This window comes from Neisseria sp. P0009.S010 (assembly GCF_051958545.1).
Taxonomy (GTDB): domain Bacteria; phylum Pseudomonadota; class Gammaproteobacteria; order Burkholderiales; family Neisseriaceae; genus Neisseria; species Neisseria subflava_A.
On the sequence record NZ_JBQCVH010000004.1, the window covers coordinates 169670 to 227340 of the forward strand.

At 49.7% G+C, this 57671-nt stretch carries 51 protein-coding genes and 1 pseudogene (2 of these 52 running past the window's edge); 28 read left to right on the plus strand and 24 right to left on the minus strand.

Going from position 1 to position 57671, the window contains the following annotated elements; all coding sequences use genetic code 11:
- Positions 1–687: the 5' portion of a tRNA glutamyl-Q(34) synthetase GluQRS gene (gene gluQRS, locus ACTHSN_RS05680; RefSeq protein ID WP_070459492.1), read on the minus strand. Its footprint begins 201 nt before the window's first position; 687 of the gene's 888 nt are visible here — the first part of the coding sequence; it begins with the start codon at positions 685–687; its stop codon lies off the left edge, out of view.
- Positions 688–839: 152 nt separating this feature from the next.
- Positions 840–1895: a transaldolase gene (gene tal / locus ACTHSN_RS05685; RefSeq protein ID WP_070459489.1), complete on the minus strand. Its 1056-nt coding sequence runs from the start codon at positions 1893–1895 to the stop codon at positions 840–842.
- A 134-nt stretch (positions 1896–2029) separates the two neighbouring features.
- Between tal and ACTHSN_RS05690 the strand changes: the two genes are divergently transcribed.
- The 7 genes from ACTHSN_RS05690 (at position 2030) to hpf (ending at position 7405) form a co-directional block, all read left to right on the plus strand.
- Complete coding sequence (locus tag ACTHSN_RS05690) at positions 2030–3004, plus strand: KpsF/GutQ family sugar-phosphate isomerase (protein ID WP_070459486.1); 975 nt, start codon at positions 2030–2032, stop codon at positions 3002–3004.
- Positions 3005–3070: 66 nt separating this feature from the next.
- Positions 3071–3607 carry a KdsC family phosphatase gene (locus ACTHSN_RS05695; protein WP_063069321.1) on the plus strand — a complete coding sequence of 179 codons (537 nt, stop codon included), beginning with the start codon at positions 3071–3073 and terminating at the stop codon, positions 3605–3607.
- Complete coding sequence (lptC, locus tag ACTHSN_RS05700) at positions 3604–4185, plus strand: LPS export ABC transporter periplasmic protein LptC (protein ID WP_003686789.1); 582 nt, start codon at positions 3604–3606, stop codon at positions 4183–4185. Before ACTHSN_RS05695 ends, lptC begins: the two co-directional genes overlap by 4 nt.
- Positions 4166–4696 carry a lipopolysaccharide transport periplasmic protein LptA gene (gene lptA / locus ACTHSN_RS05705; RefSeq protein WP_003748337.1) on the plus strand — a complete coding sequence of 177 codons (531 nt, stop codon included), beginning with the start codon at positions 4166–4168 and terminating at the stop codon, positions 4694–4696. The genes lptC and lptA overlap by 20 nt, the downstream gene beginning before the upstream one ends.
- Before the next feature lie 70 nt (positions 4697–4766).
- Positions 4767–5501, plus strand: coding sequence for an LPS export ABC transporter ATP-binding protein (gene lptB / locus ACTHSN_RS05710; protein ID WP_070459483.1), 735 nt, complete (start codon positions 4767–4769; stop codon positions 5499–5501).
- A gap of 184 nt (positions 5502–5685) precedes the next feature.
- Entirely contained in the window at positions 5686–7041 is a 1356-nt protein-coding gene (rpoN, locus tag ACTHSN_RS05715; protein WP_440365162.1) for an RNA polymerase factor sigma-54, read from the plus strand.
- 49 nt (positions 7042–7090) lie between these two features.
- Entirely contained in the window at positions 7091–7405 is a 315-nt protein-coding gene (gene hpf / locus ACTHSN_RS05720; protein WP_440365163.1) for a ribosome hibernation-promoting factor, HPF/YfiA family, read from the plus strand.
- A gap of 61 nt (positions 7406–7466) precedes the next feature.
- Here the strand turns inward: hpf and ACTHSN_RS05725 are convergent, their stop codons facing one another.
- Entirely contained in the window at positions 7467–8756 is a 1290-nt protein-coding gene (locus tag ACTHSN_RS05725) for an AmpG family muropeptide MFS transporter (RefSeq protein ID WP_440365164.1), read from the minus strand.
- Between the two features lie 257 nt (positions 8757–9013).
- A complete protein-coding gene (locus ACTHSN_RS05730) occupies positions 9014–9187 on the minus strand; it encodes a hypothetical protein (RefSeq protein ID WP_224783520.1) in 174 nt (57 codons plus the stop codon).
- Positions 9188–10098: 911 nt separating this feature from the next.
- Between ACTHSN_RS05730 and ftnA (ACTHSN_RS05735) the strand changes: the two genes are divergently transcribed.
- Together ftnA (ACTHSN_RS05735) and ftnA (ACTHSN_RS05740) are read left to right on the plus strand one after the other, a co-directional pair.
- Positions 10099–10584 (plus strand): non-heme ferritin, encoded by a 486-nt coding sequence (ftnA, locus tag ACTHSN_RS05735; RefSeq protein WP_003686837.1) that lies wholly within the window; start codon positions 10099–10101, stop codon positions 10582–10584.
- Between the two features lie 16 nt (positions 10585–10600).
- A complete protein-coding gene (gene ftnA, locus ACTHSN_RS05740; RefSeq protein WP_003686798.1) occupies positions 10601–11098 on the plus strand; it encodes a non-heme ferritin in 498 nt (165 codons plus the stop codon).
- 171 nt (positions 11099–11269) lie between these two features.
- Here the strand turns inward: ftnA (ACTHSN_RS05740) and pgi are convergent, their stop codons facing one another.
- Entirely contained in the window at positions 11270–12910 is a 1641-nt protein-coding gene (pgi, locus tag ACTHSN_RS05745; protein ID WP_070814663.1) for a glucose-6-phosphate isomerase, read from the minus strand.
- 251 nt (positions 12911–13161) lie between these two features.
- Here pgi and ACTHSN_RS05750 point away from each other — a divergent pair, with 251 nt between their 5' ends.
- The 7 genes from ACTHSN_RS05750 (at position 13162) to ACTHSN_RS05780 (ending at position 23099) form a co-directional block, all read left to right on the plus strand.
- Entirely contained in the window at positions 13162–14205 is a 1044-nt protein-coding gene (locus tag ACTHSN_RS05750; protein WP_070765649.1) for a LacI family DNA-binding transcriptional regulator, read from the plus strand.
- 195 nt (positions 14206–14400) lie between these two features.
- Complete coding sequence (locus ACTHSN_RS05755; protein ID WP_070765650.1) at positions 14401–15723, plus strand: MFS transporter; 1323 nt, start codon at positions 14401–14403, stop codon at positions 15721–15723.
- Positions 15724–15931: 208 nt separating this feature from the next.
- Positions 15932–18235, plus strand: coding sequence for a DNA topoisomerase IV subunit A (gene parC / locus ACTHSN_RS05760; protein WP_107768731.1), 2304 nt, complete (start codon positions 15932–15934; stop codon positions 18233–18235).
- 69 nt (positions 18236–18304) lie between these two features.
- Positions 18305–19891 (plus strand): two-component system sensor histidine kinase NtrB, encoded by a 1587-nt coding sequence (locus ACTHSN_RS05765; RefSeq protein WP_070459470.1) that lies wholly within the window; start codon positions 18305–18307, stop codon positions 19889–19891.
- Complete coding sequence (locus ACTHSN_RS05770) at positions 19884–21512, plus strand: sigma-54-dependent transcriptional regulator (RefSeq protein ID WP_107810960.1); 1629 nt, start codon at positions 19884–19886, stop codon at positions 21510–21512. The genes ACTHSN_RS05765 and ACTHSN_RS05770 overlap by 8 nt, the downstream gene beginning before the upstream one ends.
- Positions 21513–21560: 48 nt before the next feature.
- A complete protein-coding gene (locus ACTHSN_RS05775; protein ID WP_440365165.1) occupies positions 21561–22313 on the plus strand; it encodes a class I SAM-dependent methyltransferase in 753 nt (250 codons plus the stop codon).
- A gap of 102 nt (positions 22314–22415) precedes the next feature.
- Complete coding sequence (locus tag ACTHSN_RS05780; protein ID WP_003679823.1) at positions 22416–23099, plus strand: 2,3-diphosphoglycerate-dependent phosphoglycerate mutase; 684 nt, start codon at positions 22416–22418, stop codon at positions 23097–23099.
- 137 nt (positions 23100–23236) lie between these two features.
- Here the strand turns inward: ACTHSN_RS05780 and ACTHSN_RS05785 are convergent, their stop codons facing one another.
- Positions 23237–24028 (minus strand): DsbC family protein, encoded by a 792-nt coding sequence (locus ACTHSN_RS05785; RefSeq protein WP_440365166.1) that lies wholly within the window; start codon positions 24026–24028, stop codon positions 23237–23239.
- 135 nt (positions 24029–24163) lie between these two features.
- Here ACTHSN_RS05785 and ACTHSN_RS05790 point away from each other — a divergent pair, with 135 nt between their 5' ends.
- The gene (locus ACTHSN_RS05790) at positions 24164–26353 is read left to right on the plus strand and encodes a primosomal protein N' (RefSeq protein ID WP_070459456.1); all 2190 of its coding nucleotides are present in this window, start codon (positions 24164–24166) and stop codon (positions 26351–26353) included.
- A 79-nt stretch (positions 26354–26432) separates the two neighbouring features.
- On the opposite strand, the gene ACTHSN_RS05795 is transcribed toward ACTHSN_RS05790, so the two are convergent.
- The 3 genes from ACTHSN_RS05795 to ACTHSN_RS05805 form a co-directional block, all read right to left on the minus strand.
- Positions 26433–27107 carry a hypothetical protein gene (locus ACTHSN_RS05795; RefSeq protein ID WP_070459453.1) on the minus strand — a complete coding sequence of 225 codons (675 nt, stop codon included), beginning with the start codon at positions 27105–27107 and terminating at the stop codon, positions 26433–26435.
- A 336-nt stretch (positions 27108–27443) separates the two neighbouring features.
- Positions 27444–27782 (minus strand): iron-sulfur cluster insertion protein ErpA, encoded by a 339-nt coding sequence (gene erpA, locus ACTHSN_RS05800; RefSeq protein WP_003680162.1) that lies wholly within the window; start codon positions 27780–27782, stop codon positions 27444–27446.
- A 132-nt stretch (positions 27783–27914) separates the two neighbouring features.
- Positions 27915–28601 (minus strand): S24 family peptidase, encoded by a 687-nt coding sequence (locus tag ACTHSN_RS05805; RefSeq protein ID WP_003680158.1) that lies wholly within the window; start codon positions 28599–28601, stop codon positions 27915–27917.
- Between the two features lie 261 nt (positions 28602–28862).
- Between ACTHSN_RS05805 and ACTHSN_RS05810 the strand changes: the two genes are divergently transcribed.
- Positions 28863–29138, plus strand: coding sequence for a hypothetical protein (locus tag ACTHSN_RS05810; protein WP_003680156.1), 276 nt, complete (start codon positions 28863–28865; stop codon positions 29136–29138).
- A 76-nt stretch (positions 29139–29214) separates the two neighbouring features.
- Here ACTHSN_RS05810 and argC read toward each other — a convergent pair whose 3' ends face one another.
- The gene (gene argC, locus ACTHSN_RS05815) at positions 29215–30261 is read right to left on the minus strand and encodes an N-acetyl-gamma-glutamyl-phosphate reductase (protein ID WP_070459450.1); all 1047 of its coding nucleotides are present in this window, start codon (positions 30259–30261) and stop codon (positions 29215–29217) included.
- A gap of 382 nt (positions 30262–30643) precedes the next feature.
- A complete protein-coding gene (locus ACTHSN_RS05820) occupies positions 30644–32347 on the minus strand; it encodes an ABC transporter ATP-binding protein/permease (RefSeq protein ID WP_107810962.1) in 1704 nt (567 codons plus the stop codon).
- A gap of 46 nt (positions 32348–32393) precedes the next feature.
- Here ACTHSN_RS05820 and ACTHSN_RS05825 point away from each other — a divergent pair.
- Positions 32394–32525: pseudogene (locus tag ACTHSN_RS05825) on the plus strand (IS5/IS1182 family transposase); the annotation flags it as partial.
- A gap of 4 nt (positions 32526–32529) precedes the next feature.
- Here ACTHSN_RS05825 and ACTHSN_RS05830 read toward each other — a convergent pair.
- Both ACTHSN_RS05830 and ACTHSN_RS05835 read right to left on the minus strand, forming a co-directional pair.
- Positions 32530–34737 carry a TonB-dependent siderophore receptor gene (locus ACTHSN_RS05830; RefSeq protein ID WP_440365167.1) on the minus strand — a complete coding sequence of 736 codons (2208 nt, stop codon included), beginning with the start codon at positions 34735–34737 and terminating at the stop codon, positions 32530–32532.
- 426 nt (positions 34738–35163) lie between these two features.
- On the minus strand, positions 35164–37377 hold the full coding sequence (locus tag ACTHSN_RS05835; RefSeq protein WP_070825620.1) for a TonB-dependent siderophore receptor: 2214 nt from the start codon (positions 37375–37377) through the stop codon (positions 35164–35166).
- Positions 37378–37686: 309 nt separating this feature from the next.
- Between ACTHSN_RS05835 and serB the strand changes: the two genes are divergently transcribed.
- The gene (gene serB, locus ACTHSN_RS05840) at positions 37687–38517 is read left to right on the plus strand and encodes a phosphoserine phosphatase SerB (RefSeq protein ID WP_371460574.1); all 831 of its coding nucleotides are present in this window, start codon (positions 37687–37689) and stop codon (positions 38515–38517) included.
- Between the two features lie 71 nt (positions 38518–38588).
- Here the strand turns inward: serB and lpxH are convergent, their stop codons facing one another.
- The 6 genes from lpxH to rpsT all read right to left on the minus strand — a co-directional run bounded on the left by lpxH (position 38589) and on the right by rpsT (position 45374).
- Positions 38589–39299, minus strand: a complete 711-nt coding sequence (gene lpxH / locus ACTHSN_RS05845; RefSeq protein WP_440365176.1) for a UDP-2,3-diacylglucosamine diphosphatase — start codon at positions 39297–39299, stop codon at positions 38589–38591.
- 152 nt (positions 39300–39451) lie between these two features.
- Positions 39452–40837, minus strand: a complete 1386-nt coding sequence (locus tag ACTHSN_RS05850) for a PIG-L deacetylase family protein (RefSeq protein WP_440365168.1) — start codon at positions 40835–40837, stop codon at positions 39452–39454.
- A 239-nt stretch (positions 40838–41076) separates the two neighbouring features.
- A complete protein-coding gene (aspS, locus tag ACTHSN_RS05855) occupies positions 41077–42885 on the minus strand; it encodes an aspartate--tRNA ligase (protein WP_371460577.1) in 1809 nt (602 codons plus the stop codon).
- A gap of 64 nt (positions 42886–42949) precedes the next feature.
- Positions 42950–43651, minus strand: a complete 702-nt coding sequence (locus ACTHSN_RS05860) for a DUF502 domain-containing protein (RefSeq protein ID WP_039861915.1) — start codon at positions 43649–43651, stop codon at positions 42950–42952.
- Between the two features lie 152 nt (positions 43652–43803).
- Positions 43804–44943, minus strand: coding sequence for a phospholipase A (locus tag ACTHSN_RS05865; RefSeq protein WP_070459433.1), 1140 nt, complete (start codon positions 44941–44943; stop codon positions 43804–43806).
- Positions 44944–45110: 167 nt separating this feature from the next.
- Complete coding sequence (gene rpsT, locus ACTHSN_RS05870) at positions 45111–45374, minus strand: 30S ribosomal protein S20 (protein ID WP_002212556.1); 264 nt, start codon at positions 45372–45374, stop codon at positions 45111–45113.
- A 308-nt stretch (positions 45375–45682) separates the two neighbouring features.
- Here rpsT and ACTHSN_RS05875 point away from each other — a divergent pair, with 308 nt between their 5' ends.
- Positions 45683–46825, plus strand: a complete 1143-nt coding sequence (locus tag ACTHSN_RS05875) for an extracellular solute-binding protein (RefSeq protein WP_293203620.1) — start codon at positions 45683–45685, stop codon at positions 46823–46825.
- 74 nt (positions 46826–46899) lie between these two features.
- On the opposite strand, the gene ACTHSN_RS05880 is transcribed toward ACTHSN_RS05875, so the two are convergent.
- From ACTHSN_RS05880 to ACTHSN_RS05890, 3 genes are all read right to left on the minus strand, one after another.
- Positions 46900–47493, minus strand: coding sequence for a hypothetical protein (locus tag ACTHSN_RS05880; protein ID WP_293203621.1), 594 nt, complete (start codon positions 47491–47493; stop codon positions 46900–46902).
- A 254-nt stretch (positions 47494–47747) separates the two neighbouring features.
- Positions 47748–48332, minus strand: a complete 585-nt coding sequence (locus ACTHSN_RS05885) for a hypothetical protein (protein ID WP_293203622.1) — start codon at positions 48330–48332, stop codon at positions 47748–47750.
- A 129-nt stretch (positions 48333–48461) separates the two neighbouring features.
- A complete protein-coding gene (locus tag ACTHSN_RS05890) occupies positions 48462–48893 on the minus strand; it encodes an EamA family transporter (protein WP_293203623.1) in 432 nt (143 codons plus the stop codon).
- Positions 48894–49070: 177 nt separating this feature from the next.
- Between ACTHSN_RS05890 and ACTHSN_RS05895 the strand changes: the two genes are divergently transcribed.
- Positions 49071–50747, plus strand: a complete 1677-nt coding sequence (locus tag ACTHSN_RS05895; protein WP_070829886.1) for a formate--tetrahydrofolate ligase — start codon at positions 49071–49073, stop codon at positions 50745–50747.
- 64 nt (positions 50748–50811) lie between these two features.
- Here ACTHSN_RS05895 and ACTHSN_RS05900 read toward each other — a convergent pair whose 3' ends face one another.
- Both ACTHSN_RS05900 and fba read right to left on the minus strand, forming a co-directional pair.
- Positions 50812–51741 carry a glycosyltransferase family 2 protein gene (locus ACTHSN_RS05900; protein WP_107792105.1) on the minus strand — a complete coding sequence of 310 codons (930 nt, stop codon included), beginning with the start codon at positions 51739–51741 and terminating at the stop codon, positions 50812–50814.
- Between the two features lie 128 nt (positions 51742–51869).
- Entirely contained in the window at positions 51870–52934 is a 1065-nt protein-coding gene (gene fba, locus ACTHSN_RS05905; RefSeq protein ID WP_070829890.1) for a class II fructose-bisphosphate aldolase, read from the minus strand.
- A 150-nt stretch (positions 52935–53084) separates the two neighbouring features.
- On the opposite strand from fba, the gene ACTHSN_RS05910 reads away from it, so the two are divergent.
- From ACTHSN_RS05910 to ACTHSN_RS05935, 6 genes are all read left to right on the plus strand, one after another.
- The gene (locus tag ACTHSN_RS05910; protein ID WP_070459421.1) at positions 53085–53513 is read left to right on the plus strand and encodes an acyl-CoA thioesterase; all 429 of its coding nucleotides are present in this window, start codon (positions 53085–53087) and stop codon (positions 53511–53513) included.
- Between the two features lies 1 nt (position 53514).
- Complete coding sequence (locus ACTHSN_RS05915) at positions 53515–54408, plus strand: tyrosine recombinase XerC (protein ID WP_070459419.1); 894 nt, start codon at positions 53515–53517, stop codon at positions 54406–54408.
- A gap of 352 nt (positions 54409–54760) precedes the next feature.
- The gene (locus tag ACTHSN_RS05920; protein ID WP_070645848.1) at positions 54761–55690 is read left to right on the plus strand and encodes an energy transducer TonB; all 930 of its coding nucleotides are present in this window, start codon (positions 54761–54763) and stop codon (positions 55688–55690) included.
- A 102-nt stretch (positions 55691–55792) separates the two neighbouring features.
- Complete coding sequence (locus tag ACTHSN_RS05925) at positions 55793–56452, plus strand: MotA/TolQ/ExbB proton channel family protein (protein WP_049328854.1); 660 nt, start codon at positions 55793–55795, stop codon at positions 56450–56452.
- 3 nt (positions 56453–56455) lie between these two features.
- A complete protein-coding gene (locus ACTHSN_RS05930; protein ID WP_049328855.1) occupies positions 56456–56890 on the plus strand; it encodes an ExbD/TolR family protein in 435 nt (144 codons plus the stop codon).
- Positions 56891–57022: 132 nt separating this feature from the next.
- A protein-coding gene (locus ACTHSN_RS05935; protein WP_440365169.1) for an electron transfer flavoprotein-ubiquinone oxidoreductase crosses the window boundary here: on the plus strand, positions 57023–57671 show its 5' portion. 1013 nt of this gene lie beyond the right edge of the window; 649 of the gene's 1662 nt are visible here — the first part of the coding sequence; its start codon is at positions 57023–57025; its stop codon lies beyond the right edge, outside the window.

The window sequence follows — 57671 nt, forward strand, 5'->3', positions numbered from 1 at the left end:
GTTGGTCAATAGGGGAAGGTGGGCGTAGGCCGGTGTGGGAACGCCGAGGCATTGTTGCAGATAGATTTGGCGTGGCGTGGAAACGAGCAAGTCCTGACCGCGGACAATATGCGTTATTCCTTGGTCGGCATCGTCAGCAACCACGGCAAGCTGATATGCCCAATAGCCGTCGGCACGAAGTAGGACAAAATCGCCGATGTCGTGCGCCAGATTTTGTGCGTAATGTCCGACAATGCCGTCTGGAAAACCGATTACGCGATCGGGCACTTGAATGCGCCATGCCGGCGTTTTGTTTTGCGTGTCGGGTCTTTGCTGAGGATTGCGGCAACGGCCGTTATACACAAATCCGTCTGCGCCATGTGTTGCCGCCGCCTGCCAGTCTTTGCGGCTGCAATAGCAGGGATACACCAGCCCGGCTGCTTTAAGGCGGTCGAGGGTGTCTTGATATAGGTCGTAACGGCGGCTTTGATAGGCGATTTCGCCGTCCCACTCAAAGCCGAAAGCTTCAAGCGTGCGCAAAATGTCGTCGGCGGCGCCGGGCATTTCACGCGGGGGGTCAAGGTCTTCAATGCGGACCAGCCATTTACCCTGATGAGCGCGCGCGTCAGCATAGGAGGCAACGGCGGTCAGTAGGGAGCCGATATGAAGTAGGCCGGTAGGGCTGGGGGCAAAACGTCCTATATACATGGCAGGGTGGTTTTGTAGGGCAGGGGCAGTATGCCTGCACGGTATTCAAATCGTGATAGAAAAGGGTGTGCCGTACACGCCCGAATTTGGGTTTCAGACGGCCTGAGACTTTTCAAAATGATTTAAGTTTCTTTGCCGCCCGTTCAATCCGCTTAAGCCAAGGGAGCCAGTAGGTTGGCGAAGGCTTCTTCAAATTGTTTCAAACCGTCTTCCTGTAAACGAGTTGCCAAAGTTTCAACATCAATGCCGAGTTTCGCGGTTTCGGCAAGCTGCGCTTGGGCTTCGTTCACACCTTCGGTTAACGTGGCTTTGGCGGTGCCGTGGTCGATAAAGGCTTTGAGTGTGGCATCGGGAACGGTGTTGACGGTATGGGCGCCAATCAGGCTGTCAACGTACAAAGTGTCAGGATAGGCAGGGTTTTTCACGCCGGTAGATGCCCACAGAAGTTGTACGCGGTTGGCACCTTTTTCGGCAAGTACGGCAAATTCGCTGCTGCCGAAGTATTGCGCCCAATCTTGATAGGCGGCTTTGGCCAGCGCAATGGCGATTTTGCCTTTGAGGTGGTCAGGCAGGGTGGCGTCCAATGCGGCATCGACACGGGAAATAAAGAAGCTGGCGACAACTTGGATATGGGAAACGTCGTGTCCTGCTTCCAAACGTTTGGCAATGCCGCGCGTGTAGGCTGCATAGGCTTTGAGGGTTTGGGCTCGGGAGAAAAGCAGGGTCAGGTTGACGCTGATGCCGTCTGAAACGAGGGTTTCGAGTGCTTCGATGCCTTCGTCGGTTGCCGGTACTTTAATCATGGCATTTTTGCGGCCGATGGCGGCGTGCAGGCGGCGCGCTTCTTCAACCGTGCCTTGTGCGTCTTTGGATAATTCAGGCGAAACTTCGAGGCTGACGAAGCCGGTTTTGCCGCCGGTGGATTCATGTTCGGCAAGGCACACGTCGCAGGCGGCTTGTACGTCGGCAACCGCCATGGTTTCGTAGCGTTGTTTCGGGGTCAGGTCCTGCTGTTTGAGCGCGGCTACTTCATCGGCGTACAGGGCGTCTCCGGCAAAGGCTTTTTGGAAAATGGCAGGATTGGAAGTTACGCCACACACACCTTGCTTCAGCATTTCTGCCAATTCGCCGCTTTGTACCAGCGAACGGGAGAGATTGTCCAACCAGATTTGTTGTCCTAATGCTTTAACGTCCGATAAAATAGTCATCTCTGATTCCTTTTACATAATAGGTTTGTTTGTGAAGTGGCGGTAATGCTACGCCGATTCGATGAATTTGAACAGTTTACAGCCGATTAATTTGGGCAAAACAAACCTAAATTCAAGCACGAAAGGCGGCTTTGATGGCGGAAAACACACTTTATCTCGACTGGGCGCGCGATGTATTGGATACGGAAGCCGAAGGTTTGCGTGAAATTGCGGCGGCTTTGAACCATGATTTTGTCCGTGCGGCGGAAGCGTTGTTGCACTGCAAGGGCAGGGTGGTCATTACCGGCATGGGTAAGTCCGGACACATCGGCCGCAAAATGGCGGCAACCATGGCTTCCACCGGCACGCCTGCGTTTTTCGTCCATCCTGCCGAAGCAGCGCACGGCGATTTGGGCATGATTGTGGACCACGATGTCGTGGTTGCCATTTCCAATTCCGGCGAAAGCGATGAAATTGCAGCGATTATTCCGGCGTTGAAACGCAAAAACATCACGCTTATTTGTATCACTGCTCATCCGACTTCGACCATGGCGCGTCATGCCGATATCCATATTACCGCGGCAGTTTCCAAAGAAGCCTGCCCGCTCGGCCTTGCGCCGACTTCCAGTACGACCGCCGTGATGGCGTTGGGGGATGCGCTGGCAGTGGTATTGCTGCAGGCGCGTGCGTTTACGCCGGACGATTTTGCTTTAAGCCATCCGGCCGGCAGCTTGGGTAAGCGCCTGTTGCTGCGCGTGGCGGATATCATGCACAAAGACGAAGCCCTGCCTGCCGTTTTGTTGGGTACGCCGTTGAAAGAAGCCATTGTCCGCATGAGTGAAAAAGGCTTGGGCATGTTGGCGGTAACCGATGCCGAAGGCCGTCTGAAAGGCGTATTTACCGATGGCGATTTGCGCCGTCTGTTTCAAGAACGCGACAGCTTTGCCGGTTTGAAAGTGGACGACATCATGCACGCCTCTCCGAAAACCATCTCTGCCGACCGCCTTGCCACCGAAGCTTTGAAAGCCATGCAAAGCGGCCATGTGAACGGTTTGCTGGTGGTCGAAGAAAACGGCGTGCTGATTGGTGCGCTGAACATGCACGATTTATTGATGGCACGAATTGTCTGAATCGACGGCAAAAACGTTTTCAGACGGCCTTATGCTAGAATAGGCCGTCTGAAATAAGGAAACCTTATGCAAAACCTCTCTTCCGACCTGCAACAACGCGCTTTAGGTATCAAACTGCTGATATTAGATGTAGACGGCGTTTTGACCGACGGCCGCATTTTTATCCGCGACAACGGCGAAGAAATCAAATCGTTCCACACTTTGGACGGACACGGTTTGAAAATGCTTCAGGCCGGCGGCGTGCAAACAGCGATTATTACCGGCCGCGATGCGCCTTCCGTCGGTATCCGCGTGAAGCAGCTCGGTATCAACTATTACTTCAAAGGCATTCACGACAAACGTGCCGCCTATGCCCAATTACGCGAACAGGCCGGTGTGGAGGAGCATGAGTGCGCCTTTGTCGGCGACGATGTTGTCGATTTGCCCGTGATGGTGCGTTGCGGATTGGCGGTCGCCGTCCCTGAAGCGCATTGGTTTACTTTGCAATACGCCCATTATGTAACCCGACGTTCCGGCGGCGCAGGCGCGGTGCGTGAAGTGTGCGATTTGATTATGCAGGCGCAAGGTACGCTTGAACCTGCTTTGAAAGAGTATGTACGATGAAAATCAGATGGCGTTACGGAATCGCTTTTCCGCTGGTGTTGGCCGTTTCACTCGGCGCATTGGCGGCGTGGCTCGGCCGCATCAGCGAAGTGCAGGTCGAAGAAGTCGTCCTCAATCCGAATGAGCCGCAATATTCGATGAAAGGTATCAACGGCAAACGTTTTGACCAAGAAGGCCGTCTGAAAGAAAACCTGAGTGCGGTCGATGCCGTCCAATATCCGAATAGCGCGGATGTGCATTTGGATAAACCACACCTTTCGTTTTACCGCGACGGCAGCCTGTTGTACGAAGTCGGCAGCGACAAGGCAGCATACAATATTCAAAACAAAAAAGTCGTTTTTGAACAGAATGTTGTCTTAAACAAAGCAGCAGATGCCAAGCGTTTGGCCGGCATCGTCAAAACCGAACGTTTGAATGTCGATACCGAGGCGCAATACGCCCATACCGACAGCCCCGTTACTTTCCAATACGGACAGTCCGGCGGTCAGGCAAACGGCATGACTTATGACCACAAAACCGGTTTGCTGAATTTCCCTTCCAAAGTGAAAGCCACAATTTATGATACAAAAAATTTGTAAAACCTTAGCCCTTGTTGCCGTTTTTGCCGCCAGCCCGGCCTTTGCCCTGCAAAGCGACAGCAAGCAGCCGATTCAAATCGAAGCCGACCAAGGCTCGCTTGACCAAAACAACCAAAGCACCACCTTTTCCGGCAACGTCATCATCAAACAAGGCACGCTCAATATCCGTGCCGGCAGCGTAACCGTTTCACGCAACGACAAAAGCGAGCAGTTGATGAAAGCCACCGGCTCTCCCGTCAAATTCAGCCAAGAGTTGGACGGCGGTAAAGGCGTGGTCAACGGCCAAGCCAATACTGTAACGTATTCTTCCGCAGCCAACCTGGTTACCCTGTCCGGAAATGCCAAAGTACAGCGCGGCGGCGATGTAGCCGAAGGTGCGGTCATTACGTACAACACTAAAACCGAGGTTTACACCATTAACGGCAGCGCCAAATCCGGTGTGAAATCCGCCGCCAAATCCGGCCGCGTCAGCGTGGTCATCCAGCCGTCCAGCACGCAGAAAAACAAATAAGAAAACACACAAAAAGGCCGTCTGAAAAAGGTTCAGACGGCCTGAGGTCAATATCGAAAGTCAACAGAATATGAGCGCAAACAACAGCCGTCTTGTGGTTCAAGACCTGCAAAAAAGTTTCAAAAAACGCCAAGTCGTCAAAAGCTTCTCCCTTGAAATCGAAAGTGGCGAAGTCATCGGCCTGCTTGGCCCCAACGGCGCAGGTAAGACCACCAGCTTTTACATGATTGTCGGCCTGATTGCCGCCGATGCAGGCAGCGTGATGCTGGACGGACAAGAGTTGCGCCACCTGCCCATTCACGAACGCGCCCGCCTCGGCGTCGGCTATCTGCCGCAGGAAGCCTCGATTTTCCGCAAAATGACCGTGGAACAAAATATCCGCGCCATTTTGGAAATCAGCATGAAGGACAAAAGCCGCATCGATGCCGAACTGGAAAAACTGTTGGCCGATTTGAACATCGAACGCCTGCGCAACAACCCCGCGCCGTCTTTATCCGGTGGCGAACGCCGCCGTGTCGAAATCGCGCGCGTGTTGGCCATGCAGCCGCGTTTCATTTTGTTGGACGAACCTTTTGCCGGCGTTGACCCGATTGCCGTCATCGATATTCAGAAAATCATCGAGTTCCTCAAATCACGCGGTATTGGCGTATTGATTACCGACCACAACGTGCGCGAAACCCTCAGCATCTGCGACCGTGCCTACATCATCAGCGACGGTACGGTATTGGCTTCAGGCAAGCCGGACGACTTGGTCAACAATGAACAAGTCCGTTCGGTTTACTTGGGTGAAAATTTCAAATATTGAATGCATATTTGACGGCAATCGTAAAACCGGTTTCACACGAGGCTCTCATTTCAATTGAGGGTAACTGTAAATATTGAAATAATTACTAAGAATACAAATATAATACCTATAACCTAGTTTTTCAGACGGCCCTCCGTACAAAGGCCGTCTGAAAAACTATCTATACACTTCGAAAAAAAACGCTATGTCTTCACTCGTCCTTAAACTCAAACAGACCCAGCAGCTCAACCAGCGGCTGCAGCAGTCTTTGCGCATCTTGCAGATGTCGGGTCTTGAGCTTGAGCGCGAAGTGGAAGACTGGTTGTTGGACAATCCTCTGCTTGAGCGTCCGGAAACTGATGAGTTTGCCGATAGCGGGCTCAACCGTGCGGTAACCATGCCGCGCGCAGGTCAGCAGTTGAGTGGCGACGATGCCGAAGATATTTGGAGCAACATCGCCGAAGAAGAGGATTTCAAACACTATCTGCATGCCCAAGTGTGCGAGCATCCGCTCTCGCAAGTGGAAGCGGCCTATGTTCACGTCTTGATTGATTTTTTGGATGAACAAGGCTACCTCACCGACAGTCTCGAAGAAATCATCGACCACACGCCGTTAGAATGGATGTTGGACGAAGAAGCCCTGCAAAACGCGCTGGATGTATTGCAAACATTTGATCCGCCCGGCGTGGCGGCGGCCGATTTGACCGAGTCGCTCATGCTGCAGCTGATGCGTTTGCCGGCTTCTCCGGCCAGACAAATGGCCGCGCATTTGGTGCAAAGTTCGCTTCAAGATTTAGGCAAAAACCGCAAACAAAACGTTTTGCGTTTCCGCAAACTCTATCCCGATACTGACAGCGAAACCATAGAAGCCGCGCTCGATATGATTGCCGAGCTCAATCCCTATCCGGCCTACGGTTTCGCCTCTGCCACGCCTACGCCTTATATCCAGCCTGACGTTTGGGTCAAAGAGGGCAAGGACGGCTGGGAAGTCATCAGCAATGAGGCAGCTTGGCCGAAGCTGCAGCTCAATCAGGAATATTGCGACCTGATGAAATCAGCGGAAGAGGGCGCACCGGAGTGGAAGGAAAAAATCAGTGAAGCCAAACAGCGCATTGATTCTTTGGAACTGCGCAAAAGCACAGTCCTCCGCCTTGCCGAGTATATTGTCAAAAATCAGGAAGATTTTTTCATCTTCGGCGAAATCGGCCTGTCGCCCATGCTGATGAAAGATGCCGCCGCCGAATTGGGTTTGGCGGAAAGTACCATCTCGCGCGCCGCCAATCAGAAATATTTGTCTTGCCCGCGTGGCCTGTTTGCGTTACGCTATTTCTTCACACAGGCAGTGAATGCCGACGATGACGGCGAAGGGTTCAGCCAAGGCGCAATCAAAGCCGTATTGAGCCAGCTGATTGAAAGTGAAGACAGCAGCAAACCTTATTCGGACGAGACCCTCGTCAAATTATTAAAACAACGCGGCATTGAAATCGCCAGACGTACAGTTGCTAAATATAGAGAATCATTAGACATACCACCGGCACACAAACGAAAATTTACCGAGTAGATATATTCCGATCCGTTTTGACGGACTAATCAACCGAAGGAGCTGTATCATGAATCTGAAAATCACCGGTCTGAATTTTGATGTTACCGAAGCCATCAAAAACTATGTTTCCGACAAGTTGGCACGAATCAATCGCCACGCCGACAACATCATCTCTGTGACCATTACGCTCTCGGTGGAAAAAGTCAATCAAAAAGCCGAAGCCGATGCGCATCTGGCAGGCAAAGATTTGCACGTTGAAGCGATTGAGCAGGATATGTACGCCGCGATTGATGTTTTGATGGACAAGCTCGACCGCGCTGTTTTGAAACATAAAGAAAAAAGCAGCGATGTCCGCAGCACTGTCAAACCTGAAGCAGAATAAAGTTTTTATATGATAAAGGCCGTCTGAACTATTCAGACGGCCTTTTGTTTGTTAAGGAGATTTAGCCTTGCAAACGGGTATTCGCTTTGTCGCCATTCCATGGTGCCACTTTAAACAGCAGCAACATGCCGGGTATGCCCAAAGCAAAACACAGCCAGTAGAAATTGAAGTAACCCATCGCTTCAATCAGATAGCCTGCCGAAGCATTGATAAATGTACGGGGAACAGCTGACAGGCTGGTAAAGAGGGCCAATTGTGTGGCCGTGAAAGCAGGATTGGTTTCACGGGCCATATAGGCGACAAATGCCGCTGTACCCAGACCTACGCCCGCTGCTTCTGCACCAATCACGGCCGCAAGCATCATTTGCTCTGTCAGTGTGATGGTTTCAAACTTGCCAAAATTTGCCAACCAGGCAAAGCCTAGAATCGTTACCCATTGGGCTACGCCGAAAACCCACAAAGCCCTGTTGATACCGAGCTTTATCATCCAAATACCGCCTACAATACCGGCAATGACAGCAGGCCATAAGCCGGCATTTTTGGCAATGAGGCCGATGTCGGTTTTGCTGAAGCCTATGTCCAGATAAAACGGTGTAGCCAAAGAAGTGGCCATGCTGTCGCCCAGTTTGTAGAGAAAGATAAACAGCAATACCAATATGGCCTGTTTGATTCCTTTGCGGGAGAAGAACTCACTAAAAGGGTCGGAAACCGTTTGGGCAAATGTACGCGACACAGATGGTGGAATGTCAGGCTCTTTAGCTAAAAACAGGGTCATCAGCAGACCGGGCAGCATAAATAGTGCAGTAATGATGAATACGTTGTGCCAAGGCATTAAATCAGCCAAAATCAAGCTGAGCGAGCCGGGTACCAAGGCGGCGATGCGGTAGGCGTTGACGTGGATGGAGTTGCCCAAGCCTAATTCTTCATCTGACAAAATTTCTCGGCGAAATGCATCCAATACAATATCTTGGCTGGCAGAGAAAAAGGCGACCACCAACGATAAGCCCATAATTACATATAAATGCTGAGCAGGATTTAGGAAGGCGTAAATGAGCAAGGTCAGCAGCAAACCAATTTGCGTAACCAGCATCCAACCGCGTCGCCGTCCTAAAAAAGGTAATCTGACCAAATCAATGACGGGAGACCAGATAAATTTCCAAGTGAAAGGCAGCCCGATAAGTGCCATCAGGCCGATGGTTTTCAAATCGACATGTTCGCTGCGCAACCATGCCGGAATCAGGTTGATCAGAAAATAAAGCGGTAGCCCCGAAGTGAAGCCTGTAAAGATACAAATCAGCATACTGCGCGAGAAAATCTTGCGCCAAGTGCTGGTTTGGGGTACGGTGGTCATAGTGGAATCAATAAAAAAGAAAAGGGATATTGTAGCAAAGATGGGGGATATGGCGAATGAGCTTCTGCTATCTTTATTGAATAAAGGCCGTCTGAAACTTTGACAAATTAAGTTTCAGACGGCCTTTTGTTGGAACAACTGGTTTGGCGGGCAACGGAGACTTCAGGACGGAAGAAGGGTTGCTTGGGTGTATTTATAAAATTGAAGTTAAGAAAGTTTCAGACGACCCCTAGAGATCGTTTGAACGATGAGAAATATCAGTGGTAATTTGTGCCGTCAGTGTAGCCGTTTCCTGATTTGTCCACAGCAAAAGCAGAAATCGGACCGACCGTTACTGTCCCTTTAGGCTGAGTTTCTTGGTAATACTCATATGCTGCAACACCCATACCAGTTGCAGCACCAACAGCAGCACCAATTGTGCCACCGACCATAATAGCTGGTCCGGCAGGAATACTGCCAAAAGCTATACCGACACCCAGACCAATACCTGCACCAATTGATCCTCCTATTTATGCACCATTTGCTCCTCCTTGAAGGATTCTCTCTCCTAAGCCTCCTCCATAAATTAGTTCCAGATCCTCAATGGATAGTTCAATCATGTTATTTTTCCTTTTCAAAAAAATTAGATGTAGAATATTGAGTCAATACACCCAATATGGAAAAAATAATAAAAGCATGAATATAAATCATAAAATCAACATTATCTCCTTGGTAGCTTTCATAAATAAAAACGATTGGTATTGATATACAAATTAAAATGTACAGGTACTTTGAAATTACCAGTAACTTATACACAAATTTTGATTTCATAGCCTAGTCTTTCATTTGAATAAAATCTACCCTAATCAACTTTCCAACCAACTTCCTAACTTCTTCATGCTTTCCCTGATTGAAGTTAACCAGTAGATTTTTCAACAATATGTATATTATGTTAAATAATAAATGGTAATTGTCACATTCAAATATTAAGGATAACCTACTTTGAAACTATATCGCTTTGATGCGTAATTCTATAAAAAACATTGAATTTTCATGTTTTCTATTTATCCAGTATTTTGGAGTTGATAAGTGAGAGCAAAAAACTTTGGAAATCTACGATTCTCCTTCCAACACCTCATCATTTCTCTAGAGAATTTAGGCAAAGGCGATATTGATAACTCATTTCATTAAATGGAACCAAATGAGAATGATTTATTTATAAAATCCTTTTAAATTAATGGGTTACAATAAAAAATGATAAAATAAAATTGACTATTCTCAATAAAATGAGTAAAATTCATCCGCAAATACAAATTTTGTATTGTGATACATCTATTAATCGCATTAAGAAAAGGAGTTAGTTATGCTAAGTAAGTCAATTACAGCAAAATTAAACGAACAAATTAATCTCGAGTTGTATTCATCAAATGTCTATTTGCAAATGAGTGCATGGTGCCATAAACATGGTTATGAAGGCGCTGCAGCATTTTTACTTCGTCATGCCGATGAAGAATTGGAACATATGCAAAAGTTGTTTACTTATGTGAGCGAAACCAGTGGAATGCCTTTGTTAGGTAAAATTGACGCCCCTAAACACGATTACGCTTCATTAAAAGAAGTTTTTGAAACAACACTTGAACACGAAAAACTAGTGACATCTAAAATTAATGAGTTAGTTGAGAGTACTTTTGCAGAAAAGGATTACTCTACTTTTAACTTCTTACAATGGTATGTAGCTGAACAGCATGAAGAAGAAAAATTATTTAACAGTATTGTTGATAAATTCAAACTTCTTGGTGAAAGTGGTACAGCGCTCTACTACATTGATCGTGAATTAAAAACTTTATAAGAATAGGAGAAATAAAATGTTATCAAATAGCGTGATTAAACTATTAAATGATCAAATGAATTTAGAGTTTTATTCTTCTAACTTATATTTACAAATGAGCGCCTGGTGCGAACAACAAGGTTTCGAAGGAGCTGCAAAATTTTTATCAGAGCATGCGGCTGAGGAAATGCAGCATATGCGTAAACTCTTCACTTATTTAAATGAGACCGGCGCATTGGCTATCATCACACAAATTGATGAACCACCTCATCAATTTTCATCATTGAAACAAGTACTTGAATTAACTTATGAACATGAAAAGTTAATTACCTCTAAAATCAATGAATTAGTTGGTAGAACTTTTGAAGAGAAAGACTACTCTGCCTTTAACTTCTTACAATGGTATGTGGCTGAACAACATGAAGAAGAAAAATTATTCAGTGGAATTTTGGATAAATTAAATCTTCTTGGTGAAGATGGTAAAGGTTTGTTCTTAGTTGATAAAGATTTAGGCGCATTAACAACAAACAACTAATCAAGTCTGATGAAAAAGGCTAAGTCATTATCGATTTAGCCTTTTTTTATATCAAAATCTAGCTACTTTTGTCTAAAAGTGCGGTGCTTTAACGGTTCATTCTTACCGCCGATTAGGTTTTGAAATGCCCGTAAGACAGGCAGATATGTTTGTTTTACGGATATTTTATTTTCAGATGGCCTTCGATGCTGCGTTGCAGTTGCGGTAGAAGGCGATCAGACCGTTGGTGGAGCTGTCGTGTGCAGGCGTGCCGCGTTCGAGTTCGGGTTCGATGGTTTTGGCCAGCTCTTTACCGTATTCCACGCCCCATTGGTCGAAGGGGTTGATACGCCAAATCACGCCTTGAACGAAAGTACGATGTTCGTAAGCAGCCATCAGCATGCCGAGGTTGAACGGTGTCAGGCTGTCGATGAGCAGGCTGTTGCTCGGACGGTTGCCGGGGAATTCTTTTTGCGGTGCAAGGCGGTCGCGTTCGTCTTGGGGTAGGATGGTCAATTCGATTTGCACTTCGTCTAAGGTTTTGCCTTTCATCAGCGCTTCGGCTTGGGCGAAGGCATTGGCAACGGTAAAGCGGTGTTGGCGGTGGTTGCCGTAGATTGTGGTCATGGGGACGATGAAATCGACGGGAATCAGACGCGTGCCTTGGTGCAGAAGCTGGAAGTAGGCGTGTTGGCAGTTGACGCCTTCGTCGCCGAAGACAATGCCGCCGGTGGTGCAGGAAACGGGTTGGCCGTCTGAAGTACGCTGTTTGCCGAGGCTTTCCATATCGAGCTGGTTGAGCCACGGGGTGAAGAGGCGCATGTTGTGGCTGTATGGGACAACGGTTTGGCCGTCTGAATGTTGGAAGTTGTTGTACCAAACGTTGATGAGCGCCATCAGGACGGGAATGTTGCGGCGGAATGGTGTCTCGAAGAAATGGGTGTCCATAGCGTGTGCGCCGGCCAGCATTTTGCGGAATGCTTTTTCGCCGACGGCAACCATCAGAGGCAGGCCGATGGGCGACCAGACGGAATAGCGGCCGCCGACCCAGTCGGACATGGCGAAGACTTTGTCGGGGGAGATACCGAAGTTTTGGGCGGCGGCCACATCGGCGGAAATGGCGCAGAAGTGGCGGTAGATGCCGGAATCGGGCAACCCTGCATCGCGGTACCAAGTACGCGCGGCGTAGGCATTGAGCAGGGTCTCCGGTGTGCGGAACGATTTGCTGGCAATGCTGAATACGGTGGTCTCGGGATTGAGGCCGAGAAGGGTTTGGGTCAGGTCGGCATCATCGGAGTTGCTGACAAAGTGGACGCGGATGTTTTGCCAATAGGGTTGCAGCGCCTGTGTGGCCATGCGCGGGCCTAAATCGGAGCCGCCGATGCCGATGTGAACCAAGTCGGTAATGGGTTTGCCGGTAATGCCTGCGTGGGTGCCGTCCAAAAGTTGGCGTGCGAACTCGAGGGTGCGGTTGAGTTCGTGATGAACTTTGGATACGATGTTTTCGCCGTCGACGTAAACAGGTTTGGCATTGGCAGGCAGGCGCAGGGCGGTGTGGAGGACAGCGCGGTGTTCGCTGGTGTTGATTTTTTCACCGCTGCTCATGGCCTGCATATATTGTGGCAAATCGGCCGCTTCGGCCAGTTGGCACAATAAATCAAGGGTGTTTTCATCTAGGCGGTTTTTGCTGTAATCAAATAACAAACCGTACAGAATTTCGTGCATATTGTTGAAACGTTCGGCATCTGCAGCGAAACGTTCGCGCAGGGTAACGTGTTGCGTATCGGCATGATGGGCTTCCAAGGCTTGCCATGCGTCTGAGTATGCGGTCATCTCGTTTCCTTAGTATGTAACGGTAAACAAGCAGGGTATCTATTTTCTGCTTTTTATAGTTGTTTGTAGTTTAACAAATTTGGACAATTTTTGGGAGGTGGTAGGGGCGGTCTTGTTTAAGAAAGGTATGCAAAATGCAAAAGAAACGGTTGATTATCATCAAGTTTCTGTAAAAAAGGGGGTATGACACCGATGTCTGCTGTGTTATCCTATGTAACATTATTGAAATCTTGTCGGGGCGGGTCCGTAAGATGGCTACAATTTATGATGTCGCTGCTTATGCCGGGGTATCTCCCAAGACGGTCAGCCGGGTGATTAACGGCGATGCGTCGGTCAGTGATAAAACCCGTTCTAAAGTAGAAACAGCGATTGCTGCTTTGGGCTATATTCCGTCTTCTGCGGCGAGGATTATGCGGTCACACCGTTCTGGCTTGATCGGTCTGATTACCGGCGCCATTTCGCGGACAGGCGAGAATACGGGCGGACACGGCATACCGGATATGTTCTTGATTAAGGGCATTCAGCAGCGGATTCGCGCACAAGGCAAGATTTTGATGATTGCCGACATCGACAACAAGCCGGGTCAGCCCGGTCAGATGGAGCCACTGATCCGTACCTTTATGGAGCATCGTGCCGAGGGGATTTTATATGTGGCAGGTTTCCATCAGGAAGTATTGCTGCCGGAAGTGCTCAACCGTTGCCCGATGGTGTTGGTCAACTGTTTTGATTTGGCAGGTACGCCGTCGGTTTTGCCGGACGACGAAGCAGGGCAGTATGGCTTGGTGCGCCGGATTATCCAAAGCGGACACAAACGGATTGCTTATGTGACTTTGCAGCCGGGCGTGGAAGCGACAAGATTGAGATTGGCCGGATACCGCCGTGCTTTGGCTGATGCGGATATTGTCTTCGATCCTGATTTGGTGCAAACTGGTTATCCTGACTTCAGCAATGACAGCGGATCTTTGATTTCGGCTATTTTGAAACTGTTGTCTTTGCCGCTTCCGCCGACGGTAATTTGCTGCGGTAACGATGAAATGGCAGTACGCGTGTACGGGATTTTGAGGACGCGCGGCATGCGGGTTCCCGAGCAAGTCTCTGTTGCTGGATATGATAACCACAGCGCGATTGCGGAAACGCTGTTTCCGCCGTTGACCAGTACTGAGTTGCCCTATTTGCGCATGGGTGCGATGGCGGCGGATTTGCTGTTCCAATACATCGAACATCCGGCCGGTACGGTTCGGCCCGTCAAGGTCGTTGGGGAAACCATCTGGCGTCAGTCTGTGATGAATAAATAGTTTCAGACGGCCTAAAAATAAGCTTCAAACAACACAAACACACATCAAAACAAGATTATATAAACGGTCAAAATGAAGGCCGTCTGAAAACAGGGTTGCCTCATTGAAAAAGGCGGCCCAATACAATAAGAGCGTCATACTGCTGAAATTGGAGTTTGTTGTTTCCATAGTTTATTATCCAGGAGTAGCCTTCCTATGAAAATCTCCCCACAAGTGGCGATGACACTTCGCCAGATTATGCTGATGAACTTCGGTTTCTTCGGCATTCAATACAGCTTCGGGTTGCAGCAAACTGCGATTAACCCGATTTTCAGCTTTCTTCATGCCGATCCGAGCCAGTTGCCGATTTTGAATATGGCAGGCCCGATTACCGGTTTGCTGGTGCAGCCGATGATTGGTGCGATGAGTGACCGCACTTGGGTGCCTGGATTGGGTCGCCGCCGCCCGTATTTCTTGATTGGCGCCATCGGTTGCAGCCTCTGTCTCTTTATCTATCCGCACGTTACCGCATTGTGGGTAGCTGTATTGTTGCTGTGGCTCTTGGACATCAGTAACAATACTGCAATGGAACCTTTCCGTGCCTTTATTGCCGATACGGTTCCTGAACATCAGCAATCTACCGGTTTCTTGATGCAGTCTGTGTTTACCGGTTTGGGTATTACACTGGCCAACGTTTCCCTCTATATCTTCCAGCAAATCGGTTGGTTGAAACAAACTTCCGAAGCGGGTATCCCGTATTGGGTATTCGGTTCGTTCTATATTGGTGCGGTTTGCTCTATCGGTTCGGTTTTGGTTACCGTTTTATCGACATCCGAACGCGAGCCTAGTCCTGCAGAAATGGCAGCCATTAAAGCGCAACCAAGTGGTCCGGCTCATGCTGTTAAAGATATTATCGTTGCTGTACGCGAAATGCCGACTGCCCTGAGGCAACTGGCTTTGGTGTATCTCTTCCAATGGTACGCACTCTTTATCTACTGGCAATATATTTCTCACAGTATCGTCCAATCCGTTTGGGATTCGACTGTTGAAAATACCGAAGCGTATAGTCAAGCGGTTGCATGGACCGGTTTGGTAAACGCTTCCTACAACGTTGTAACCTTTATCTCTGCTTTTGGCTTGATGTGGATGGCACGCAAATATGCCGCCAAATATGTTCATGCCTTTGCCGTAACCCTTGCCGCACTGGCCTTGCTTAGCATTCCGCACATCGGTAATAAATACTTAATGTTTGTCCCAATGATTGGTTTCGGTGTCGGTTGGGCAAGTATGATGGGCGTGCCGTTTATGATTGTGGTCGGTTCTATTCCGAAAGAACGTTATGGCGTGTACATGGGTATTGTGAACATGATGATTGTGATTCCAATGCTGATTGAAACCGTATCTTTCGGCTGGGTGTACAAAACCTTCTTGGGTTCAAATCCTGCCAACGCGATGACGTTTGCCGGTGTTTTCCTCGCTATTGCCGCCGCGTTGACCTTAACCATTAAAACTGCGGCCAAACCGGCTACTGCAGAATAACGAAGTTTTGATTTAAAACCAAAATGAAAAGGCCGTCTGAAACATGAAATGGTTTCAGACGGCCTTTTTTGTCGAAACGGATTCCATTTGCTGACCTGATTCGGTAAGCCTTATTGTCGCTGCACTACCGTTCATCACTCAAATTGGCTATGACTACCGATTTTGCTTTACAATATCCTTCTTTAATTTATTTCGTTTTACCATCCTGATGACAGAACACATTTCCGCTCCAAGCCCATCTCCTATCGGCGAAGACTACCTGCTGTTAGGTCAATACGCCGAACGCGCCTATCTCGAATACGCCATGAGCGTGGTTAAAGGTCGCGCGCTGCCTGAAGTTTCAGACGGCCAAAAGCCTGTACAACGACGTATTTTGTTTGCCATGCGCGATATGGGTTTGACGGCGGGGGCGAAGCCGGTGAAATCCGCGCGCGTGGTCGGCGAGATTTTGGGTAAATATCACCCGCACGGCGACAGTTCTGCCTATGAAGCGATGGTTCGCATGGCGCAGGATTTTACCTTGCGCTATCCCTTAATCGACGGCATCGGCAACTTCGGCTCACGCGACGGCGACGGAGCGGCGGCGATGCGTTATACCGAAGCACGGCTGACGCCGATTGCGGAATTGCTGTTGTCCGAAATCAATCAGGGTACGGTGGATTTTGTACCGAACTACGACGGCGCGTTTGACGAACCTGTACATCTGCCAGCCCGTCTGCCTATGGTCTTGCTCAACGGCGCATCGGGCATCGCGGTGGGCATGGCGACCGAAATCCCATCACACAATTTGAACGAAGTCACGCAGGCGGCGATTGCGCTGTTGAAGAAACCGACGCTGGAAACCGCCGACCTGATGCAGTACATCCCAGCGCCCGACTTTGCCGGCGGCGGTCAAATCATCACGCCGGCGGACGAATTGCGCCGGATTTACGAAACCGGTAAGGGCAGCGTGCGCGTGCGTGCGCGTTACGAAATCGAGAAGCTGGCGCGCGGACAATGGCGCGTGATTGTGACCGAGCTGCCGCCGAACGCCAATTCCGCCAAAATCCTTGCCGAAATCGAAGAACAAACCAACCCGAAACCGAAAGCAGGCAAAAAGCAGCTGAACCAAGACCAGCTTAATACCAAAAAGCTGATGCTGGATTTAATCGACCGCGTGCGCGACGAGTCCGACGGCGAACATCCCGTGCGACTGGTGTTCGAGCCGAAATCCAGCCGCATTGATACGGATACCTTCATCAACACGCTGATGGCGCAAACTTCGCTGGAAGGCAATGTGTCCATGAACTTGGTGATGATGGGTTTGGACAACCGCCCCGCGCAGAAAAACCTGAAAACGATTTTGCAGGAATGGCTGGATTTCCGCGTTGTTACCGTAACACGTCGTCTGAAATTCCGCTTGAACCAAGTGGAAAAACGGCTGCACATCCTTGAAGGCCGTCTGAAAGTCTTTCTGCACATCGACGAAGTGATTAAAGTCATCCGCGAATCAGACGACCCGAAAGCCGATTTGATGGCGGTGTTCGGGCTGACCGAAATCCAAGCCGAAGACATTTTGGAAATCCGCCTGCGCCAGTTGGCACGTTTGGAAGGTTTCAAACTCGAAAAAGAATTGAACGAGTTGCGCGAAGAACAAGGCCGTCTGAATATCCTTTTGGGCGACGAAAACGAAAAGCGCAAGCTGATTATCAAAGAGATGCAGGCGGACATGAAGCAGTTCGGCGACGCGCGCCGCACGCTGGTGGAGGAGGCCGGACGCGCCGTGTTGACGCAGACTACCGCCGACGAACCCATCACGCTGATTTTGTCGGAAAAAGGCTGGATACGCAGCCGATCCGGACACAACCTTGATTTGAGCCAGACCGCGTTCAAAGAAGGCGACCGCCTCAAACAAACCCTCGAAGGCCGCACCGTTTTGCCTGTCATCATCTTGGATTCATTGGGCAGAACCTACACGCTCGATGCCGCCGAAATCCCCGGCGGACGCGGTGACGGCGTGCCGGTTTCATCGTTAGTCGAGCTGCAAAACGGTGCGAAACCCGTTGCCATGCTTACCGGTCAGCCCGAACAGCACTACCTGCTCTCAGGCAGTGGCGGCTACGGCTTCATCGCCAAACTGGGCGATATGGTCGGACGCGTGAAAGCAGGCAAAGTGGTAATGACCGTGGACAGCGGCGAAACCGTCCTGCTGCCCGTTGCCGTCTATGCATCTTCGCTCATCAATCCCGACTGCAAAATCGTACTGGCCAGCAGCGACCACCGCCTCTTGGCGTTTTCCATCGGCGAGCTTAAAGTCATGCCTAAAGGCCGCGGTTTGCAGCTGATGTCGTTGGCCGATGGTGCATCTTTGGAACACATTATGGTGACGACCTCTCCTGAGTTTACCGTTGTATCGGTCGGCCGCCGCAGCGCCGAGCATCAGGAAAAACTGCGGATTGCCGATATTGACGGCAAGCGCGGTAAAAAAGGCAAGGTATTGGAAATATCAGGCCATCTGAAAAGTTTGTCCTGAAACAAGAACAAATATATCTAAATAAATTAAATTTATACGACATTGCATGATAATAAAAAAGGTTCACTTATGAACAGAGCCAATCTTCAAGAACTGGGTAATCTGAGGGAGCGGATTCCCGGTGTAATCAACATTGCCCGAATAGCCATCGTCTTACCGCTTTTAGTTTTGCACGCTTTCGGCAGCTACACAGGCGGCAACCTGATTGGCATTTCGTTGCCGGACGTTGAGTTTTATATCTGGGTAACGCTGTATTTCCTCCTGATTATGCTCTCCGTGTTCCGCCCGGGCTGGCAGTGGCAGTCTTTGGATTTGCCCAATGCCAGTGCCGTGGTCGACATCACCATGATGATGGTTTTGGTGTATATCTCCGGCGGTACGGCTTCTGGTTTCGGGATTTTGGTTTTGCCGTTTGTCGCCACGTCGTGTCTGCTCAGTTATGGCCACTATCCTATGCTGTATGCAGGCTATACGGCAATGTTGTTTATTTTGAACCTGTTTTTAGATGGCAGTATGCGTTTCGATTCATTTAATTGGGACGCAAAATCAATGGTGAATTCTTCGATGCTGATCGGCGCAGGCTATCTGGTGGCGATGCTGACATCGTTTGCCGCCCGTTATTTGGAGCAGGCCACAGAGTCCGCCAGCCGCCATCAACTGGCCTACCGCCGTATCAGCGGCTTGAACCATTTGGTTTTGAACCGCGTACAGGAAGCGGTTGTGGTGATTGATGCGACCCAACGCGTGTGGCTGTTTAACAAACAGGCAAAAATCTATTTCCCCAGCCTGATTATCGATCAGCAGGAAATCGTGTTTGGCGAGCTAGTCGCACGCTGGCAACGTCAACCCGACAAACCTTTTGAAACCGATATCCATATTTTCCAACACGCCATGCACGTCCGTGCCGTTCCGCTGATTCAGGAGCAGACCGAGCTGCTGATGTTGTACGTCCGTTCATTGCGTGAAGTGGCTGCGGAGGCCATGTCCACCAAGCTGACTTCGCTTGGACAGTTGACTGCCAACCTTGCCCACGAAATCCGCAACCCGATGTCCGCCATCCGTCATGCCAGCGATTTGTTGCAAGAGGGTGATGAGGCAGATCCGCTCAAGGCCAAGCTCTACAACATCATCGACAGCAATATCCAACGCATCGACAAGATGTTGGAAGATGTATCCCTGCTTAACAAACGAGACAACATCAGCCGCCAGCCGATTAATCTGATGAAATTTTGGTTGGAATTCAAGCAGGAATTTACCTTGAATAATCCCGATGCCATCGGCTGTTTGCGCATGAATATGGACGGCAACAACCTGACCGTATTGGTTGACTCCATGCATTTGCAGCAAGTGATGTGGAACTTGTGCAACAATGCGTGGCGACACAGCCGTCAGGACGAAAACGCCATTACCGTCCTGATCCGTTCAAGCGGCAGGATGCATATTTCCATCGTAGTAGCGGACAACGGCAAAGGCGTTCCGCCCGATGTACGAAATCATTTGTTTGAGCCGTTTTACACCACCGAAAAACAAGGCACCGGCTTAGGGCTTTATGTCGCACGCGAGTTGGCACACGCCAATATGGGGCAGCTGCATTATCACCCTGAAATGAACGGGTTTGAATTGATTTTACCGAAGGAGCAAGTGCAGGATGAATAAATTGCAAGAGCCGGTTTTGGTTGTCGATGACGAGGCAGACATCCGCGACCTGATGGAAATGACCCTGATGAAAATGGGTCTGCGCGTCGATACTGCGGCTGGTGTTGAAGAAGCCAAAGACAAGCTGGACAACAACGATTATTCACTGGTGTTGACTGATATGCGTATGCCTGACGGCTCCGGCCTCGAGGTTGTCCAATACATCGATGAATTGATGCTCGACACACCCGTCGCCGTGATTACGGCTTTCGGCAATGCCGACCAAGCCGTTGAAGCCTTGAAAGCAGGGGCGTTTGATTATCTGCAAAAACCGATTACGCTGTCGCAGTTGCGTTCATTGGTTAAATCGGCAGTATCGGTTTCAGACAATACTGCCGAACCCACGCCGTCTGAAAAAGTCAAATCGCAGCCTGCGCCTGTTTCTGCCGCCCTGTATAAACCCGAACCTCAGCCGGCCAAGCCTGTCGTGACGCCTCCTAAGAGCGTACAGAGCGAATTTAACCGGCCTTTGACTGTTCCGGAAGGGCTCAATTCCTTAAAAGAGCGTTTTTCGGCCGGCAGCATTAATCCTGCTCTGCAACAAGACGCACCCATATTGGAAGGCGAGGACGATATGCCGCGCCTGTTGGGCACCTCGCCGCAAATGGTCGAAGTACGCCACCTGATTCGCAGATTGGCCCACAGCCTTGTTCCCGTTTATATCTCCGGAGAGTCCGGTACGGGTAAAGAGCAGGCAGCGCGCACGATTCACGAGCTGTCCGACCGTGCCGACAAACCGTTTATTGCCGTCAACTGCGGTGCCATTCCTGAAAACCTGATGGAAAGCGAATTTTTCGGTTACAAAAAAGGTAGTTTTACCGGCGCGGATCAAGACCGTTTAGGTTTTTTCCAACATGCTGACGGCGGCACTTTGTTCCTTGACGAAGTTGCCGATTTGCCGCTTGCCATGCAGGTCAAACTCCTGCGTGCCATTCAAGAAAAAGCCGTGCGCCGTATCGGCGATGCGCGGGAAACCTCTGTGGATGTGCGCATTATTTGTGCGACCCACAAAAACCTCGAAGCTTTGGTTGAAAGCGGCGCGTTCCGTCAGGACTTGTATTACCGCCTCAACGTTGTCACTCTACACATGCCGCCTTTGCGCGAAATGCGCGAAGACTTGGGCGCGCTGATTCTGTATCTGCTGTATAAACACCGTCACGGCAATCAAACCTACAAACTCAGCCCGAAAGCCCAAGAAGCCCTGTTGCATTACAGCTATCCCGGCAACTTCCGCGAGTTGGAGAATATCCTCGAACGCGCCGTTGCGCTGACGGTCGGCCAAGTGATACAAGTGGACGACTTGCAGATTCAAAACGCCCCTCAGGTTAAGGCAGAACGCAGCGGCTTCTCCTTTGACGATATTGCCGAACCTGATGCGCGCGAAACTATGCTCAATCACAGCCCCATTCCGCCGTTTGATCCGCGTACCATGCAGATACAGGATTACCTTGACCAAGTGGAACGCAGCATCATCGAGCAGGCTTTGCAGCAAACCCGTTACAACCGTACCCAAGCCGCCAAACTTTTGGGCATCAGCTTCCGCTCTATGCGCTACCGCATGGAACGCCTAGACATCAATTAAAACGTTCAGACGGCCTGAGTTTTCAAGGCCGTCTGAAACATAAGCCTTATGTACAAGATTTATTTTGACGAAACCACATCTGCCGAACTTCGCAGCCTTGCTGCGCCTTTCGGGCTGACCGTTATCGACCGGCAGCCTGAAGAAGGCAGTTTCCTTATCGCTGACGAAAGCGGCATCAGCTTGTGCCGCGCCGGTGAAAAAGGCCGTGTCCGCGTTGATTTTGATGGCGGTGCCGCCCATTATCGGCGTACTAAAGGCGGAGGCGAATTGATTGCCAAAGCCATCAACCACACTGCGCAACCGACTGTCTGGGACGCTACCGGCGGACTGGGGCGCGACAGTTTTGTGCTTGCCTCGTTGGGTTTGAAGGTGCAAACTTTTGAACAAAATCCTGCCGTTGCCTATCTACTTTCAGACGGCCTCAACAGGGCAGGGCAAAGTGAAGAGACACGGGAGATTGCCCAACGCATTACTTTACATTTCGGTAATTCCGTTGATTTGATGCAGAAATTGGCTACTCAAAACGGCAGGCCCGATGTAGTGTACCTTGACCCGATGTATCCGGATCGCCGCAAAACCGCCGCCGTGAAAAAAGAAATGGCTTATTTTCACGACTTGGTCGGCGCGGCACAAGACGAAGCAGAGCTTCTGGACGCAGCGTTGAATACTGCCAAAAAGCGCATTGTCGTCAAACGCCCACGCTTGGGTGAATTTCTCGACGGGCGCAAACCTGCTTATCAATACACAGGCAAAAGCACGCGTTTTGACGTTTACCTTCCGACAAGGCCGTCTGAAGATTAGAAGCAAACTTGCAACATATCAAAAGAAACCGCCGGCGTTATCAGCGCGGCGGCAAAGTGTGCTATAAATACCCTTTCCCAAACTTCATTGGAGCAAACAATCATGGAATTAGTATTCATCCGTCACGGACAAAGCGAATGGAACGCGAAAAACCTTTTCACTGGCTGGCGCGACGTCAAGCTGAGCGAGCAAGGTTTGGCAGAAGCCGCAGCAGCAGGTAAAAAGCTAAAAGAGAAGGGCTACGAGTTCGACATCGCCTTTACCTCCGTTCTGACCCGTGCCATCAAAACCTGTAACATCGTTTTGGAAGAATCCGACCAACTGTTTGTTCCACAAATCAAATCATGGCGTTTGAACGAGCGCCACTACGGCCAGCTGCAAGGTATGGATAAAAAACAAACCGCAGAAAAGTACGGCGACGAGCAAGTCCACATCTGGCGCCGCAGCTACGACACCCTGCCTCCGCTGCTCGATCCTAAAGACCCGCATTCCGCCCACAACGACCGCCGCTATGCCAACCTGCCTAGCGATGTCGTACCTGATGGCGAAAACCTCAAAGTTACTCTCGAGCGCGTCTTGCCTTTCTGGGAAGACCAAATCGCTCCGGCCATCTTGAGCGGCAAACGTGTATTGGTTGCGGCACACGGCAACTCCCTGCGTGCGTTGGCAAAACACATCGAAGGCATTTCCGACGAAGACATCATGGGCTTGGAAATCCCAACCGGTCAGCCGCTGGTGTACAAATTGGATGAAAACCTGAAAGTGATTGAAAAATTCTACCTGTAAGGTAAAAGGGAAAAAAGGACGTGTTGGACACGTCCTTTTTTGTATTTGTCTGTATCGAGGCCGTCTGAAGGCAGTTGATGGCGGGCGATATGAAAAAAGGACGCGTAAAGCGTCCTGTATGGAGATTAAATCCTGTATTACTGGTTTTTCTCGATGATTTCTTTGAGGTGGGGCATAGGGCTGTAACCACTTTGGCTGCGGCCGTTAGGGAAGACCACGGTCGGCGTGCCGTTGAAGCCGAATTGTTCGCCCAATGAAGTGGTTTCCGCAACAGGATTTTCGCAGTTTGCTTTTCCGCTTGGGAGTTTGCCTTTGCGCATCCAGTCGATCCATGCCTGGGTCGGATTAGGTTGACACCACAACAGCTCGGCTTTGCGCGCGGCATCAGGGTGCAGGCTTGGAATCGGCATCATGAAGGTATAAATCGTGATGTCGGTCATTTTTTCAAACTCATGCTCCAAGCGTTTGCAGTACGGGCAGTCCGGATCGGAGAAAACAGCGACTTTCAATTTGCCGTTGCCACGAACTTCTTTGATGGCTTTGTCCAAAGGCAGGGAAGCGAAGTCGATTTTGTTCAAATCGACAGCGCGTTCTTCAGTCATGCTTTGGCGCGTGTTGACGTTGATGAGGTCGCCAACAAGCATATAGTCGCCTTTGGCATCGGTATAGATGATTTGTTTGCCGCTGACGACAACTTCATAAATGCCTTTAATCGGTGTTTCACTGACGCTCAAAACTTTCAAATCTTGGGCAACATAGACTTTTTCCAGGCGCGCTTTCAAAGAAGCGGCAACGGATTTGTCGGCGGGCGCTTCCGCTTTGGCAGCAGGTGCAGGCGCTGCGTTGGCGTTGGATACGGCAGGTTGACCGCATGCCAACAAAGGAAGGACGGCAAACGGCGTTAAGATTTTGATTAACTTGGTTTTCATGCGAGAGACTTGCGTGTGTTGAAATAAGGCATTGTATCAAACCTCCGTCATGTCTGCATTGTACTAAGGCTCAAATTATCGTCTGAAAATAGCTTTCGGCTGTTAAAATACGAAAAAATAATTTGATTTGTTTGTATGTTCTACCACCGTATTGCCGTAAACGTGCCGCTTTCAGACGGCCTTTTGACTTATTCGCATTCCGAGCCGCTTCCTCCGGGAACGCGGGTGCTTGTGCCTTTTCGCAATAAAACCGTTGTCGGGATTGTGTGGGAAACGGATATCGCGCCTAATATGGATACGGCGCGGATTTTGAGCGTTCAGACGGCCTTTGTAGAAGAAAAGCCGTTGCCTCAAAGCTGGCGTGATTTGTTGGCATTTACGTCGCGTTATTACCACTATCCGATGGGGCAGGCGGTGTTTGCCGCACTGCCGCAGGGTTTGAAGGAAACGCGCGCGGTGGAAATGCCGCAGCCGCCGTTGTTTTATGCTTTGAACGAAGCGGGCAGGGCGCAAACGCCGCCGCCGGCTCGGTTCAACAAAAAAGCGGCTTTGTGGGACGCGTTGCTGTCGGGCGAAATGACGATGGCGGCGTTGAAGCAGGTGAACGCGCAGGCGGCGAAATTAATCGAAGATTGGGCGGAACAGGGTTGGATTAAAACGACGGAAGCGGCGAAGCCCGTTTTAAGGTCGTGTAATGGCCAGGCTTCGCACTCTGAATTTGTATTAAATGCCGACCAGCAGAAGGCTTCCGATGAAATTCAGACGGCCTTTGGTAAATTTCAACCGTTTTTGCTGTACGGCATCACCGGCAGCGGCAAGACCGAAGTGTATTTCGATGCGATGGCGAAAGTGTTGGCGCAGGGGCGGCAAGTGTTGTTTTTGTTGCCGGAAATCAACCTCACGCCGCAGCTTTTGAAGCGGGTGGAAAACCGTTTTGCCGATGTGCCGACCGCCGTGTTGCACAGCCAGATGGCTGCGGGCAAGCGCACGCAGGATTATTTGCGCGCTATGTTGGGGCAGGCGAAGCTGGTGATTGGCACACGGTTGGCGGTGTTCACACCTTTGCCTGATGTCGGGCTGATTGTGGTCGATGAGGAACACGACGGCTCGTTCAAACAAGACAACGAATTGCGCTACCACGCCCGCGATTTGGCGGTGTGGCGGGCGAAGCAGAGCGGCTGTCCCGTCGTGTTGGGTAGCGCCACGCCCAGCTTGGAGAGCTGGCACAAAGCACAAAGCGGCGCCTACCGCCTGTTGCAACTGACCGAGCGCGCCCATGCTTCAGCGCAACTGCCGCAAGTGGAAATACTTAATGTAGGCCGTCTGAAACTCGACAACGGCTTCTCTCAGCAAGCCTTGCAGCTTTTGAAACAGAACTTTGAAGCAGGCGGCATGTCGCTGGTGTACCTCAACCGGCGCGGCTTTGCACCCGCGCTGTTTTGCGGCGACTGCGGCCATACCTTCGGCTGCCCGAACTGCTCCGCCAAAATGGTGCTGCACCAACGCGCCCGTCAACTACGCTGCCACCACTGCGACCACCGCGAACCCATCCCGTTTAAATGCCCCGACTGCGGCAACCAAGACTTGACCGCCGTCGGCCACGGCACGCAGCGCGTCGAAGAAACCCTGCGCGCCTTTCTCCCTAAAGCAACCGTCGTCCGCGTCGACAGGGACAGCACGGCGCACAAAAACGACTGGGCGGATTTGTACCGCCGTATCGCCGACAACGAAATCGACATTCTGGTCGGCACGCAGATGCTCGCCAAAGGCCATGATTTCGCGCGACTCAACCTCGTTATCGTGTTGAACGCCGACGGCAGCCTGTACAGCGTGGACTTTCGCGCGCCGGAAAGGCTGTTTGCCGAGCTGATGCAAGTGTCCGGCAGGGCGGGGCGCGCTGACAAACCTGGCAAGGTGTTGATACAGACCCAACTGCCCGAACATCCCGTCTTCGCCGCCGTCAAAGCGCAGGACTACGCCGTGTTTGCCGAAAACGAATTGAACGAGCGAAAAATGTTCGCCATGCCGCCTTTCGGTTTTCAGACGGCCGTCCGTGCCGATGCGCCGCGCGTTGCCGATGCGATGGAATTTCTCAACGCCGCTAAAGAAACCCTCGCTCCGCTTTTGCCCGAAAGCGTCTCCCAGTTTGGTGCCGCTCCGATGCTGATGGTGCGCCTCGCTGAACGCGAACGCGCGCAAATCTTCCTTGAATCAACATCCCGACAGGATTTGCACCGCGCCGTAAGTTTGTGGGTGCAGGTGTTGCAGCAAAACCGCGACGGCAAAATCAGATGGTCGGTGGATGTGGATGTGCAAGAGGCTTGATTGAAATGATTCAATCCATAAGGAAATAAAAGGCCGTCTGAAAATCTGTTTTCAGACGGCCTTAAGTTTTGAAATCAGTTTAGAAGAATTTTGCAGCGATATAGCCGAGTGCAAGCAGGCTCAAAACGGCGAATACGATAGCCATTGTAAGCAGAAACTGTGTTTTCTTCCTCGCTGCAAGTGCGGCCAGCTCAGGATTTTGGCCTAACTCTTCGCGTAATTGGGATTCCAACTCGGCACGGATTTTCTTGCGCAGCTTTTTCTCTTCCTGCTCGCGTTCGTATTTGAGCTTGTGGGCAATTTCGGTTTGTTTTTTATGCTCGAAAGAGATTTTTTCCTGCCATTCAATGCGTTTGCGCTGGATGGCCAGCTCATTTTTTTCTGTCAAATCAAAGTGGCAGGTTTTACATTCCTGTGCATCTAGTTCGTCAATAATCGTCATGCAGACGGGGCATTGGATAGGGTCGGGAGTATTGGCTGCCGATACAGTTTCTTCTTCAACTGCTTCCAATTCCATAGACTGACGGACGATCACGTCCAAACCCAAATAGCTGAAGTAATGCTGCGCATTTTCGCGCTCATCTTGGGTACATTTTTCGGCCACAATCGCTTGCGGACGCTCAGCCAAGGCTTGAATCAGGCTCTCGACTTCGTTTTCGGGCAGGTTCTCATACAGGCAGGCGTGGATGAGCTCCCTATCCGTGTTCGGAGGATAGGAAACGTATACGTCGAAAAATTTTTCTTGTTTGTTCATTAATATCCCATGAGTATTTCGACTGCGTCAACCAAATGGGTTTAGCCTAAGGTTTTGTTATTGTGTTTGAGCTGTTTTGGCTTATGATACGAGCCAAAACAGAGGCTGCAGTCTCAGGCAGACCAGGTACGGTTTGCCTTTGTGTCGTTAATCGGCTGGACAATAATTTTTTATTTATATGGAAACATACATGTCCAATGTTATGTCTATTGTAGAGTAAATATTCACGCCCGATATTATTATTATAAAGTAAATCTAAAATTGTTTAAAATAAATTCACAAAAACAGGCCGTCTGAAGATGCAGACGGCCTGTTTTTGTGGCAAAAACGGATTGTTTATACGGAGAAGGACGAACCGCAACCGCAAGTTGTCTCTGCATTCGGATTGCGGATGACGAATTGAGAACCTTGCAGGCTTTCGGTGTAGTCGATTTCCGCACCAACCAAATATTGGTAGCTCATCGGGTCAACCAAGAACGTCAGGCCGTTTTTCTGGATTTCAAAATCGTCGTCGTTTTTGATTTCATCAAAGGTAAAACCATATTGGAAGCCGGAGCAACCGCCGCCGTTGACGAATACGCGCAATTTCAAATCGGGATTGTTCTCTTCGGCGATCAGGTCGGCAACTTTGGTGCAGCAGCTGTCAGTAAAGATAATAGGGCTTTCGTCTGACATGATGTGATTCCTTTTATATGAATATTTTTACTATTGTCGCGCAAACCGTTAGTCAAGGCAAGCTTGTGCAGACAGGGTCTGCCAGCTTACATGGAGGGCATGGCAGAAATTTCAAGCACCAGTATGTCAGATTTAGATGCTTCTGCCAAACCATTCGACACGGCCGATGATGGCAACGTCGTCGGTCGGGTTTTTCAAGTCGATTTCAAAAGTAGGGTAGGCTTCGTTGGCGGAAATGACGTTGACGATGCCACCGGGTATCAGTTGCAGGCGTTTGACCAAAAGGTTTTCGTTGAGGCGCAAAACATAGAGGCCGTCGCGCGGTGTGGTTTGGCCGTGATTGATGAGGATGGTGTCGCCATCATTCAGCACGCCTTCCATCGAGTCGCCTTTGACTGAGATAACGGAAAGGTTTTTGATGTCGCGCGTCACATAATTTTCAATCCAATAACGTCGGAACGCCATGGCGAACATGGGCTGTTCGTCGCCGACGAGCTGACCGTGTCCGGCTGCGGCCTGGATGTCGTAACGCGGTACGAAGACAAATTCGTCTATATCGACAGGATTGCCCAGTGTGTCGGTTGCCGTGGCTTTTGGGGCTTCGGAATCGGGGAAGGGAGAACCTTCGCCTGTCAACAGCCAGTCTATGCTGCAGCCTTTAAGTTGTTTGATTTTTTTTAGTGTTTCTGATTTCGGCAGGCCGCCTTCGTTCCAGATACGGCTGAATCCGGCGATGGTCATATCGATGTCGGCGGCGATTTTGGCTTGGCGGGCTTCATCTTTCCATAAGAAAGCCAGGCGGTCTTTAAAGGTATCCATGTTTATGCCTTTATGGAGGTATGTTTTTTATATGGTTTGGACGATTTGAGTGTATTTTACCTTAGTTTTTATAAAATTGTAAGAAAAAAATTACTTCATCTAAGAAAAAGTATTGCATATTCTATTTTTTCTTAGTATTATTCGATTTGTCTTAGATAAATCGATATTTCTAATTTTCTGTTCGATTTTTCTTAGTTTAATTTTATTTGGTTTAGTTTTTCTGATTTAAACCTGCTATATGATTATGATGAGAGGTGTGAAATGACTCGTTCGCGTAAAAATACTTTTTGGGTGCTGCTGGCGTTGGTACTGGGTTTTTTTGCTCTGCCTTTCGGATCTTCGGAGGCGCATGAGGCGGACGGTAATCTGACGGCTTCGGAATGCGAACGCTTGGGCAGCTTGAGTCTGGATCAGATGGATGGCAGGCTGCTGGCTTTTGCTAAAGAATGTGATATGGTGGAGGCTACCCACGATTGGGAGCAACAGTACGGCAACTTGAATGAAGAAGAAATGCTTGCCGGCGTGGTGTATGAGTGATGTTTGTGAATGAATTGATAAAGGCCGTCTGAACAATCAAAGTTTCAGACGGCCTTGTGTTTTCAATAAGATGATATTAAGGCATCAATGGTGCATTAGTCAGGCCGGTGGTTTCGGGCAGACCGAACATAATGTTCATATTCTGCATGGCTTGACCGGCTGCGCCTTTAACCAAGTTGTCGATGACGGAAAGAACAATCCACACATCGTCTTGATCGGGCGCTCTTTGAACGCTGATACGGCAAAGGTTGGCGCCGCGCACGCTGCGGGTTTCAGGTGTCGAACCTGAAGGCAGGATATCGACAAAAGGACTGTCGCGGTAGTATTCGCGCAGTAAGGCTTCAGGATCGGTATGTTCTTGCAGGTGCAGATACAGGGTGGCATGCATGCCTCGTATCATCGGAACAAGGTGTGGCACGAAAATCAGGCCGTCTGAAACATGATCTTGAAGTCCGGACAGGGTTTGTCGGATCTCAGGCAAATGGCGGTGGCCACTGACGCCGTAGGCTTTGAAGTTATCGCCTGCTTCGCACAACAGGGCATGGGTGCTGGCTTTGCGGCCTGCACCGGAAACACCGGATTTACAGTCGGCAATCAGAGGCGCGTTGGTTTTCAGACGGCCAGCCTGAAGCAGTGGCAATAAGGGCAGGGAAACGCAGGTAGGGTAGCAGCCCGGATTGGCCACCAACATGGCTTTGGAGATGTCGTCTTTGTAAAGTTCGCACAAGCCGTACACTGCTTGGGAAACAAGTTGCGGCGCGGCATGGGTCATTTTGTACCATTTTTCCCATGTTAGGATGTCGCGGATGCGGAAGTCGGCAGACAGGTCAATCACGCGTACGCCTTTTTCGACAAGGGCCGGTGCTTCTTTCATGGCCACGCCGTTGGGCGTGGCGAAGAACACGAGGTTGCAACGGTCAAGCCCTGCATCTTCGGGCGTTTGGAATGCAAGGTCGTAAATGCTGCGCAGGCTGGGAAAGTAGTCGGCAACCGCAATACCGGCTTCGCTTCGGCTGGTGACGGCAGTGACTTCTGCGTTGGGGTGGCTGCTGAGCAGGCGCAACAATTCAACGCCTGTATAACCGGTTGCACCGACGATACCAATTTTAATTTTTGTGGTCATGGTGTGGCTCCTTTGTAGGGTAACAATGCATTTGATTATATAGTAATTAATTGCCGTCGGTCAGCGGTGCTTGTGCCAAGCTTTGCAAGGGACGGTTAAACAGGCCGTCTGAAATATGGGATTAACGATATTGGAGAGAGGATTTCAGACGGCCTGAGCGTTTGGAAAACGCAGTTTGCGGTTCGATTTGTCTGTTGATTTGTGGTGGGTGTTTCGTCTTTATCCTATTCATACAGACACAAAATAAAAACGCAAAAAAATGCCCCCGGGTTGGAGAACCGGAGGCAAGTATCCAAGGAGTAGCTCTCATCAATAAGAACTAGTTACTTGGTACTATATCCCTTGTTAGGATTGAAAGCAAGAGTTTTGCACATTTTAACATTTAAATAATTTTTTCATTCAAATTCAGTGAGCTATCAAACAGGGCTTTAATCTTGGGTTGGTGGCTGATGCCGATGACCAAAGTATCGGGCAAATGTTGCTTGAGGGTCTGCATCAACATCAGGGCGGATTCGTCATCAAGCTGGTTGGTGGCTTCATCTAGGAACAGGATTTGCGGTTTGTGCAGCAGTGCGCGTGCAAGGCTGAGGCGTTGCTGTTCGCCGCCGGAGAGGATGCTGTGCCATTCGTATGAAGTGTCCAAATCGTTCATCAACGTGTGCAGCCTACCCGTGGGGCTGCTTAAGCCGACTTGTTCCAAAACGGTTTGAATCAAATGGTCGTCTTGGCAGGCCGCATAGGGATAGCTGACAGTTTGACGCAATGTGTCCGCAGGCAGGTAAGGGCGTTGCGGGAAAAACAGGCGGCTGCCTTCAAGGGAAAAACTGCCGTGATAATACGGCCATAAACCGGCAAGCACGCGAAGCAGCGTGGATTTGCCGATGCCGCTTCGCCCTTCAAGCAATACCCATTCCGGAGAACGGGCTTGGAGGTGAATATCAGTAAGCAGGGGACTGCCGGTTTGGGTGTGGATGGTAAGGTTTTGCAGGACTGCCTTGCCGCGATGATGCGGCAAATCTGTTTGGTGTGACTGAAGGGAGGGGCTTTTTTGTTCTGCTTGTTCCAAGGCCGTCTGAAAACCGGAAAGCCGTTCGATGACTGCCGCCCATTCAATCAGGCGGCGGTATGCATCGGTAAACCAGCCAAAACTGTCTTGAACGCGGGCAAACGATGTGCGCGTCTGCATCATGTCGCCGAAGGTCATGGTTTTGGCGAGGTACATGGGCAGGGTGGCGAGAATGGGGATGAAGATGCTGATGCGCACGTAGGTCGCCCAGAAGGTTTCTTGGCGGAATTCGCAGTTGGTAAGCCGCCGCCAGTTGTCGCGGATGCGGAGGTAACGTTGTTTCAGACGGCCTGTTTCGGCTTCGCCGCCGTTGTAAAAGGCGATTTGTTCGGCGTGGTCGCGCACACGCAGGAGGGCGGCGCGGTAGTCGGCTTCGCGGTGCTGGCGGTCGATGTTGAGGTTTTTGAGTTTGCGGCCGACGAGGTGGGCAATCAGGGTGCTGATGACGGAATAAATCAGGGCAACCCAGACGAGGTAGCCGTGTATGGTGATGTCGCGCCCGCCGATGTTGAAGGTCTGCACGCCGGAGAGCGTCCACAATACGGCGACGAACGCGCTGAATTTGGCAATATTATTGATGAAGGAGCGGAACAGCCCGATGCTTTTGTCGGCGATGAGGTAGATGTCTTCGGCGATGCGCTGGTCGGGGTTGTCGGGTTCGCCGGTCAGGCGCAGGCGGTAGTGTTTGTGGCCTTCGAGCCAGTTTTGCTGGAATTGTTCGGTCAGGTGGGTGCGCCAGCGGAAGATGAGGCGTTTTTGCAGCCAGTCGCCGCAGACGATGCAGCCGATAATCATCGCCATGTAGCCGAGGTATTCGACGATGAGCGCGGGCATGGACGCGCCGTCAAACGCAGCCAGCGCGTCGTAGAAACGTTTGTCCCACGCGGCGATCCAAACGCTGATGGTGATGGAACAAAGGGTGAAGCCGATGAGGACGGCGAGCATCAGCCATTGGATGCGCCCGTGCGCCCCCGTCCAGAAAGGACGGGCGAGTCGGAAGAATTTTTTGAGGATGTTCATGGGGGTGTTTGTATCGATAATGAAAGGCCGTCTGAAATCGGGATTGTATAGTGGATTAAATTTAAATCAGGACAAGGCGACGAAGCCGCAGACAGTACAGATAGTACGGCAAGGCGAGGCAACGCCGTACTGGTTTAAAGTTAAGCCACTATACTTTCAGACGGCCTTATTTCATACGGCGACTACATCTTCCACTTCAGGCTGAACACGGCGTTGCGCGGTTCGCCGTAGAAGCTGCCGCTGTTGGCGGCACGGCTGTATTGGTTTTCGTAGTAGCGTTTGTCGGTCAGGTTGTTGACCGCCAGCCCCAGTTGCAGGTTTTTGCTCGGGCGGTATTGGACGTTGGTGTTCCAAACCGTGTAGCCGCCTTGCTTGATGGAGCCGTAGGAATTGGCGGTTTTGCTGCTGCTCTTTACCCCCAGCCCGACCGTCCATTTGCCGTCATCCATCGGTAGGATATAGCTGGTGTAGAGACGGAACATATGTTTCGGCGTATGGCTGCTGAAGTTGTAGCCTTTTCGGCGCGATTCAACATTGTCGCCGACGCTGTTGCGGTTGGTGCTGCGGTTGAAGGTGTAGCCTGCGTAAACCTGCCAACGGTCGGTCAGGCTGCCGGAGATTTCGGCGTCCAAGCCGCGGCTGCTTTGATCCAGCGGTTCCCAATAAGGGTGCGGACGGGCATTGACGCGTTGGTTGTTGTTGTCTTTGTCGGTGCGGTAGAGGGCGACGGAAGTATTCAGACGACCTTCGTTCCATTCGCCTTTCCAGCCGATTTCGTAGTTGCGGCCCATAATCGGCGGCAGAAGGTTGTCGTTGTAGTCGCGGTTCATCGTTTGTTTGAAGATGGATGTGTAGGCGGCGTAAACGCTTTGCTTGGGCGTGATATCGTAAGTGATGCCGGCATAGGGGATGAAGCGGTTGCGTTTGAGCGCATAATAGGTGCCTTCCGAGCTGTCTTTGAGGTTTCTGTCCCAATAGAGGTTGCGGTGCCAGTTGGTATAGCGTCCGCCGACAATGACGTGCAGTTTGTCGGTAGGATTGATGCGCGCGCCCAAACCGAAGGCGTGGGTGCGGTAGCTGCCGTTGCCGCCGCGTGACTTGGCGGTATCGGCATCCCAATCGGGTTTGGCTTTTTCGCTGCCGTTGAACGCATCTGCGTTATAGGTGCTGCTGTCGTCGAACCAGCGGTTGCCCGTGTTCATCTTCTCTTTGGAATAGCTGTGCATGAAGAAGAGGTCGTGGCTTTGTCCGAAGGCGAAGATGCGGCCGGTCAGGTTGTTTTGAAAAGTAAACTGGCGGTTGCCTGCATCGTAACGGTCGAAGCTGTATGTGGTTCCCAGGCCGTCTGTGCTGATGCCGTTACCTGTGCCGCCCAGCGTGTAATATTCTTTTGAACTGGTGTTCTTGCGCCAGTCCAACTTGCTGCTCAGTTTCCAGTTGTCGTTGAAATAATGTTCAAACTCGGCAAAGAGATTGTATTTTTTCAGGCGGGCTTCGTTCCAATCCGCACCAAGATAGCGGCTGCGTTTCCACTCTTTGCCGTCTGCACGCATAGGCAGGCCGTCAGGATCGGGTGTTTCGGTTTGGTTGAGATAGCTTACGCCCCAAGTAAGTTTGCTGTTGTCGCCGATGTCTTTGTCCATCACGCCGTAAAGCAGGATGTCGCGGCCGCCGGATTGATCTTTGAAAGTTTTGTTACTGCCAACCGAGCCGACAAAGCGTCCGCGCAGGCCGTGTTCTTGGCTTAAGGTACCGGATGCATCAAAGACGCTGTTTACTTTGCCCCATGAGTTTGCCATCAAATCGGCGGAAAGCTGGCGTTTTGCAGTCGGCTTTTTACGGACGGCGTTTACCGTGCCGCCGGGTTCGTTGTTTGCCTGTGTCAAACCTGCCGCACCGCGCACCACTTCAATGTGGTCGTACATTGCCATATCTGTTGCACTGGTCGGGTCGCCGGCCGGGCCGCCTAAGCCGAATCCACCGGGAGAGCCGAGTTGAGTGGCAATACCGTCTTCTTCAAACTGTTCGATAAAATAGCCGCGCGACATGAAATGCGTGCGTCCGCCACTTTTGAAAACATTGATGCCGGTAGCGTTTTGCAACGCACCTTCTAAGTCGGTGATGCCCTGGTCTTCAATTTGTTTTTTAGTAATGACGCTGACAGATTGGGGAATTTCCCGCGGAGAGAGGACCAGCCCCGTGGTTGAGCGCAGGGCGGATACTGTGTAGCTGTTTTGACTTTCAGTGCGCAGGCTTTTGTTTTTACCCACTACGGTAACTTGTTCCACTTCAGCCTGTTGTACCTCTTCGGCAGCTTGTGCGGCTTGGGGCAATGCGGCAAGGCAGAGGGCAAGTGTGCTCAGTTTGAATAGTTTTTCAGAATGATGCATTTGATGAGGTCCTTGATAAAGAAAGATCTGTTTGTTTTTAAATATTAGCGGCAATATCTGTTTAAATTGAGCAGTTATTTTTTATAATCCGTTTTGTTTTAAAAATTAAATTTAAATCTCCGAATCATTTTATTTGATTCAATTTTGATTTTGCCAAACCATCGGGTCAAAAAAAGTTGCCGCCGGAAAGGGAGCCGTTGGCAACGAATGGAGGTGGTAATGCAATGAAAGCTAGATACAAAGGGTAGTATCAAACTAGCCATAAATAACTATATCGAAACGGTGAAAAAAATCAACAGGAATTTTTTTCGGTTGAGAAAATTTTTTAGACTGTTTGCTTTATATCAAGGTTAAAAGAGTTTGATTGGAAAAGGCCGTCTGAAAACGGAAAGAATCGGTTTCAGACGGCCTTTGAATCAAGTGAGATTAGAACTTGTAATCGACTTTGAACATGACGTTGCGCGGTTGGCCATAGTAGTTGTTCGCGCCTTTGCTGCTGACTTTGTTGTTCTCGTAGTAGTAACGGTTGAACAGGTTGGTCGAAATCAGTGCAAGTTTCAGGTTTTTCGATGCCTGATAATCAATGTTGGCATTGAATACCGCATGACCGCCGCGCTTCACGCCGTAGAGGCTGGCGGTTTTGCTTTGTGCGGTTACGCCGCCGCCGATGGTCCATTTTTTGCCGTCAAACGGCAGGTTGTAGCTGGTGTGGAGGCGCAGCATGTGTTTTGGCGTGTGCAGGCTGAAATTAGTGCCTGCGGGGACGGTGCCTTTGCTTTCCGCTTCAAGATATTTGGACCGGTTGAACGTATAACCTGCAAACAGTTTCCAATCTTCGCTCAGGTTGCCGGATATTTCGGCTTCGATGCCGCGGCTGCGGACTTTGCCGACGGGTTCCCAATACCATTTTTGGTCTGCCGTATCCCAAACCTGCACCGCGCGGTTTTTCTGTTCGATGTCAAACAGGGCAAGCGAGGTATTCAGCTTGCGGTCAAACCATTCTCCCTTCCAGCCGATTTCGTAGTTCGCGCCGGTAACGGGTTCAAGATAGGATTTGTCTTTGCGCTGATTGCTGTTCGGTTTGAAGATGGATGTGTAGCTGGCATACAGGCTTTGGTTCGACGTCAAATCGTAGGTAACGGCGAAATAAGGATTGAAACGGACGGTTTTGCGGTCGGTAACCGAATCGGGATCGCTGTCTATCTTGCCGCCCGTGTAGAAATAGTCGGTTATATATTTCGATTTGATGTGGTTCCAACGCGTACCTGCCATGATGTGCAGTTTTTCTTTCAACATATTGAAACGGAAGCCCAAAAGCAGCGCGTGGGTGGTGCGTTTGGAATGGGTTTCCCAATACATCTGATAAGGTGTGGCGTGCCAGTCGGCGGGTTCGGCGATTTCGTTGCCGGTAAAGGTCATCGGGTCGAAGGAAACTCCCGGGTTGTATTGACGGCGGCTGCCGTTGTTTTTGGTGTGCGTGTAAGTGTATTCGGTAAAGATTTCCTGCGGCACGCCTATAATTTCAAATTTGCCGTTCAAATTATTTTTGAAGGTCAGTTGTTTCTCATCATTGTCGTAACGGCTTAACCAGCCAGAGGCTAATGCGCCGCCGGGCGTGTAGCCTGCGTAGGACGTGGACGTATTGTAAATGCCGCTGTTTTTCTTGGTATTTTCGTTGTAGTTGTAATCCAGCTTGCCGGTATAACGCCAGTTGTCATTGAAATAATGTTCCACTTCGGCGAATGCGTTCGCTTTGTCGTAAACGCCTTTGTTCCAGTTGTAGCTCAGATAAGTATCGCGCGGCAGGTTCAATGCCACGCCCCAATCGTCGGGCTTGGTGTGTTTGCGTTGATAGAGGCCGCCCCAAGTGATTTTGGTGTTGTCGCCGACGGATGCGTCCATCACGCCGTAAAGCGTGGCATTGCCGCCTTTGACGCGGTCTTTGAAATTTTTGTCGCGTTCCAATGCGACGACGGCGCGGCCGCGCAAAGTGCTTTCATCGTTCAGACGACCTGAAAAGTCCCCCGTGGTGCGGACTTTACCGAAGCGGTCGATTTGGGCTTCACTCTGAATAATGCGTTCGCCGGTGGGGCGTTTGCGTACGGCGTTCAACGTACCACCCGGCTCGCCGTTTGCCTGCGTCAGCCCGGTCGCACCGCGCACGACTTCGATATGGTCGTAAACGGCGATGTCGTTCATGCTTTGCGCGTCATACATCGGATTGTTGATGGCGCCGGGGACGGTAGATGAGATTCCGTCCTCTTCGATTTGGTCGATATAGAACCCGCGCGATTGGAAGCGCGGAATGCCGGCATCACGGATGACGTTTACGCCGGTGGTGGTTTTCAGGGCATCAACCAAGTTGGTAATCCCCTGCTCATTGATTTGTGTCTTGGTAATCACGCTTACCGACTGCGGCGTTTCTTTCGGAGACAAGGCAAGCCCGGTGGTGGTACGCATGGCTGAAGTTGTGTAGGAGTCGCGGTTTTCGGTGCGGGTAGAACGGTTTTTGCCGGTTACGTTGACAGTTTGCAGCTCGGCAGTTTGTTCGGGCCGGGGTGTTGCCGTGTTTTCTGCTAAGGCTGCATAGGGCAGAGTGGCAATAATGAGTGCTAATGTTTTAAGGGTTGGGGCGTTCATGAACGTCTTTCTATAATTAAAATAAAATAATAATAATTATATTTTACGGTAATTTTGTTGTTTTGTAATTTAATAACAAGATTTTGAGGGTTTTTAGCGGATTTATGTTGTTTTTATGGTTTTTGAAGGTATTTTTGAAATTAAACTAGTTAAGGGAATCAAGCGACAGGCCGTCTGAAAATTTTCGGGGTTGTTCGGCTATAATGTTGTTTTGGTTTTTTAAGGCCTTTGCAAAAATACGGTTTGGGGTTTTAGGCTGAATGTGTACCCGATATGTTTGTAAAGGTTTTGGGGTATGAGGAGAATGAGATGAAGAAAGTTTTGGTGTTGCAGCATGGGGATTTAGGCGTTTGCGACTGGTCGGCGTTTGGCGGTTTGGTGTCTGCACCATTAGGAAAGTCGGTATTGCGTCTGCCGGTTGATGATGATTTTGAATGGACGGACGAGATGCGGGCTGCGTTGATTGCGCAGCAGATAGATGGTGCGGTGTTGCCGGATGTGGCTTTTGCTGATTTGGGACTGATTGTCAGCGATATGGATTCGACACTGATTACGATTGAGTGTGTGGATGAGATTGCGTCCGGTGTCGGGCTAAAGGATGAAGTGGCAGCGATTACGGAGCAGTCGATGCGCGGTGAGCTGGACTTTGAGCAGTCTTTGCGTAAGCGTGTGGCTTTGCTGGCCGGTTTGGACGAGCGTGTGTTGGAAGAAGTGTACGAGAATGTGTTGCAGCTGTCGCCGGGCGCGGAATTTTTGTTGGAAGAGTGTAAACGGAATGATGTGAAGTTTATGCTGGTGTCGGGCGGATTTACGTTCTTTACGGAACGTCTGCAACGGCGTTTGGGCTTGGATTTCCATTTTGCGAATGTGTTGGAAGTGGAAAACGGCAAGCTGACAGGCCGTCTGAAAGGGCGGATTATCGATGCGCAGGCTAAGGCGGATTTGTTGCGCGAATACCGTGAACGTCTGGGTTTGGCTCCGTGGCAGGTGGTGGCGATGGGTGATGGTGCGAATGATATTCCGATGATACGGGAGGCGGGATTCGGTATTGCTTATCGGGCGAAACCGAAAACCGAAGCGAATGCGGATGCGTGCGTGCGCTTTGGTGGTTTGGAGCGGATACGCGGTTGGTTTGCGTAAACCGTTTGAGGGTGTTTGTCAGTCAGGCTGTCTGAACAATCGGGAAACCGGTTTTCAGACGGCCTGATGTTTTATAAGGCGATAAAACGGTAGCCTTCGGCATCGACTTCGAGAATGGAGGCGTAATTGTCGCGCCAGTCGCCGAGTACGATGCGGGTGTAATCGGCATTGCGGTGGATGTTTTCGCGGTGGGTATGGCCGTGAATGAGCAGGGGCGTGTGGAAGCGTTGGACGGTTTCGTGGGTAAAGGTTGGATTGACGTCCATGATGTCGGCGGTTTTGTGTTGTTTGTCCTGTTTGCTCTGCTTGCGGATTTTGGTGGCGATGTTCAGTCGGAGTGTGAGTGGCAGGAGCAGGAACAGGCATTGCAGCCATTTTTGATGGACGGTACGGCGGAATTTTTGATAAGAATGGTCGTCGGTGCAGAGGGTGTCGCCGTGACAGAGCAGGGTGGGTGTGCCGAACAGGTCGATAACGGCGTACTCGGGCAGTAAGGTCATGCCGGTATCGCAGGCGAAGGCTTTGCCGATGAGGAAGTCGCGGTTGCCATGGATAAAATAGCAGGCAATGCCGCGCTCGGTCAGGCCGCGGATGGTTTGTTTGATGGTTTGAACCAAAGGGCTGTTTTCGTCATCGCCGATCCAAAAATCGAAAAGGTCGCCAAGAATGTATACGGCTTGGGCGTGAACGGCTTTTTCTTGGATAAATTTTTGGAAGAGTGCGGTCAGCTGAGGATGGGATTCGCTCAGGTGTAAATCGGCGATGAAGTAAATCGGCATGATGATGTGGGGCGTATGGGAAGGGTTTTATTATAACTTGGGTTGCCGCGTTTGGATTTGGGCTTGGTGTTTTTCGTTGTAATGCGGTGATTTTATTGTTTTGATTAGGTGTGATAAAGGCCGTCTGAAACATTTTTTCAGACGGCCTTTCCGGTTTATTGGGCTTTGCCCTGATAGGTGATTTGTTTCAGCGTCTCTTCTTGGTACAAATCGCTGATGGGGACGGTATAGAAGAATTCGTTGCTGCGGACAAAGCGGTTGACCAAGTCTTTGTCGAGATGGAGGACGTGGTGCCGTAGTTTGTTTAAACCTTTGAATATCATGGTGCTCCAACGCATATAGCCGTCTGAATTGGGGCGGATGTCGTTCATGGCATCAAGGGCGAGAAGTTTGCGGTTTTGTTCTTCTTTATCCAAAGGATGGGAATAGATGCTTTGGAAGTAAAACGGTTGCTCGGAGGGCGGCGGCAGGCTGAGGGAAGCCCCTACTTTGCCGATAGGGAAGTCGTCGCTCAGATAATGTATGGTGTGCAAAAACAGATTGCCGCGGCGGTAATCGATTTTACGCAGGGCTTCGATGGCGGCCAGCGCAGTATGTTGGTGGTCGGGATGCGTATCAATATTTGGGGACGGCGTCACGATAATATCCGGCTGGAACGTTTCTATCAGATAGCCAAGGTTGTCTACCAAGCTGTTCCAAGTTGAGCCGGGCTTGAGGTGTTTCGCCAATGGGGAGGTATTGGCACTGCGGAAAATATCGACATCGGTCGTATCGATTTTGGTCGATTTAATCTCTTTTTCCGGATTTTGGCGCATGGCGGTCAATGTGCTGTCGAAGTAGCCCAATTGCAGGATGTTTTCAGACGGCACGCCGGCCAAAAGGGGAACGGCTAGGCTGTTCCAAACGCGCATCCGGCCTTTTTGCAGATATTGTGCCTGGGTATCGAAGTCGCATGTGCTGTAAAGATTGCCATAGTGGAAGCTGCCGCCTTCGCTGGCGGTTAAAGTGCAGATCATTGAATTGGCGGCGTGTTTTTCGTACAAACCGTATGCGCTGAGTTCAGCATCGTCAGCATGAGGCGCGAGGACAAGGATTTTTTTGCCGTCGAGGTTTTCACGCGGATAAACAGAGAGTTCGATTTCTTGATCTGGCAAGGACAGGTATTTGCCTTCCAAGCGGATGGCTTTGTCGTTGTCGGAAAAGGTGTCGCTCAGATTGATATAGCGCACGCCTTTTGCGCTGTATTCGAAATATTGCTTCCATTTGCCTTTAGATGAAATGGTTTCAACAAAAGGCAGTATCAGCAATCCTGCCCAAGTCGATTTGATGCGGATTTTGGCAATAACGGTATCTTGTCCGCTGATAGTAGCAGGCAAAGTCAGGCTGCCACCCTTGAGGGTGGCATACGCGGTAGAGGGAAGGGAGGGATAGTTATAATCTTTGTGTGTGTCGTAGGCGAACTGTTTTTTATGAATAATCGAAGTAATAATAAACAACGTAACAAAAAAAATCAGTATCAGCCCCATTAGTATCAGAAACATTGTCAGGTTCCTTTATTGTTATAACAGCTATGATATTGCTTGCGAAGTCTATTTGTTTGTTTTTCTTACAAACGGTTGTTTTTAATACTCTAACGTCATTGAAGTAAACGTTTAAAATAAAACAGTTTGCGAGTTGATTATATATAAACGACCAAAATGTAGAAAGGCCGTCTGAAAGATTTGAAAGAAATTTCAAAAATTTCAGACGGCCTTGATATTTTAAAGGTTAAGCCGGTAAATTATGCTTCTTTTGTTTCAACTGCTTTCTGACGCAGACGCAGGCTCAACTCGCGAAGTTGTTTGTCGTCGACCACATTAGGTGCATTGGTCAGCAGACATTGTGCACGTTGTGTTTTCGGGAAGGCAATCACGTCGCGGATAGATTCGGCACCGGTCATCAGGGTAACCAGACGGTCGAGGCCGAATGCAAGGCCGCCGTGCGGAGGTGCGCCGAATTTCAGGTTATCCAAGAGGAAGCCGAATTTCTCTTGTTGCTCTTCAGGGCTGATTTTCAGCGCAGCAAACACTTTCTCTTGTACGTCCGCACGGTGGATACGGATAGAGCCGCCGCCGATTTCCCAGCCGTTCAATACCATGTCGTAGGCACGGGCCAGGCAGTTTGCAGGGTCGGAAACCATCAGGTCTTCATGACCTTCTTTTGGCGCGGTAAACGGATGGTGTACGGCAACGTAGCGGTCTGCTTCTTCGTCGTATTCGAACATTGGGAAATCGACAACCCACAAAGGCTTCCATTCGTCTACGAAGTAGCCGTTGTCTTTGCCGTGTTCCAAGCCGACTTTAATGCGCAATGCGCCGATGGCTTCGTTCACGACTTTGGTTTTGTCCGCACCGAAGAAGATGATGTCGCCGTTTTGCGCGCCGGTACGCTCGATGATTTCTTTCAGGGCGTTTTCAGACAGGAATTTCACGATTGGAGATTGCAGGCCGCTGTCTTCGCCGTTGGAAAGGTTGCTCACATCGTTTACTTTGATGTATGCCAGACCTTTTGCGCCGTAGATGCCGACAAATTTAGTGTATTCGTCGATTTCTTTGCGGCTGAATTTCGCGCCGTTCGGTACGCGCAGAGCGACCACGCGGCCGCCTTTCATGTCGGCGGCGCCACGGAAGACTTTAAATTCTTCCGTTTTCATCAGGTCGGTCAACTCGGTGAATTTCAAGTTGATGCGCATATCCGGTTTGTCAGAGCCGTAGTAGAACATGGCTTCAGAGTAAGGCATGCGTGGGAAGTTGCCCAAATCTACGTTCAAAGCATCTTTGAAGACTTGTTTGGCCATGCCTTCAGTGATGTCCATGATTTCATCCTCGTTCAGGAACGAGGTTTCCAAGTCGATTTGAGTGAATTCAGGTTGGCGGTCGGCACGCAAGTCTTCGTCACGGAAACATTTGGTGATTTGGTAGTAACGGTCGAAACCGGCAACCATCAGCAATTGTTTGAACAATTGCGGAGATTGAGGCAGAGCGAAGAATTCGCCCGGATGAACGCGGCTTGGTACGAGGTAGTCGCGTGCGCCTTCCGGAGTGGAGCGGGTCAGCATCGGCGTTTCGATGTCGATGAAGCCTTGCGCGTCCAAGTAGCGGCGAACGCCCATGGCCACTTGGTAACGCAGACGCAGGTTGCGTTGCATGGCAGGACGGCGCAAGTCGATAACGCGGTTGGTCAGGCGAACGTTTTCGCTGATGTTTTCATCGTCGATTTGGAACGGAGGCGTAGCGGCAGCGTTCAAGACTTCGATTTCTTTGGCAAGGATTTCGATTTTGCCGGAAATCATTTTGTCGTTGGTTGTACCTTCAGGACGGTTGCGTACGCGGCCGGTAATGCTCAAAACGTATTCGTTGCGGGAAGAGTCGGCAGCGGCAAATGCTTCCGGAGTGTCAGGGTCGATAACGACTTGAACGATGCCTTCGCGGTCGCGCAGGTCGATAAAAATCACACCGCCGTGGTCGCGTCGGCGGTGTACCCAGCCTTTGACGGTAACGGTTTGGTCTAAGTATTGCTCGCTGATAAGGCCGCAATAGTTGGTACGCATAAAATCACCTTTTTATATTGTTCAATTTGAAAAAGAAGGAAAGGCCGTCTGAAAAAAGAAGACCTTAATTGTTATGTTCGGTATCACCGTCTTCAGACGGTTTTTGGGCAGGTAGGGCTTTAACCGGTAAGTCGTCCGGCATGACCATGCCCAGTGAAATCACATATTTCAATGCCTGATCCACACTCATGTCCAGCTCGCGAACGTCGCTTTTTTTAACCATGATGTAATAGCCGCCGGTCGGGTTGGGCGTGGTTGGGACGTAAACGGAAATATAGTCGTCGTCTTGCGGCAGGCTGCCTTTGAGTTTGTCGGGGATATGGCCGGAAACAAAGGCTATCGTCCAAATGCCCGGTTGCGGAAAGGGAACCAGTACGGGGGTTTTGAACGAGCGGCTGCTGTCGGAGAGCAGGGATTCGGAAACTTTTTTAACGCTGGAGTAGATGGATTTGACGACGGGAATGCGTCCTAAAAGGCTGTCCCATGCGCCGAGAATCCGTCTGCCCAATACGTTGGCGGCGAATACACCGGTAACGAACAAGACGACTGTGGCGGCGACGATGCCCAAGCCGGGAATGTTGAACCCCCAGAAATGCTGGGGCTGCCAGCTTTCCGGTAATAGGTTGATCAGTTTGTCGGCGGCGGAGATGATATAGCTCATCGCCCAGATGGTTACAGCAATCGGCAACCAAACCAGCACGCCTGTAATTAGGTATTTCTTTAAAGCCTTGGCGATTTTTCCGCTTTCGGCTGCGGCTTCTGTCATCTTTGTTTCATTCCGGCAAGTTTTGCCCAAACTTTGCATTATACGCGTTTGGACGCTAGGAAACGAGTATTTTAAACGAATGGCTTGTTTTGTTTCATTGTTTCAGACGGCTGCCTTGATTGCAAAGGCCGTCTGAAACAATATGGGGGCATTTAGATGCCGTCCCAGTCGTTGAACATCAGGCCGAAGCCGATGCCGTTTTGTTTGTGGTTGTAGTCAATCAAGCTTTCGCCGTAGCCGTGGAAGCCGCGGACAACGCCTTTGAGTTTGCCTTTGATGGGGAAAGTATAGGCCGCTTCAACGGCACCGCGTCCGCTTTTGGGGTTGTAACGCAGGACGGAATAAACATTTTGTTTGTCATTGAAGCGGTATTGGACTTTCAAGTCGCCGTAGCCCATGTATTTGTTGATGTCCGGATTGTCGTCGTCATCTCCTTTTTGGTCAAAGGCGCGCATCCAAACTCTAGGAATAACGGTCAGCTTGCCCCATTCCATGCCGGTCATGGCGTAAACGCGGTTCCATGAGCGCGATTCCGGGCGGCTTTGACCGTTGGATTGGTGAACAAAACCTGCGCCGACCATACGCAGCTTGCCGCCGAAAGGCAGGTCTGCTTTAACGGGTTGGGTAATGAAGATTTCAGGCTCGTAGTCGGTGTTGCGGAACGGTGCGGATTTGCGGCCTTGGTTGAAGATTTGCCAGTCGGATTTTTGGGTGTAGCCAAACCATACGTCGGCACGGGTTTTGAATAAATCTTCGGCAATCTTGCTTTTGAAGGAAACCTGCATTTTGGTTTCGAGGCGTTTCTGCTCGCTGAATTTTTCCTGCGTGGTTACACCGCGACTGGGGGATTCTGGGTGGTAGTTGGGGCTGCTGTTGTACCAAACAGGCATGAGGTACATAGGGTTGTGTTCGCGTACGCTCAACAGGCCGCGTGTGTCGTTTTTATCCAAATCGTACATCAGGCTTAAAGGCGTGTAGCTGTCGGCAGTTTCGCTTAATACGTCGTCTGAAATATTCGGATGGGTAGGGTTGTCGAGTACGATGGCCGCTTCTTTTTTCTCAATGCTCTTGCGGACGCTTTGTTCGAGGTCAACCGGTGTTTTGGTGCTTTCGGTTTGCGCTTGCGGCAGTGGGGATTGAGGGGGGAGTTGCGCCGAGTAGATGTTGTCGTAACACGCCAAACGGGTGGCGTTGTCTTGAATGGTGGTGCAGTGTAGGGCGGTATCGGCGGCGGCCAGCGGGGCGGCGGTAATGAATCCGATACTTAGGGAATGTTTCAACATCTTGTTCATGAGAGTTTCCGTTGTTTTTCAGACGGCCTGATGAAGGGTAAATGGTTTTATTTGGTCGGTTTGGGCTGTGAATACGGCAATGCCCCTGAAAGGCAAGACCTCAGGGGCATCGTATCAGCTCGATTATCCTGCTTGGGTTGTCAGGATTTCCGGCATCTGCGTCAGTATTAAGCCAAAGCTTTTACTTTAGCAGACAGACGGCTTTTATGACGGGCTGCTTTGTTTTTGTGGAATACGCCTTTGTCAGCGATGCGGTCGATGACTTTAACGGATTCTTGGTAAACTGCTTGAGCAGCAGCTTTGTCGCCGGCTTCAACTGCTTTCAACACTTTTTTTACAGCGGTACGGAATGCAGTACGCAGGCTGGCGTTGTGGGCGCGTTGTTTAACCGACTGGCGGGCACGTTTGCGGGCTTGTGCGCTGTTTGCCATATTGAATATCTCCTGAAAAATAAATTCTGTAAACGCGCAATTTTAAAGACAGATTTCCTTGTATGCAAGCTTTTTCTCTATAAACGCGCGCAAATCAGCCGTATTTTGCCCAAAAACGACAGCCGGTGCAACGCTTTTGGTAAAAAGATGGTGTTGCTTTGCCTTATTTCAATAAAAATCAGATGGATATTGCTTTGCGTTTGCTTACGTTTCCATTACAATAGCCTAACTCTGCGCCGGGGTGTTTATGGGGTGCAGGGTTTCTTATTTATTGACATTAACCACTCTTTCATCAGGAATCTGCCCGTATGAAAAAATCTGTATTAGCCGTATTGGCCGCATTGTCTTTGGCCGCGTGCGGCGGTGGCGAGAAAAAAGCCGAGCAACCTCAAGCAGGCAGCGCGCCTGCTGCCAATGCCGAGGCAGCCGCTACCGATACTTTGAATATCTACAACTGGTCAAACTACGTTGACGAAAGTACAGTCGAAGACTTCAAAAAAGCCAACAATTTGAAGCTGACTTACGATTTGTATGAAAACAATGAAACGCTGGAAGCCAAAATGCTGACCGGTAAATCCGGCTATGACTTGGTTGTACCCGGTATTGCCTTCCTGCCGCGCCAAATTGAGGCAGGTGCATACCAAAAAATCAATAAGGATCTGATTCCGAACTACAAAAACATCGACCCTGAGTTGCTGAAGATGTTGGAAACCGCCGACCCGGGTAATCAATACGCCGTTCCTTATTTCTCCGGTGTGAACACTTTGGCGATTACCGCGAAGGGCAAGGAGCTTTTGGGCGGAAAATTGCCTGAAAACGGCTGGGATTTACTGTTCAAACCCGAATATACCAACAAGCTGAAATCTTGCGGCATCGCTTTGTGGGATACACCGAGCGAAATGTTCCCAATCTTGTTGAATTACTTGGGTAAAGATCCTAAAGGCTCGAATCCTGAAGATTTGAAAGCAGCGGCGGAAGTTTTGAAAACCATCCGTCCTGACGTGAAACGTTTCAGCCCTTCCATCATTGACGAATTGGCACGCGGCGACATCTGCTTGGCGGCAGGTAACGGCGGCGACTTGAACTTGGCCAAAGCGCGTTCTGAAGAAGTGAGAAATAATGTCGGCATCGAAGTGTTGACTCCGAAAGGCATGGGCTTCTGGATTGAGTCTTGGCTGATTCCGGCCGATGCGAAAAACATCGCCAATGCCCACAAATACATCAACTACACGCTTGATCCCGAAGTGGCTGCGAAAAACGGTATCGCCGTAACCTTCGCACCGGCCAGCAAACCGGCACGCGAAAAAATGCCTGCCGAGCTGGTGAACACACGTTCTATTTTCCCGAACGAGCAAGACATGAAAGACGGTTTCGTTATGCCTCAAATGAGCGCAGATGCGAAAAAACTGTCTGTCAACTTGTGGCAAAAAATCAAAGTCGCTTCAAATTGATTTTGAGTAGATGATTTGAAATAAAACAAAGACCGTCTGAAATTTTTCAGACGGCCTTTTTTGTTGTTGGTGGGTTATTTATTCCAGTCTTTTACAAAAATCAAGACACTAGGGAAAGTATAATTACTGGAAAGACCTTGTACTTCACCTTCAGAATAAGCTAGTGTGGCAACAACTTTTCCATTTTTGGTGCAACTATAGGCATCGCTAAGTTCGTAATACATTCCTGATGATGGGGTATTTTTACTTACCATTACCTGGTTTATGTAATTTTCTTGGTAGGTGTTAGGTGTGCCAATTTCACCCGAATGATGTGCGCACCATGCCTGAAAGGTGTCTTTTGCTTTTTGAATGATATGTCGGTTATTTCCATAACTATCTGTTGCGGCATAGTTCTCTAGCCGCTCTCCATTTTTTACTCCCAGGGTTTCTCTGCTTGTGGATAGGTATGATAAAGCTTTCGAGATTTGCTGTGCGGTTTGGTTTACAGCACCAATCGGCAGCCATTTATTGCTAAATTCGCTAAATGGTAAATGCAGATTATCGTGAAGTTCACTGTATTCAAGCGTTAAAGGTTGGTTTGTTTTAAATAGTCCAGGATCCGTAGCCGAGCAAGCACTAAGCATAATGCTAAAAATAGATAGGGAAACAAATTTAATGGTTCTCATTTATGTGCCTCTAAAAGAGTTATAGAAGGATAGGGTTAGTAGAGATTTTTCTCGCAATCAGCAATTGCTTTTTTGAAAGGTAGGGTTAGTTTGTCTATTTCATTTTGTATTTTTCTTGATGGATGTATCTCAGTTCGTTTAAACCAGTAATTTTTACCATTAGAGCGATTTTGTATCTCGACTAAATCCTTACCTTTTGTATTGATGATTAAGTTGATACCGTTGATAGTGTCACCAATCTTAAGGTTTTTCCTTCATGATGATATTAACCGGTCTTGAAGTTTTTCAATTTTTAGCTGGGGTTCTCTGACGCACTCTTCCCTGGCTTGATAAATACGCTGCTGTTCTTTTTCTTTTTGTAACTTTAGATTCTTTCTAGCTTCTAGCAAATTATTTCCTTGTTCAGTCATATGGATTTCTTGAGTGTTAAAAGAAATAGTTATAGAGGTATTATCTATGCCTGAGCAAGAAACATTTACGAAAGAGTTATATCCTGTAAAAGTTAAAGATGGGAAAACCACCGCTTCAGAGTTTGGGTAGGTTTCTATATTTGGGAGGTCAGATGACCAAACTCCGTGGTTTTGTTCACACCAATTTCGTAAATGGTAGTGGAGAAGTCGATAACTCTTGTTGTCCCTATCAAAAAACGCATTTATTTTGTAAGTATATGTATCTACTCTAATGTTGTTTAGATCTGTAGATTTTTTAAATTGAATATCAAGTTTATCAAATAGTTCTTGAATATTGAGTCCGTTATGTTTGGCATTGCTTCTATCAGGTAGTGCAGCATGGGCGAAATAAGGAATACAAATCAAGACTAATAGTATAATTTTTTTCATATTAATTCTCTCCGAGATGCTGGAAAGTTAGGAACCTGCTTAGTTTTTGTTAGGCTAATGTTGCCATCGTATCAGATCATCTGTATGCGTTTGGGTAGTTGTTTTTATTTTTTATTAAATACCAATATATTACCGCTTCAACGCCAGCGTCAATACGCCTGCGGTTACCAAGCCTAGGCCTATCCATTCCTGCGTGCTTGGGCGTTCGTCTAAGAAAACGACGGCCATCAGGGCGACCAAGACCAGGCTGAATTTGTCGACGGGTGCGACTTGCGAGGCGTTGCCCAGTTGCAGGGCTTTGAAGTAGGCAAGCCAAGATGCGCCGGTAGCGAGGCCGGAGAGGATGAGGAATGTCCAGTTGCGGCCGGTAAAGCCGTTCACGTCCTGCCATTTGCCGGTGTAGGTTAAAAACAATACCAAAGCGGCGAGGATGACCAAGGTGCGGATAAAGGTGGCGAAATCCGAATCTATGCCCTGTAAACCCATTTTGGCGAAAATAGCGGTTAATGAGGCGAAGCCTGCCGATGCCAATGCCCAAAACAGCCATGCGTTGCTGCTCATGTTTTATTCCTTTGTTTCAAATTGTTGACAATATGAATCCGCTTGTTGATGAAATATCGAAATTTTTACTGCGGTTTGTCTTTGGAAAACGCTATAATAGAACTAATATTCTTTTTCTTCCAGCCGTCTTTATTATATTGTTTCAGACGGCCTTCCCTCACTCAATAAAGGAAAATCATGAGCTTCAAAACCGATGCTGAAATTGCCCAGTCTTCCACCATGCGCCCGATTGGTGAAATTGCCGCCAAGCTGGGTTTGAACGTTGACAACATCGAGCCCTATGGTCATTACAAAGCCAAAATCAATCCTGCCGAGGCATTCAAGCTGCCGCAAAAACAAGGCCGTCTGATTTTGGTTACCGCCATTAATCCGACTCCTGCGGGTGAGGGTAAAACCACTGTAACCATCGGTTTGGCAGATGCATTGCGCCATATCGGCAAAGATTCGGTGATCGCCCTGCGCGAGCCTTCTTTGGGTCCGGTGTTTGGTGTTAAAGGCGGTGCTGCAGGTGGCGGCTATGCCCAAGTTTTGCCGATGGAAGACATCAACCTGCACTTCACCGGCGACTTCCACGCCATTGGTGCGGCGAATAACTTGCTCGCTGCCATGCTTGATAACCATATCTACCAAGGCAACGAGTTGAACATCGATCCGAAACGTGTGCTGTGGCGTCGCGTGGTCGATATGAACGACCGCCAGTTGCGTAACATCATCGACGGCATGGGTAAACCTGTTGACGGCGTGATGCGTCCTGACGGTTTTGACATTACCGTTGCTTCCGAAGTGATGGCGGTATTCTGCCTTGCCAAAGACATCAGCGATTTGAAAGAGCGTTTGGGCAACATCCTTGTCGCCTATGCCAAAGACGGTAGTCCTGTTTACGCCAAAGATTTGAAAGCGAATGGCGCGATGGCGGCATTGCTCAAAGATGCGATTAAGCCTAACTTAGTGCAAACCATCGAAGGCACTCCGGCCTTTGTACATGGCGGCCCGTTCGCCAACATCGCCCACGGCTGTAACTCTGTAACGGCCACCCGTTTGGCGAAACACCTTGCCGATTATGCGGTAACCGAAGCAGGCTTCGGTGCGGATTTGGGCGCGGAAAAATTCTGCGACATCAAATGCCGCCTTGCTGATTTGAAACCTGATGCGGCTGTTGTCGTGGCCACTGTCCGCGCTTTGAAATACAACGGCGGCGTGGAGCGTGCCAACCTCGGCGAAGAAAACCTCGAAGCGTTGGCAAAAGGTCTGCCTAATCTGCTGAAACACATTTCCAACCTGAAAAACGTATTCGGCCTGCCTGTGGTGGTTGCCATCAACCGCTTCGTATCCGACTCAGATGCCGAGTTGGCCATGATTGAAAAAGCCTGTGCGGAACACGGCGTTGAAGTTTCCCTGACTGAAGTATGGGGCAAAGGCGGCGCGGGTGGTGCAGACTTGGCGCACAAAGTCGTCAACGCCATCGAAAACCAACCGAATAACTTCAAGTTTGCCTACGATGTTGAGTTGAGCATTAAAGACAAAATCCGTGCGATTGCTCAAAAAGTGTACGGCGCGGAAGATGTTGATTTCAGCGCGGAAGCGTCTGCCGAAATCGCTTCACTGGAAAAACTGGGCTTGGACAAAATGCCGGTCTGCATGGCGAAAACCCAATATTCTTTGAGCGACAACGCCAAACTTTTGGGCTGCCCCGAAGGCTTCCGCATTACCGTGCGCGGCATTACCGTTTCTTCTGGTGCGGGCTTCATTGTTGCCTTGTGCGGCAATATGATGAAGATGCCGGGTCTGCCGAAAGTTCCGGCTGCCGAGAAAATTGATGTGGACGCAGAAGGCGTGATTCACGGCTTGTTCTGATTTAGATTGATTTTGAAATAGATAAAGGCCGTCTGAAACGAGGTTTCAGACGGCCTTTTATAATTTAAGTGAATTTCAACCGGCTTTTTAAGAAATTGAAGAAATTGTCTATCATGTCGAACATCGTATTGCGGTCTTCGCCAAACAAAGAAATGCTGCGGTCCTTACTGATTCTGTCATAAGCGGCAAAAATGGTTTTCAGCTCTTCGGTGGTCAAGCGCAGTTGCTTTTCGTACAAGATGCGGCTTAAGAGCGTTACTTCCGTCGCGTTCAAATCAGGGAAGAGATGACTTATCCACAACTCCATGGTGTATTGGACGGATCTGTTGATTTTGTCTCTTTTTTTGCTTTCTTGATTTGTGTGTATCCTGTAAGACAACAAAGACTCGGGCAGGTTGGCAAAGGTTTTGCCATGTAGGGCGCATTGCACCCACATATGGAAATCGGGCGCAGTCTCTGTCGCGGTGTAGTTTATCCCGAGGTTTTTAATGCTATCGTGCCGCCACATGGTGGTGGGGTTGAACATGTTTTGAGCGGCAAAGGAGAGAAAGGCTTTAATGTCTTTGTCGAGCAGGGGCAGATCGCTTAAAACGGGTTCTCTTCCGGTTTGGTCGTCGAAAAAGATGGTGGCTTGGCTGCCGACAATATCGATTTCGGGATGGCTGTCTAAAAACTGAATCTGTTTTTCAAAACGATCCAAGGCGCAAATATCGTCCGCGTCCATTCGTGCCACATATTCGACCTCTACGTCTTTGAGCATATCCATGGCAAATTGGCAGGCAAACGGCTCGCCCCTGTTTTCCGGAAGGTGGAAAACCTGCAAACGTGAATCTTTGGCTGCGTAAGCCTCGAGGATTTTGCCGGTTTTGTCTGTTGAAGCATCGTTGATGGCGATGACGAAAAAGTCGCGGAATGTTTGATTCAATACCGAATCCAAGCATTCGGGCAAATAAGCTTCGGCACAATAGGCCGGCAAAATAACGGCGAGTTTCATGTTTGCTTTCGATGTGTTTTGATGTGTAGTCGGTGGAAGATTTTACTATAAATTTCCCAAAAGCTAAGGCCGTCTGAAACCTTATTGCCAAGTTTTCAGACGGCCTTAGTGTGAATCTGATATACGGATTATTTAATGATTTGGTTCAATTCGCCTTTGGCGTATTTGGTTGCCATTTTTTCCAAAGAAATCGGTTTGATTTTGCCAGCTTGGCCTTCGCAACCGAATGCGAGGTAGCGGTCAAGACAGATTTGTTTCATGGCTTCGACGGTTTTGCTCAAGTATTTGCGCGGGTCGAATTCGGCTGGGTTTTCTGCCATGAAGCGGCGGATGGCACCGGTAGAGGCGAGACGCAAGTCGGTATCGATGTTGACTTTGCGGACACCGTGTTTGATGCCTTCGACGATTTCTTCAACCGGTACGCCGTAGGTTTCACCGATTTTGCCGCCGTGTTCGTTGATGACTTTCAACCATTCTTGCGGAACGGAACTCGAGCCGTGCATCACGATGTGGGTGTTGGGCAGGGCTTGGTGGATTTCTTTGATGCGGTCGATACGCAATACATCGCCTGTGGGCGGACGGGTGAATTTGTACGCGCCGTGGCTGGTGCCGACGGCAATAGCCAATGCGTCAACGCCGGTATCTTTAACGAAACGTACGGCATCTTCGACGCTAGTCAGCATTTGGTCGTGGGAAAGTTTGCCCACTGCGCCGACGCCGTCTTCCTCGCCGGCTTCGCCGGTTTCGAGGTTGCCCAATACGCCGATTTCGCCTTCAACGGACACGCCGCAAGCGTGGGAGAAGTTGACCACGGTACGGGTGGCGTTGACGTTGTATTCGTAAGAAGAAGGGGTTTTGCCGTCTTCCATCAGCGAGCCGTCCATCATTACGGAGGAGAAGCCCAGTTGGATGGAGCGTTGGCACACATCAGGAGATGCGCCGTGGTCTTGGTGCATCACGACAGGGATGTGCGGGAATTCTTCGACTGCGGCCAAAATCAGATGGCGCAGGAATGGGGCACCTGCGTATTTGCGTGCGCCTGCGGATGCTTGAACGATAACGGGGGCGTTGACTTGGTCGGCCGCCTCCATGATTGCGCGCATTTGTTCGAGGTTGTTAACGTTGAATGCGGGCAGACCGTAGCTGTTTTCGGCAGCATGGTCCAATAATTGGCGCATGGATACGAGTGCCATGAGGAGCTCCTGAAGTAGTGAAGGGTAAATTTATCCGATAAATTATAATGTTTTTTGAAATGAAAAACTACAAGCTGCTACATTGTTTTTATATATTAACGAACAGGGTCTCGGTTTATAATGGCGTAGTATTGAAAACGGGTGTGCAAAATGGATAGGATTTTGGTGGTCGAATGTGGTAAGCCTTTGTTTCAGACGGCCTTGACGGTGCAGGTGGGCGATGTGAACTATGGAGGTCATCTGGCGAACGATGCTGTGTTGCGTTTGTGCCATGAAGTGAGGATGCGTTGGCTGGCGAAGCTGGGTTGGAGCGAAATGGATGCCGGAGGGGCAGGCCTGATTATGGCGGATGCGGCGGTGCAGTATTTGGCGCAAGGTCATCATGGTGATGAGCTGTCGGTGGAAATGGGGGCGGCGGGTGTGGCCGGTGTGGGCTTTTCTTTGCTGTACCGTATCTGCAGGATTTCAGACGGCCTTGTGCTGGCGAAAGTGCAGACAGGCATGGTGTGTTTCGATTATGTTAAGCAGCGTGTCTGCCGTTTGCCTTCGGCATTGAAAACGGCATTGGAGGCCGTCTGAAATGGCGGAATCAAATTTTGCGCTTCATCTTGAACGCTATCTGAAAACCTTGCTGCAACAAGGCAAGTCGGAGCATACCGTTTCCGCTTATCGGCGCGATTTGAGTGAGTTGATGCGCCTGTTGCCCGATAACCTGGGAAACGGCCTGCCGACGCGCCGTGATTTTGTGGCGGTATTGAAAAAGCTGTCGCAAAAGGGCTTAAGCGAAAGTAGCTTGGCGCGGAAATTGTCGGTGTGGCGGCAGTATTGCAGTTGGCTGGTGCAGATAGAAGTTATGGAAAGCGACCCGACATTTAATATGAAAGCGCCGCGCCTGCCCGAACGCCTGCCCAAAGCTTTGCCGCAAGAACCTTTAAACCATATCCTTGACCATGCGCCGGTTGATGACGAGTTGGACGTACGCGATAAGGCCATGTTTGAATTGATGTATGGCAGCGGTTTACGCCTGAGCGAGATACAAGGGTTGAATCTGAACAGTATCGTCTTGGACGAAGGCTGGGTCAGCGTGAAGGGTAAAGGCGGAAAGCAGCGGCAAGTGCCTTTGGTGGGCAAGAGCATTGCGGCATTGCGTGATTATTTGGCAGTGCGTATTGCCAAAGAGGGTGAGCAGGCCTTGTTCACCAATAAGAACGGCAGCAGGCTGGGGCAACGTCAAATCCAAAAACGCCTGCAGGCGTGGGCAGTGCGCGTGGGCAGCGCCAGCCATATCTCGCCGCACATGATGCGCCACAGCTATGCAACCCATCTTTTGCAGGCATCGGGCGATATCCGTGCAGTACAGGAATTGTTGGGGCACAGCAACCTTTCCGCTACGCAAGTTTATACAAAGTTGGACTTTGACCATTTGGCGCGTGTTTATGATGAGGCGCACCCAAGGGCGAAACGGAAAAAATGATTTTGTTTGAATCAGGCCGTCTGAAAGAATGTTTTCAGACGGCCTGATGTTTTATGGATAAAAAATACAGATGGTTTGAAACCATTTGAATTTTTATCGGTCTGATGAGGTTTAAATATTGGCCTGATGTGCGGATGGCATAAAGATTGTAAGAGTCGATGGCTTTTTTAATACCGTTTATCTTTTCAGATGGCCGCTTGTTTGATAATATTAGTAATGAGAGCTAATATCATATTATGATATACAGCCTTTAAAACAGCAGGTCTATAAACTTTCTCTATAAGCATTAATGCTTATTTTGACTGTAAAACGACTTGCAAACGGGAATTGTTGCTATTAACATAACGGAATTATGGATAAAAAACGAATTTTAACTCCAGCCGTCGTGACTTCCGTTGCGTTGATTCACGTCGGTTTGGTTGCACTTTTATGGCACGCGCACAAACCGCCTCCTGTCGAAATGGCGAATATTGAATTTGTCGATTTAGGCGATTTCGGCGGTGGCGACGGTAGTCCTGAGGGCGAAGGCGCACCTGCAGCCCCCGAGCCAACCCCCGAACAACCGAAACCCAAGCCGAAACCCAAACCTAAGCCTGTTGAGCCGCCCAAACCTGTTATCAAACCTGTGGTAACGAAAAAAGAAAAAGCGGATATCGTACAGCAAAAGGAAAAACCGAAACCTATCGAGAAACCTAAGCCCGAGCCTAAGCCGGAACCCAAACCTGAGCCGAAGCCCGAGCCAAAACCTGAACCAAAACCAGAGCCGAAGGCAGAACCTAAACCATCTCCCAAAGCATCTGAACACTCAGGCAGCAAAACCGGGCCGAATACTGCTGAAAACGGTAAAGGCAACGGCGAAGGAAAAGCCTTGGGCGGAGAAGGAAAAGGCAACGGCGGCGGTACGAAAGGTACAGGCAGCGGCCGTGGCGAAGGCAGCGGATCCGGCAGCGGCGGTGCGAAAGGCGAACATGGCTCCGGTACCGGTGGCGGAGGTGGTGGCAGCGGTACAGGTGCCGGCAGCAGTAAAGGCAATCCGGCAAAAGGAACCTGCCATATTCCAAGACCTCCGTATCCTTCACTCTCCACTGAAAATGGTGAAGAGGGCTTGGTTGTTTTGAAAGTCTTGGTTGGTCCCGGCGGTAAAGTGGATTCAATTAGTGTGAATAAATCAAGTGGTTATAGTCGTCTGGATAATGCAGCGCGTAAAGCCGTTAAAGATGGTAGCTGTCATGCAAGCGTTTGGACTGAATTTAAAGTACCTGTCAAATTCACGCTCGAATAAGTATCTAGGCCTAAGCTGATTGATTGGAAAATATATGCTGTTGGGGAATGATTTTAAATGACCCGATAGAAATTTTAATTTTATTTTTAACTTGGAAAAATTATGGATTTAAGTTTAGTTTTCAAATCAGGTGATGTGGTACTGATTGGTGTATTTGTCCTGATGTTGTTGATGAGTGTGGTGACTTGGAGCGTTATCGTGATCCGCTGCATCAAATACCGCAAAGCGAAAAAAGGCAATGCTCAGGTAAAAGAGTTGATGCTGAATGCGTTTACGCTGGCTGACGCCGTACAAAAAGCCAAAGCGGTAGAAGCACCGATGAGCAATGTTGCCGATGAGTCTCTGCGCGCATACCAAAACTACCGTCAAACGACAAGCAAATCGCTGATTGACGAATTGCCTTTGAACGAATACTTGGTCGTTCACATCCGTAACAGTTTGGCCCAAACCATGCGCCAGTTCGACTACGGTATGACTGCTTTAGCCTCTATCGGCGCAACTGCTCCTTTTATCGGTCTGTTGGGTACTGTTTGGGGTATTTACCATGCCCTGATCGGCATCAGCGAAAGCGGTCAAATGAGCATTGCTGCGGTAGCCGGTCCGATTGGTGAGGCTTTGGTGTCGACTGCTGTCGGCCTGTTTGTGGCGATTCCGGCCGTATTGGCGTACAACTTCCTCAATCGCGGTACGAAAACCATCGCGCAAGATATGGACGCATTTGCACATGACCTGCATGTCCGCCTTCTGAACCAAAAGGATTAAACCATGGCTTTCGGATCAATGAATTCCGGCGATGATGCGCCGATGTCGGATATCAACGTTACGCCTTTAGTGGACGTGATGCTGGTGTTGCTGATTGTATTTATGATTACCATGCCGGTGCTGACCCACTCGATTCCTTTGGAGTTGCCGACTGCTTCGGAAAAAGCGGCGAAAGAGGATAAGCAGCCTAAAGATCCTTTGCGTTTGAGCATTGATGCCAGTGGTGCCTATATCGTTGGCGGCGATTCCGATACCAAAGTGGATTTGGCAACGGTAACTGCCAAGCTGAAAGAAGCCAAAGCGAAAAACGAAGATGTGATTGTGGCGATTGCGGCGGATAAAGCGGTTGAATACGATTATGTTAACCAAGCCCTGCAAGCGGCACGCGAAGCCGGTATCAGCAAAATCGGTTTTGTAACGGAAACCAAAGCGCAATAATCTTTTGAATATAGTAAAGGCCGTCTGAAATTTGAGTAAAGTTTCAGACGGCCTTTTGTTGTATTTGGTAACTATATGTCCAGGCTGTATAATTAGCGGATTAAATTGAATAACGACAATACAGGAACCGCCATGACAGAAACCATCGAACGCGACAGTATGCAATACGATGTCGTGATTGTCGGCGCAGGCCCGTCGGGTTTGTCCGCCGCCATCAAACTCAAGCAGCTTGCCGAAAAGAATGGACGCGAAATCAGCGTTTGTGTGGTGGAGAAGGGTTCGGAGGCCGGTGCGCACTCGCTGGCCGGTGCCATCATCGATCCGATTTCTTTGAATGAGCTGATTCCTGATTGGAAAGAAAAAGGCGCGCCGCTGACGCGTACAGTGACGAAGGACAGGGTTTTGTTCCTGACCGAGAAAAAAGCCTTCAACTTGCCGGTTACCCCGAATTTCGACAACCATGCGAACTATATTGCCAGCTTGGGCGAAGTCGTGCGCTGGCTGGCGGAGCAGGCGGAAAATTTGGGTGTGGAAATCTATCCGGGCTTTGCCGCTGCCGAAGTGCTGTATCACGAAGACGGTTCGGTCAAAGGCATTGCGACCGGCAATATGGGTGTGGGCAAAGACGGAGAACCGACCGAATCATTCCAGCCCGGCATGGAGCTTTGGGCGCAACAAACCATATTTGCCGAAGGCTGTCGCGGCTCGCTTTCCAAGCAAGTTATTGAACAATTTAAGCTCGACCAAAACAGCGAGCCGCAAACTTACGGCTTGGGCATTA

Coding starts and splice junctions, on each gene's coding strand:
- tal (WP_070459489.1), bottom strand. CDS start 1,895: ATGACTATTTTATCGGACGTTAAAGCATTAGGACAACAAATCTGGTTG.
- ACTHSN_RS05690 (WP_070459486.1), top strand. CDS start 2,030: ATGGCGGAAAACACACTTTATCTCGACTGGGCGCGCGATGTATTGGAT.
- ACTHSN_RS05695 (WP_063069321.1), top strand. CDS start 3,071: ATGCAAAACCTCTCTTCCGACCTGCAACAACGCGCTTTAGGTATCAAA.
- lptC (WP_003686789.1), top strand. CDS start 3,604: ATGAAAATCAGATGGCGTTACGGAATCGCTTTTCCGCTGGTGTTGGCC.
- lptA (WP_003748337.1), top strand. CDS start 4,166: ATGATACAAAAAATTTGTAAAACCTTAGCCCTTGTTGCCGTTTTTGCC.
- lptB (WP_070459483.1), top strand. CDS start 4,767: ATGAGCGCAAACAACAGCCGTCTTGTGGTTCAAGACCTGCAAAAAAGT.
- rpoN (WP_440365162.1), top strand. CDS start 5,686: ATGTCTTCACTCGTCCTTAAACTCAAACAGACCCAGCAGCTCAACCAG.
- hpf (WP_440365163.1), top strand. CDS start 7,091: ATGAATCTGAAAATCACCGGTCTGAATTTTGATGTTACCGAAGCCATC.
- ACTHSN_RS05725 (WP_440365164.1), bottom strand. CDS start 8,756: ATGACCACCGTACCCCAAACCAGCACTTGGCGCAAGATTTTCTCGCGC.
- ACTHSN_RS05730 (WP_224783520.1), bottom strand. CDS start 9,187: ATGGTCGGTGGCACAATTGGTGCTGCTGTTGGTGCTGCAACTGGTATG.
- ftnA (WP_003686837.1), top strand. CDS start 10,099: ATGCTAAGTAAGTCAATTACAGCAAAATTAAACGAACAAATTAATCTC.
- ftnA (WP_003686798.1), top strand. CDS start 10,601: ATGTTATCAAATAGCGTGATTAAACTATTAAATGATCAAATGAATTTA.
- pgi (WP_070814663.1), bottom strand. CDS start 12,910: ATGACCGCATACTCAGACGCATGGCAAGCCTTGGAAGCCCATCATGCC.
- ACTHSN_RS05750 (WP_070765649.1), top strand. CDS start 13,162: ATGGCTACAATTTATGATGTCGCTGCTTATGCCGGGGTATCTCCCAAG.
- ACTHSN_RS05755 (WP_070765650.1), top strand. CDS start 14,401: ATGAAAATCTCCCCACAAGTGGCGATGACACTTCGCCAGATTATGCTG.
- parC (WP_107768731.1), top strand. CDS start 15,932: ATGACAGAACACATTTCCGCTCCAAGCCCATCTCCTATCGGCGAAGAC.
- ACTHSN_RS05765 (WP_070459470.1), top strand. CDS start 18,305: ATGAACAGAGCCAATCTTCAAGAACTGGGTAATCTGAGGGAGCGGATT.
- ACTHSN_RS05770 (WP_107810960.1), top strand. CDS start 19,884: ATGAATAAATTGCAAGAGCCGGTTTTGGTTGTCGATGACGAGGCAGAC.
- ACTHSN_RS05775 (WP_440365165.1), top strand. CDS start 21,561: ATGTACAAGATTTATTTTGACGAAACCACATCTGCCGAACTTCGCAGC.
- ACTHSN_RS05780 (WP_003679823.1), top strand. CDS start 22,416: ATGGAATTAGTATTCATCCGTCACGGACAAAGCGAATGGAACGCGAAA.
- ACTHSN_RS05785 (WP_440365166.1), bottom strand. CDS start 24,028: ATGAAAACCAAGTTAATCAAAATCTTAACGCCGTTTGCCGTCCTTCCT.
- ACTHSN_RS05790 (WP_070459456.1), top strand. CDS start 24,164: ATGTTCTACCACCGTATTGCCGTAAACGTGCCGCTTTCAGACGGCCTT.
- ACTHSN_RS05795 (WP_070459453.1), bottom strand. CDS start 27,107: ATGAACAAACAAGAAAAATTTTTCGACGTATACGTTTCCTATCCTCCG.
- erpA (WP_003680162.1), bottom strand. CDS start 27,782: ATGTCAGACGAAAGCCCTATTATCTTTACTGACAGCTGCTGCACCAAA.
- ACTHSN_RS05805 (WP_003680158.1), bottom strand. CDS start 28,601: ATGGATACCTTTAAAGACCGCCTGGCTTTCTTATGGAAAGATGAAGCC.
- ACTHSN_RS05810 (WP_003680156.1), top strand. CDS start 28,863: ATGACTCGTTCGCGTAAAAATACTTTTTGGGTGCTGCTGGCGTTGGTA.
- argC (WP_070459450.1), bottom strand. CDS start 30,261: ATGACCACAAAAATTAAAATTGGTATCGTCGGTGCAACCGGTTATACA.
- ACTHSN_RS05820 (WP_107810962.1), bottom strand. CDS start 32,347: ATGAACATCCTCAAAAAATTCTTCCGACTCGCCCGTCCTTTCTGGACG.
- ACTHSN_RS05830 (WP_440365167.1), bottom strand. CDS start 34,737: ATGCATCATTCTGAAAAACTATTCAAACTGAGCACACTTGCCCTCTGC.
- ACTHSN_RS05835 (WP_070825620.1), bottom strand. CDS start 37,377: ATGAACGCCCCAACCCTTAAAACATTAGCACTCATTATTGCCACTCTG.
- serB (WP_371460574.1), top strand. CDS start 37,687: ATGAAGAAAGTTTTGGTGTTGCAGCATGGGGATTTAGGCGTTTGCGAC.
- ACTHSN_RS05850 (WP_440365168.1), bottom strand. CDS start 40,837: ATGTTTCTGATACTAATGGGGCTGATACTGATTTTTTTTGTTACGTTG.
- aspS (WP_371460577.1), bottom strand. CDS start 42,885: ATGCGTACCAACTATTGCGGCCTTATCAGCGAGCAATACTTAGACCAA.
- ACTHSN_RS05860 (WP_039861915.1), bottom strand. CDS start 43,651: ATGACAGAAGCCGCAGCCGAAAGCGGAAAAATCGCCAAGGCTTTAAAG.
- ACTHSN_RS05865 (WP_070459433.1), bottom strand. CDS start 44,943: ATGAACAAGATGTTGAAACATTCCCTAAGTATCGGATTCATTACCGCC.
- rpsT (WP_002212556.1), bottom strand. CDS start 45,374: ATGGCAAACAGCGCACAAGCCCGCAAACGTGCCCGCCAGTCGGTTAAA.
- ACTHSN_RS05875 (WP_293203620.1), top strand. CDS start 45,683: ATGAAAAAATCTGTATTAGCCGTATTGGCCGCATTGTCTTTGGCCGCG.
- ACTHSN_RS05880 (WP_293203621.1), bottom strand. CDS start 47,493: ATGAGAACCATTAAATTTGTTTCCCTATCTATTTTTAGCATTATGCTT.
- ACTHSN_RS05885 (WP_293203622.1), bottom strand. CDS start 48,332: ATGAAAAAAATTATACTATTAGTCTTGATTTGTATTCCTTATTTCGCC.
- ACTHSN_RS05890 (WP_293203623.1), bottom strand. CDS start 48,893: ATGAGCAGCAACGCATGGCTGTTTTGGGCATTGGCATCGGCAGGCTTC.
- ACTHSN_RS05895 (WP_070829886.1), top strand. CDS start 49,071: ATGAGCTTCAAAACCGATGCTGAAATTGCCCAGTCTTCCACCATGCGC.
- ACTHSN_RS05900 (WP_107792105.1), bottom strand. CDS start 51,741: ATGAAACTCGCCGTTATTTTGCCGGCCTATTGTGCCGAAGCTTATTTG.
- fba (WP_070829890.1), bottom strand. CDS start 52,934: ATGGCACTCGTATCCATGCGCCAATTATTGGACCATGCTGCCGAAAAC.
- ACTHSN_RS05910 (WP_070459421.1), top strand. CDS start 53,085: ATGGATAGGATTTTGGTGGTCGAATGTGGTAAGCCTTTGTTTCAGACG.
- ACTHSN_RS05915 (WP_070459419.1), top strand. CDS start 53,515: ATGGCGGAATCAAATTTTGCGCTTCATCTTGAACGCTATCTGAAAACC.
- ACTHSN_RS05920 (WP_070645848.1), top strand. CDS start 54,761: ATGGATAAAAAACGAATTTTAACTCCAGCCGTCGTGACTTCCGTTGCG.
- ACTHSN_RS05925 (WP_049328854.1), top strand. CDS start 55,793: ATGGATTTAAGTTTAGTTTTCAAATCAGGTGATGTGGTACTGATTGGT.
- ACTHSN_RS05930 (WP_049328855.1), top strand. CDS start 56,456: ATGGCTTTCGGATCAATGAATTCCGGCGATGATGCGCCGATGTCGGAT.